Here is a 57,671-nt window from a genome sequence, read left to right on the forward strand (position 1 = left end):
AAGTACAGAAGGTTATGCAGAAATTGCTTTTGAAAAGGCAGGGACGTATGAGCTGATCATGAAAACAACCATTGGCGCATGTGAAGCTTTCGCTACGAAAACTATCGAAGTACATGCCGCCTCTTTTGATAAAAAGAATAATGGAAACTCCGAGCTGAGTCTCTACCCTAATCCCTCACAAGGAGATTTTACAATCGACCTGACCTTTGAGAAAGAAGCGCCGGTGGATATCAAACTGTTCAGTATGGTAAATAATACGTTGCTTTACTCCGCATCCAACACAGGGAGTAAAGCGTATACCATCCCGATCAGTCTTAAAGGAAACTTAGCAACAGGAGTATACCTCTTACTTATACAGTCTCCTGAAAAAAATTATGTACGAAAGATTGTGGTGGAGTGAATTTTAAATTATCACCTTCAGCGCATATTCGAGCGAAGCGGAAACGAGTGACGAAATAATATAGAGCGTTTGTAACGCGATAAGTGATAAAAAGAATGACAATTACAATTATAAAATAAGTACTCGTTTCAAACGAGCATTCGAATCAGCAATAAACAATGCTATTTCGAACAACACCTTTGATCAGCTAAGTATATCAAGATCAAATAGATCAATCTCTGGAAATGAGGTAGTATGATTATCGAAGATTTTTATAAAGAAGTTGATGGAGATAAGGTTATAAGTACTTGGTGGATATCAGAGTAAAGATGTACAATTTAATTATTACACATAAATATTTAGTTAAGGGTTTTAATCGATTATTTGATATTGAGAGAATTGACAATAAGCATATCGATAAACATCAAGATTTAGTTGGCTTGATACCTTCAATAAGAATAGAAAATTTTCCAATCTTTTTGACGAATTGCATAAAAGAATGGGATTTCAGTCAGATGGAATATTCTGAAATAATTTTTGGAGAACACAAAGATGATGAAGATGAAATTAAAGTTCCGATGAATTATGTCGGATTTAATGTAATGGAAGATATTTCGGTACTAGACAAAAGCCAATTTTTCAGCTTAGTACTTCAATTTGCTGAAAAGGCACTAAAAGGAGTTAAAGAATTTCAATTAATTGATAAAGAAATAGTTGATAATAACTGGGTTAAAAGTATCATAGAAATAATACCACAAATAAAACTTAAAATAGGCCAATATAGCTTTTTACAAAAAAAGGTTAAACTAATTAATTCATCTTCATCGAATTTAGAAAATACAATAAGAAGAAAAAAACTGTATAAATTTTATGACGGTTTGAAAACATTTAATATTGATAAAACATACGACAATTGGTTATCATCAACCGACTTTAAAGTTTATTCAAAGTCCTACATTGAATATGACAACAACAAAATTGAACTCTTCAGTGAGCGAACTAGAAAAATAGATAGAAATTCTACTATAGCGAAAGAAACATTGGAGTATGTAGCAGAACAATTTGGATTTGGATTTGTATTCAATAATAAGGGTGAATTTTCATTTTACCATGAAAAACACAAATACGACACCTATTACTTAGCATCCCAAAAACACGGAGACAACTACATTTTAACAATATTTTCTTTAGGAGGTAGTAAATCTCCTGAGAGCATAACAATATTTGGGTTGTGGGAGAGCCCTGAATCGCTCTGGCGCTCGTTTGAGCGAAGCGGAAACGAGTGACGAAATTAACTAGAGCGTTTGTAGCGCGATAAAGTATAAAAAATAATCCCTCTGGAAAAATTTTTGCGAGAGAGAGCTTCAATAAAGTTAAGATAATTAAAAATACATCTGACGAAGTTACAATGTCTTTTTTAAATAGATAATTATGGATATCATTAATATTTTTAGCCTTCATTCAGATAAAGAAATATTCGGAAAAAAAGAATCTAAAGAAGGTTTGTATGAACTTTCTGAATCTTTTTTCGAAAAACTTGTTATTAAAAGAAGTAATAAGTATTTATATAGTATTGGAGGTACGAACTTGGGATTGCTAAAATCCAAAGTAAAGACTAAGCTTTTATTACTTTTAGAAGAAAGAGAGAATAATCCTCCAGAAGTAGCACAATGGGAAGGTAGATTTGAAAGAAACGAAGTTTTTTACACAAAAAATATTTTGGAAAAAGACTACGAGTTGTATTCAGGAGGTATTGATTCTCTAATATGGGGATTATCTTTATTGCTAGATATTATTATGGAATCTAAAAAAGAAAGTGAAATTTTTATTTTTTATAGTACAAGGAGATCTGGTTTAAAAACAGTCAAGACTAAAATGAATTTACTTAGATTAATTAGGAATACACTTGGCTAGCGTGAGCGTCCCGCTCGTGACGGCAAGAGTAAAAAGAGAGAACTATAATAAGAAAGAACAGTACGATTAAGATGCTTGTCCTATCATAAAAATTGATAAAAAAATGAGTAGAAAATATAAATTCAATAACGAATAACTGGGAGTTCTGACTATATATGAAAGTAAAAAAGGTTCTAGCAATTTAAATAGCAAGGGCGAGATGCTCGTGCTAGCAGTAAAAAAAAATAGTTCGATTTAAGAAATGACAGCATACCTAATTATCATAGAAATAATATTGTTAGTACTTGCAGCATACGAGAGTTACCGGTACTATATTTTTAAGTATATGTCTTATACTATTTCTGCTATGATCAAAGAAATCGAACAATATGAAGTTTTTCAGAGACCATCTAACAAAATGTTAGTTGGTGAGAAAAGAGCTATCGAAATTATGTTAGAATATGAAGTGGATGGAAAAAAATATACCAAAAAAGAAAAGATTACGGAAAACCAGTTTACCGGAGCTGTTGGTGATGAAATACAATTACTCGTAGTAAAAAACCAACCAAGTCGATGTAGTTTAAAACCGCATTTAGTCAGAAAGAAGAGAATGATTGTAGCAACCGCTATCTTAATGTTATGGTCAATTTTGTCATATATAGTTTTTATTTTGTAGATGATAAAAAAACAAGACTCATTTCTTTAAAGTCTTATGATTTCCTGAAACAACAACTAAACTGAAGATCCAAATACTAATAAATAATTGTAAAAGGTATAAGATATTACAAATGATTTTATCAAAAACACAGTATTATAAAAGGAGATGGTTTTTATCTATACTTTTTTTACTAGTAGGATTTTTACTATTATATCTTAGTTATGGCTTATTTTCCTATAATAAAGATAAAAGTGATTTAACTACAATGCATACAGTTCCTTTATCAATTAAAATAGAAAAAATTAAAATAAGTGGTTCTCCTTCTCTGGTCTTGTCAATTGAAAATAAAGAAAAAGAGTTTTCAACTATAATAAATGATTCAGCACTTAAAAAAATCGTTACAATATTTCATCAACCTATTTTAAACAAATATAGTTTTGGTGATAAAGTAGTCTTGGGTAGTAATAACACAAATAATAAAATCTATCAATATAGCTATGCGGAAGATAAATTATATGAATTGGAGATAAATGGAATAAAAATTATAGAATACAAAAAACAAACACCAATACTTGGCTATATTGTTTTAATAATTTCAATAATCTGTATTAGTTTTCAAATATGGGTTATATATATTTTGATAACTAAAGGAATCAGCGTTTATGATCAATTTGATAAAAATAAAGTTAAAATATGACCTCGCTGGCGCGAGCGGATGATCATACAATTTTGAGATAGATAGCAATGGATTTTTACTTGAATTGGCATAACCATATAAATATCGGCACGAGCGAGACGCTCGCGCTAGCAGGGGGAGGTCCTAGTGAACAAATAAATTACTTTTCTCAGAATGCAACAGAAAATAGATCTGGAGCATGGTATCAAATGGAAAAAGCCATATCCGACATGATACAATCACCGAATCCTCCAAATAATATCAAAATTGAAATGGAATTTAATTTTAATGGGAGTTCTAAAAGACCTGATTCTATTGATGTAGACATATTTATGTTGATGGGGCTAAAAATAATAACCTAAGTGACGAATACTTTAATCCATTATAAAATGATAAAAGATTTTATAGATTATGTAACAGAAAAACTTTCTAATTATATGTGGGAAGAAGCTAAATGTGTATTAATATTTAGTGAAGGGAAATTAAATAGAAATATTTATTACTTATTAGATAAAGAATATTTGAGATTAGATGTAAAACCAAAAGAATACAGATTTTTCACAAATTATAATCGAGAATTATATTTAAACAAGCTAGAGAATATAAATGACAGATTTAACAAATTAGAAGTGATAATTTTCCCTGATGGCACATATAAAGAAAAATATTGGTGGGATGATGGAAAAGAAAAACAAGACAAGTTAAATAGTGCTAATGTTTTCTATCAATGGCTCAATGAAACTATGATGAATCGAATTTTTGATTATGAAAAAGAGCAAGGTTTATTAACTCCTGTTTTAGATGATGATGGAGAGTTTGATTACTATGAATCATCCTGGGATAAAGGAGAGTTCGAATTTAAGATCTCTCAAAATAAGGTAATTTACAATATAACACTTATAAAAAATAATATTTACAGAATCTCAGAAATGCCTTTACCTGATTATATAGAAAATGCATTAATAGAACATCATCAAATAACAAATCAAGAATTAACTGAGGAATGGAAACCTTGGAACACTTTACTAATAAAATCACCTCATAATGATATTCCGTATAATGATTGGAAAACTTATGTCACCTATACGTTAGACAATTCAATTACTTAATTACTAAAGATAAAACCTCCCCAGCTAGCGCGAGCGCCTCGCTCGTGACGGCAAGAGTAATGAAAATATGATCAGTAACTTGATAACACAAAGAAAAGGAGCAAAAACAGAAACAGAAACGGTACGAGCGAGACTTCCCTCTGGCGCTCGTTTGAGCGAAGGGGAAACGAGTGACGAAGTAATATAGAGAATTCACAAAATAAGCCTATGAGCAGAAATTGTTATAATGAGCTGGATATTTTTTTTGAAGCAACTAAGAATCGTTGTTATTTGATTTTTCAACAATTATATATTCTTAGAGAAAACATCCAAAAGCATGATGAAATAGAAGAAAGTATAATCAAGTTAAAAAGCCTCTTTTTTGAAGAGAGAAAAAAATTTTCTAGTGATAGTTTTTCGATTAACGATAAAAATTCTATAAATGAAAAATGTGATCTTTTTTTTGAATCCTATTGGATTTCTAGAGGACAAGTAAGTAAAGGCAATGTAAATTTCTTTGAATATTCAATTGAAAACATTGAACACTTAGGAGTAATTGAAAATTATTTGTCAAAAATGAGAAGAACAATGGAAATTGCTTGGTACGGCTTTTTACAACAATATGGAAGGTTAATTATAAAATCTTCCAAGGAAATATAACAACGATTTTTTTAATCTATCGAGAATAAATGAATGACCTTTTAACCATATTGATCATATCCAGTTTAATGGGAGTTTTCTTTACCTACAAGGTATTGAAGGGAATCATAAACCATATAGATTTTAAAAATGGTACAATGATAAAGGCAAAAGTTATTAAAACAGAGTGGATAAAAACACCAATTATTAAGTTTAGTTATTTATTCCCTGACAAGCAATTGAGAATATTATATCGTTTTGTTTTAGATAGTGATATATATGAAAAAGAAGATGATGATATACATTTTGCATTTAAAAGATTTGGTCCGAAACCTATACCAAATAAGAATGATGAAATAAATGTATTGGTTCCAAAAAGTAAAAACCCAAATAAAGTAACATTTAATGAAAGTAGTAATACAATCAAGCCTATAATTGGGTTTGCTTTTTTAGCCATTCTTAGTTTTGGCATTACATCATTAATCATTTACAATTGGAAATAGATTTATAAAGATTCAAAAAATAGTTAACTAAGTATTAAAACTATTAAACAATAGCATGACCAATCCCTCTGGCGCTCGTTTGAGCGAAGCGGAAACGAGTGACGAAATAATAAAGAGCGTTTGTAACGCGATAAACCCTCTCAATCACAACTTAATGAAATTTATAAAGCTATTGCTGAGGAATCTTCCAAAACAGCATGAGGAACCCAAAAGGAATTGGGAACAAACTTTTATGATTTTTTTACCGACAAAGCAACTTCATCAGAACTCCAAGAATTAGAAAAAATCTTAATAAAATATAGAATGAGATAATGTTAAAAAGATTTTACTCAAATTTAGGTATCGACCTTATACCCACTGAAAAAACTCAAAGTATTTCTATTGAGAATGAAGAATTAATTTCTGAAAAGAAAAAACATAATATTGTTGGTGAATATGAAGTCATTAATGGTTCTATCTTTTCTATATTTACTTATAATAAATCAAATTATCTTTTTCTTAAAGACCAATCCTTATTGATAGATGAGTCAATCAATATTAAATATCAAGTAAACTATAATTATGATGAATTAAGCTACTTTGAAGTATTTAAAAATGATGTTCTTTTAATACGAGAGGAGTACAAAAACGAAAGAGAACCTTTAATTGACCCTTTTGGGTACGAACCAGATTGGGAGCACATTAATTTTTCCTATCACTTATATTCGTATGTTAAACGAGTTAAGGATAACCCTGCAATAAATTTGTTTCCTAAAAACAATGAATCGAAATTAATAAAAAGTTTAGAAGGAGATAATTTATTAGATTATTATTTCTATATACATAAATTCAATAATAAAGATATCGTTCTTAGGGTAATTGCAGGAAAATCTGTTAATGACAACATTTCTAGCCTTGCATCCTTTGAAAACGGAGATTGGAAAAAACAAACTCCTGTTATTAAATCATTCATGAATCATTATGTAACAGGATGGATAGATGAAAAGGATAAAATCGACCCAAAAATAGTAGAAGAAATAGTAGTTCTCAGTACTCCTTATAAAATTATCAAAAGTAGAAATTATGCCATAAAAAAACATAAATCCCAACGGTACGGGAAGCACCCTTATGAAATTCATCTAACAAACGTGGTTTCTATATTATTACACTTTGGTGCTGAGTTACAAAAAGACATTGATTTATTTTCAGCGGCTTGGTTACACGACGTTATAGAAGATACGGATGCAGATAAAGCCTGGATAACTTCAAACTGTGGAGAAGATGTCAGAAAAATTGTAGAACTCGTTAGCAACATAAAAGACCCTTTGAAAAGTAAGGTAAAAAACAAAGAAAAGACCTTTGAAAACATAGCTACTAATCAAAACGCTATAAACGTAAAACTAGCTGATCGAATAGCCAATGTTGAGTTCAGTCTTTTACATAGAAACATAGGGATGATAAAAAAATACCAAGAGGAACACTCTTTAATTAGAGATATAATTTCTCCTAAAATAAATACTGAGATAGGAAAAAGATTATTTCTGCACTTAGAAAATACGCTCCAGCGCCAATTCGAGCAAAACAGAAACGAGTGACTAAAAAACAAAGAATAAAGGCACTCATTGTAAAGGAGCACTAAAAATGGTACTAAATCATTAGAACACCCCCTCCCCCTTCTGGTGTACTAGCTGGATATAGCACATACGTAATGCGAAGCGTTACATTACTACTTCAAAGCAGTTGAGTAAGGGCCAAGAGGCCCCAAAATTGGGTAAGAAAGCCTTAATTTAAGTCTTATAGTGCAGCTACTTATCCAAATAATAACTTATTATAGGGCTAACACCCTTAATTGTGATCCATCGAAGTATTTAATCGATTCTTGTATCTACCTCATTAAGAGATAACACCTATTGACGTATGGGTTAGCACCGCATTTACAGAAGGTATTTTAACCATCAATTAGGATCGTTTCTACTACAAACGAAAAAAACGAAAGCCTAGACTTTCGTTTTTTAAATGAGTATAAAATAATTAAATCAAGTGCTTAAGAAACCGCTTTCAGTTTTTTAATTGTTGATTTATTTAACTTCTTATCTGCGTAATCTTTGGTAACTCTAAATTCTGTATCCTTGCTATCCGGCATTTCATACATAGCATCTGTTAAGATTGCCTCGCAAAGCGAACGTAATCCACGCGCACCAAGCTTATACTCCACCGCCTTCTCGACAATATAATCCAAAGCACCATCAGTAACAGAAAACTCAATATTATCCATCTCAAACAGTTTTTGATATTGTTTGATGATTGCATTTTTGGGTTCTGTTAGAATAGAACGCAAGGTTTCATTATCCAAAGGATTCATATGCGACAATACAGGTAAACGTCCAATAATTTCTGGAATCAATCCAAAATCTTTTAGATCCTTAGGAATAATGTATTGCAACATATTATCTTTTTCGATAACATCTTCACTTTTTGAAGCGCTAAATCCAACCGCTTGCATATTGAGACGTTTCTGGATGATCTTTTCGATTCCATCAAAAGCTCCTCCCGCTATAAAAAGGATGTTCTCCGTATTTACTTCGATAAACTTTTGATCCGGATGCTTACGCCCTCCTTTTGGTGGAACGTTTACTACAGTTCCTTCTAAAAGTTTTAGTAAGGCCTGTTGCACACCTTCTCCCGACACATCACGTGTAATACTTGGATTGTCACTTTTACGTGCTATCTTATCGATTTCATCGATAAATACAATACCTCGCTGCGCTTTTTCCAGATTGTAATCTGCTGCTTGCAAAAGACGTGTCAAAATACTCTCTACATCTTCCCCCACGTACCCGGCTTCAGTAAGTACTGTAGCATCAACAATTGCTAAGGGTACATTTAGCATTTTGGCAATGGTTTTGGCAATCAGCGTTTTTCCAGTACCGGTCTGCCCAACCATGACAATATTACTTTTCTGGATCTCGATATCATCATCAGTTACCGGTTGTAATAAGCGTTTATAGTGATTATAAACCGCTACAGACATTACTTTTTTAGTAAATTCCTGACCGATCACGTAATCGTCCAAAAACTTTTTGATAGCCATTGGCTTACGTAGCATAAGTTCACTACTCAGCTCTCCTGTATCTTCATCTTTAGCCTCTTCAACCACAATCCCATGAGCCTGCACGATACAACGATCACAGATGTGAGCATCTAATCCTGCAATAAGCAGATTGGTTTCAGGCTTTTTCCTCCCGCAGAATGAGCATTCTAAGTCTTCTTTCGGCATAATGTATTATTTCATTATTAGTGGTATTTTACTACTATAACTTACACAACGTAGCAAAATAGCGCATATTTGTTAATCTCTGGTAAGAATTTCGTCAATCATACCGTATTCTAATGCTTTGTCTGCCTTCATCCAGTAATCTCTGTCACTATCTTCATATACCTTCTCATAGGTCTGACCAGAATGTTTTGCGATAATTCTATACAACTCTTCCTTCAACGTTAGGATTTCTCTTGCTGTAATTTCTATATCACTGGCTTGTCCCTGCGCTCCTCCAAGCGGTTGATGAATCATCACTCGGCTATGAGGCAATCCGGAACGTTTTCCTTTTTCACCGGCACAAAGTAATACAGCTCCCATAGAAGCAGCCATACCCGTACAAATTGTTGCTACATCAGGTTTTATAAACTGCATCGTATCATAAATTCCAAGACCTGCATACACACTACCTCCGGGAGAATTGATATAGATTTGAATATCTTTTGCAGAATCTACACTTTCCAGAAACAATAACTGCGCCTGAATAATATTAGCAACCTGATCATTGATTCCTGTGCCCAAAAAAATGATTCTATCCATCATTAGGCGAGAAAACACATCGAATATCGCAACATTCATTTGACGTTCCTCGATAATATTTGGAGTCATCCCTACAGGATACATACTACTAACTATTTGATTGTAATAGTTACTATTTATCCCGTGATGCTGGGTGGCATATTTTTCAAATTCTTTTCCGTAATCCATAGTATTTTTTTGAGTAATTTATTTTTAAAAAAAGGCGCAAACCTATACCGGTTAAACGCCTTAAATATAAGTATAAATTCTTATAGTTTGGTCGAAGAATTATTTGTAAACCTCCTTAACAAACTCATCAAAAGTAACCTCTTTTGTCTTTAATTTAGCATTCTCTTTGTAAAACGTTAACATTTTCTGACTCATTAATTGTTCAGAAATACGTTTTACCTCATCCTGATTTGACAAAATACGTGCAGCAATATCTTCAAGCTCTTTATCCTCTGGAGACATTTGACCGAATTGTGCCATTTGAGACTTAATTAAGTCCTTAGCAAACGCTTTTAATTCATCAAAGGTAACCTGAAGGTTATTCTCATTAATAATTTTACCTTCGATCAGTTGATAACGCAATCCTTTTTCGCTTTTTTCATACTCATCTTTTGCTTCGTCCTCTGATAAAGCTTTCTCCCCGGTTACCTGAATCCATTTTTTCAAAAACTCAGCCGGTAGTTCAAATTTAGTATTCTCGAGCATACTCTCTGTCACAGCATTCAACAATTGTTGATCTGATTGCTGCTCAAACTGACGTTCAGCATCTGCTTTGATTTTATCTTTAAGCTCTGAAACGGTTTTTACTGTACCAGGACCATATAGTTTATCAAATAATTCCTGATCTAACTCAGCAAGCTCTTGTGTATTAACCTCAGTTACTGTAAATGTAACCTCAATATTCAAATCATGTGCTTTGTCATGGTCTATTTTTAACGCACCGATAAGATCGTGATCATCTTCAAATAAACCTTTAGTTTTAACCGTAATCACATCGCCTACCTTAGCTCCGATAAATTTGTCCAGATTTTTCTTTCCTTTAATTTTATCAAGCTCTACAGTCGTAGTATTCTCAATAGCCTCTTCTTCATTCGCAAAAGTACCGGATAAAACATCACCAGCCTCAGCAGCATCCTTAGCGATCAATTTTCCGTATTGCTTTTGCATAGTAGTTACCTGATTATCGATCATCTCCTCTGTAGGAACGATCTTATAATGCGTGATAGCCTTTTTACCATTGATATTCACTTCAAAATCAGGAGCTAAACCTAGTTCAAATTGAAATGAATAATCATCTGCATCCCAATTAAAATCTTCTTGCTCCTTAGGTAAAGGATTTCCTAAGACGTCAAGCTTTTCTTCGGTAAGATATTTATTTAATGCATCCTGCAATAATTTATTTACCTCATCAACCAGCACTGCTTTACCGTACTGCTTCTTTACAAAGCCCATAGGCACATGTCCTTTTCTAAAACCAGGAATGTTAGCCGTCTTACGGTAGTCTTTCAATATTTTTTCTACTTTATCACTGTAATCAGCTTTAGCAATATCTACAGTAACTACAGCATTTAATTCGTCTAATTGTTCTTTTGAAATATTCATTATCTCTACTTTTTCTACTTAAAAATCGGGATGCAAAAGTAATACTTTTTTATATCCCAACAAAGTTTTAACTAACTGAATAACAGTTGCCTTTATTCTTTATTTAGAAGTGAATATAAAATAGATTGGAATATTGAGAGTAACACGCTAAAGATCAATGCCCACAACCACCCACTCACATTGAACCCTCCAATAAAGTGATCTGCGATTAGAATTATTGCGGCGTTTATTATTAACAAAAACAACCCAAGTGTCAGAATCGTAACCGGTAAGGTCAATACTACTAAAATGGGCTTTAGTACAGCATTAAGGACAGCCAACACCACGGCTACGATGATAGCGCTAACATAGTTTACAACCATCACGCCCGGAAGAATCTCTGCCAGTATCATAACAGCTAATGCACTAAGAATAATTTTTAATATAAATTTCATAAATTTTATTTTATGAGATGAAAGGTACGAAATTAACGTAATAAAAAAACCTGCTAAGAAAGTGTCTTAACAGGCTTTTTTTATAATTTCAAAAAATATTAATTCACATCATTACTTAAAGTAACTGTACCATAGGTACCTGCTTTAACTCTTGGTAAGTTTGTGTTGTATTTTTCTTTTAAAACATCCAATATCCCATTGGCCAATATTGCATGCGCACGGGGTGATGGGTGTACTCCATCTAATGAGAATGCACCACCACTTATAAATTGTGAAGTAATCACACCGCCATCATAGGCAATACCACCGTTTGCAATTTGCGATAAAGCAGCATTAGCATCATAAAATGCCAAGTCATTAGCATCTGCAATTGCTTTTATTGTTGCGTTAAACGAAGCTTGCGCCATAGCTATTTTAGTCTGCTCTTCATCATCCAAATAATTTTCATCTAAGCTTACTGCATCAATAGCATCAATAATCTGTGCCCCCTCTTCTGGAGTCGGTAATATATCCATTGCGGCTCTTTCAAGAATGGCAGTAATTTCTGCGTCTATAGTCGCAAATCCAGACTCTGTAGACGTTAATAAAATCAACTCATCTGTTTGCCTGATCAGCCCCAATGGATTTGTTGGAGTTGGCGCCACCTGAATTATTCTAGCATTTGGTTTGTCCACTTCAAAAGTAAATTCATACTGTGAAGCAATTTGTGCCGCTTGTTCTAATGGCACACCACTCATTGCGATTTGCTGTGTCATAATACCAGCAACTAATTTATAGAATCCGGTTAATCCAGCTACCTGAGTAGCATCAAGTGTAGGTCTAAATGTAAAGAAAGGTATTGACTTTACATCAGGTATATTTAATACCACACCTTCAGCTCCATTGGCTGTTAAACCAGCAACTAACTGACTGTATACACTGCCAAAAACATTCGTATTGGTAATATCGTTACTTCCATAAGTTGTCGGATCCAAGTTTCCTGTTTCATTATGATCTACACCCACACCTCCTGAGGTTGCATACCCAAGGATATCATTATTACCAATCCAAAGACTAAAAAAAGTTGGGTTTTGTGATACAGCATCTCCAATAATAGAAGCGTTTGCACTTGAGGCAAAACGTGCATAATACGGATTTGCTAAACCTGCTGCTACTCCGGCAACATTCCCATAGCCTTCAGCCACTAAATGAAAGCTTTTTGCTCCAGGGGCTCCAAGATTGTTAAAGGGTCCGGTTAAAGTAGTCGAAACATCGGTCGAAGCCTGTCCGCCAGTATACACAGCAGGACCAGGGTTTCCTTCGGCATCAAAAGCCAATACCAATCGATTGGGTTGAATTTGAGTTCCGCCCAAAAGCAATCCTCCTGTATTATCGGCCATTAATGGCTGCTTAAATTCGCCACCGCCGGCAAATTCGAATTGTTGTGCCAAAATATTCGGATACGAGTTTTCCTGACCAGTAATATACAATGAGGCATCAGCATAACCGGCTGTTAGAGAATTTCCTAAAGCTACATAGTTTGAGAAATCAGCCTCTCCACTTACATATACGTCTGATTCTTCTACCGGATTGTCAAATTCTGGTTCACAAGCCACTATTCCTAGTGCTAGGATAGCAAGATATTTTATATTATTTTTCATCATCTTCTTAATATTTTCAATTACAATTTATACGTTAATCCTAAACCAGGTGAGAATGCACTTGACTTGTAAGTACCTTCAAACGGAACTGCCTGTCCATTGGTATCTGCATTAAAGTCATAGCTCGCATCAACTTCTTCAAATCTCAAGTAGAAAAATGAGGCATCGATTGCTAGTTTAGGTGTGATTGCAAAACTTAAACCTCCTGTAAATCCATCTGAATCATTACGTGGTGTTTCCGGAGCGAAATATCCAGGACGCACAGGTGATTCATCACGATAGTATCCAGCTCTTAAAGTAATTTTTGAAGTTGCCTCGTATTGTAAACCAAAACGGTATACCGAAGAATCCTTATAGTTACGTGGATTTTTTGAATCTGGATTAGCATCCGTATTTTTGAAATCTATATCTAATGATTCATACACACTCCAATATTGTCTGTTAAAATCAAAAGCAAATAACCATTTGTCACAGAATTCATACGCTAATCCAATCGTTAACTCAGCAGGCAAAGGTAATTCTGCATCAAAAGTAGTAGTCCCGTTAGATGCCGGAACAGCCGGAGAGTTAGGCACGTTTTCAAAAACAGCCTCTCCGCCTTCAGCTTTTAAAATGATTTCACTACGATACGAGAATCCTAAACGTAGTTTTTCTGATGGGTTGAACATGGCACTCACGCTCCATCCCCAATTATTAACTCCGCTATCATCAATGGTTACTTCAGATCTGTTTCCATCAATATCCGTTAGCGTTCTACTTAGATTACGGTTAAAATTCACCGAACCGGTCACAAAAATAGGTCCTCCACCAATACTGAAATAGTCTGATAATTTAAACGATACTACTGGCTGAATATAAACTGCCGCAAGATCAATATTGTTTACTAAGTGTGATCCTGACCAATCATCAGGCCAAATCACTTCACTTCCGTAAGGTGTATACACACCTAAACCAAGTGCCATCCAATCATTCACTTTGTAAGAAGCATATACGTTAAAAGGTGTTCCTACAGAATTATCTGTTTCTGAAGAAATACCCAGGGCTTCATTTTGATAAATAACATCGGTAAATACCCCACTGGCGCCTACACTAACATTTAATCTGTTTTCTAGATATACAAGACCCGCAGGGTTAAAAAACACTAATTCAGCGCTATTCACAACAGCCACTCCTGCATGACCCATGGCCATAGCTCTCTGTCCTTGCACACTAACTCTATATCCGCCGGCATAGGTAAGCGAGCTTACCAAAACGAATAGAACTAATAATAATAGTTTTCTCATAATTGATCGGAATTGTTTTTTTGAATTTTGTAAAATAATAGTTTCAAATTTAAAAGAAAATACCAATTATCCAACAAAATCAACAAAATATTATGCATACATAGCTTTTTAAAGCTATTTATTGACAAATTCCAATACTTCAATTAAAAAATCTTTGGGGTTCTCGGCATGCAACCAATGTCCTGACTTTGAGATTTCTTTGATAACTGAGTTTGTAAAGTGTTTTTTAATACCTTCCTCATCAGTAGGCAAAATATAATTGGAGCGATCTCCTTTAAGAAATAAAGTTTCTCCTGGATACTTGTATGTTGCCGGAAGCTCCTTACCAATCTCATTAATGTTTTTGGTAAGTGCTTCAAGGTTCATTCGTAACCCTAATCGTTCTTTTGACTTCCAGTATAAATTCTTTAATAAAAACTGTCTTGTCCCCATTTCAGGAACAAATTCACTTAACATAGTATCAGCATCCGTTCTGCTGGTCAACGCTGTCGTATGAAGGTTCTCTAATCCCATCAAAATGTCCTGATGATGCTGCGGATAAAATTTAGGCCCTATATCTGCAATAATCAACTTGCGTATTCTCACATGCGTTTCACTCGCAAAAAACATAGCCGTTTTTCCTCCCATGGAATGCCCCAATAAAATTATATCGTTCAGTTCGTTGTCATCACAATATTCTTCAAGATCCTGAGCTAAAATTGGATAACTAAATTGATCACTATGGGGGCTTCTACCATGATTACGTTGATCTATTAAATGAACCTCAAACCCATGACCAGCAATTTTCTTCCCCAGCGTTTTCCAGTTATCCCCCATTCCCAGGAAGCCATGCAGAATAATAAAAGGCTTTCCGGATCCGATGATATTAGCGTATAATTTCATACCGTATTTTGTTTACAAGTTTATAAGTGAATGCGCACCCTTATTTGAGACGGTGTAAATACATATTAATTACATTTTCTATCCCAAGATATAAAGCTTCACAAATTAAAGCATGTCCGATGGAAACCTCTAAAAGTTGCGGAACATTTTCTTTAAAGAATTTAATGTTATCCAAAGACAAATCGTGTCCTGCGTTTATACCTATCCCCAATTCAATCGCTTTTTCTGCACAAATCGTATAGGACTCCACGGCTTTCTTATTCCCTTTTTTAAATTCTTCTGCAAACATTTCGGTATATAACTCTATGCGATCTGCACCAGTCGCTTTGGCTCCCTCAACCATTGCAATATCGGGATCGACAAATATGGATGTTCGAATGTCATTACGCTTAAACTCCTGAATAACTTCTTTTAAAAAGGATACGTGTTTAATTGTATCCCAACCTGCATTACTCGTGATCGCATCAACTGCATCAGGCACCAAGGTTACCTGAGTTGGTTGTATTGCCAGTACCATATCCACAAATTTTGGAATGGGATTTCCCTCAATATTATATTCTGTGGTCACAATAGGTTTCAAATCGTAAGCATCCTGATACCTGATATGACGTTCATCGGGCCGGGGATGAATGGTAATACCTTCGGCACCAAATCGCTGTATGTCTGTTGCTACTTTTAACAAATCGGGAGTGTTGCCTCCACGCGAGTTACGCAATGTGGCAATCTTATTTATATTAACACTTAACTTTGTCATAGTTTTTGATGTAATTATGGTAATTAACAAAAATACAAAGTTGAAGCCGCCACGGTTACATTTTTTTGATTATTTTGCATGAAATAGCGCTATCAAATATGAAAACAGAATTTTACATAGTGAAGGAAATTGCCCCGCTGTCTACCACATCAACTGTAAAAGAAGCGCAGCAGTTATTTAATCAACTCACCTACACCCATTTTCCTGTTGTAAAGGACTCTATTTATTTGGGTTGTGTGTCGGAGACAGATATTCGTTGTTTTGAAGTTGACAAGTCATTGGATTTCTATCAATACGCTTTAGAGGGTTTTTACACCAGAGAAGATGCAAATTGGCTGGATATCTTAGAACTCTTTGCACAAAATGACAGTAATATCATGCCTGTACTTGATCAAAATAATGCATTTTTGGGCTTTTACGAACTTAATGATATTATGAGCATGTTTAATGAAACCCCTTTCTTAAGTGAACCGGGTAACATTCTTGTAGTAGAAAAAGGAACTAAAGACTATAGTTTTAGCGAAGTTGCTCAGATTATAGAGTCCAATAACGCAAAAATATTAGGTCTTTTTATTTCCAGTTTCAGCGATGATCGTGTTCAAGTTACAGTTAAAATTAATGATACCGACCTCAATAATATTGTACAAACTTTTAGAAGGTATAGTTATGAGATTGTATCAAAACATAGTGAAGATAGTTTTTTGGAAAATTTAAAAGAGCGCTCTAAATACCTTGAGAAATATTTAAACATTTAATTTTTAAACACCCTTCGCATAATGAAGATTGGTATTTACGGTCAGTTTTATCATCCTAATTCGAGTATTTACATTCAGCAACTATTAGAAACATTAGACAAAAACAATGTAGAGGTTGTCATTGAAAAAAACTTTTTGGAGCTTATTCATCTTCATGAAGACATTGATAAATCGTATTCACATTTTAGCACCTTCGAAGAGCTGGATCATAGTTATGATTTATTTTTTAGTATTGGTGGCGATGGAACGATCTTAAAAACAATTACCTACGTGCGTGATTTAGGGATTCCCATTGCAGGTATAAATACAGGACGCTTAGGCTTTTTGGCTACCATTCAAAAGGAAGAAATAAAAGATAGTATAGAGTTGATACTTAATCAGCGGTACTATATCTCTCCGAGAACTTTGGTGACTATAAAAACCATTCCCGAAACAGAGGAATTTGGTGTTCTTAATTTTGCCATGAACGAGATCGCGGTTAGTCGTAGAAACACCACTTCGATGATTACAGTACACACCAGCCTCAATGAAGAATTTTTAACTTCTTATTGGGCGGACGGTCTTATTGTATCTACCCCAACCGGATCCACAGGCTATTCCTTGAGTTGTGGCGGACCGGTGATAATGCCTGATGCAGAGAGTATGGTTCTTACCCCTATCGCACCTCACAATCTTAACGCCAGACCCTTAGTTATACCTGATAATACAGAAATCAAGTTACAGATATCAGGTAGAGAAGATGACTACTTAGTTTCCTTAGACTCGAGAATCCATACGCTACCTAATGATACTACGGTAATCATTAAAAAAGCCCCATTCAAGATAAATATGGTAGTTTTGGAAGACGATAATTTTCTAAAAACGTTGAGAAAAAAAATGCTTTGGGGAGAAGATAAACGTAATTAGACAATAAACTGAGCTAAAAAATGTTTTAAAATCATACTATTTAGCACAAATTCTTGTGTCGTTGAGTTTATTGTTATATTTGCAAACTTTTGAAAATCTATGAGATACTTACTAGTCCTTATTTTCATGTCGTGTTTTACACACTTAAGTCTAGCTCAAACCTATGAGGTAGGCCTTATGGCGGGTGGCGCTAATTACATCGGTGATGTCGGAGCTTCTACCTATATTGCTCCTAATGCTATAGCTATTGGAGCCATCGGAAAGTGGAACCGGAGCAAAAGACATGCCTTTAGAGCATCTTTTTTATACGCTAGATTACAAGCCAATGACACAAAAGGTGATGATCGCCGGGCACAACGTGGCTATAGTTTTTCTAATACAGTAAAAGAACTCTCAGTAGGAATGGAATATAACTTTTGGGAATGGTATCTTTATGATGGCAGACCCCAGTTCACCCCCTACTTGTATACAGGTATCACCACCTTAAACTATAACAATTTGGCACTTAATACAGATGACCAAATCAATAAAATAAACGACGCCTGGACCTTTGCAATTCCTATGGTGCTTGGTATAAAGAAAACGTTAGGCCGCAAATTTGTTTTAGGAGCAGAAATTGGAGCGCGCTATACGTTTACCGACAATCTTGACGGAAGTAATCCTAAAGATGATATAGGAGCCAGATTTGGTAACCTTGATAATAATGACTGGTATGTATTTACAGGATTGACATTGTCATTTACCTGGGGAAGAATGCCATGTTACTGTGTTTTTTAAAAATGATTACAAAAGAACAACTATCCCCTAACATCCCTAAGCATGTCGCCATCATCATGGATGGTAATGGACGCTGGGCCAAAAAGAAGGGGCTTTTTAGAGCAATAGGCCATGAAAATGGCACAAAAGCGGTACGAGAAGCGGTAGAAGGCGCTGCAGAAATTGGAGTAGAAAATCTTACGCTATACGCCTTTTCTACAGAAAACTGGAACCGACCTAAACTTGAAGTAGACACCTTAATGAAGTTGTTGGTGAGCGCATTGAAGAAAGAAATAAAAACGCTTCAAAAAAATAATATTAGTTTATGCGCTATCGGGAACTTAGAATCCTTACCCGATAAAGCGAGACACGAACTGCTCGAAGTTATTGAAAAGACTAAGGACAACCACCACATGAAGCTCACCTTAGCACTCAGTTATGGAAGCCGAGAAGAGCTTATAAAAACTATCCAAGAAATAAGCATTAAAGTTAAAAATAATGTAATTTCGCCACATCTCATAAATGAAGCCGTCATTAATGAGCATTTGTATACTAAAAACTTACCAGATGTTGATCTGTTAATTCGCACCAGCGGAGAACAACGCATCAGTAATTTTTTACTTTGGCAGATTGCTTATGCAGAACTGTATTTCACAGAAATACTTTGGCCGGATTTCAAAAAGCCACATTTATTTGAAGCTATTTACAATTATCAACAAAGAGAAAGAAGATTTGGAAAAACTAGTGATCAGCTTAGTTAACAAGAAGACAAAAAAATTACCGGTTACGTATTTTGTATTACTTACCTTTTTATTAAGTACATTATCATTGTCAGCACAAAGCTTACCCGGAATTAACGGGAAAGAATACACCATTGGAGACATCACAGTCACAGGAACCACTACCTATAATGAAAATACGGTAATTACCTTTACTGGTTTAAAAAATGGAGAACGTATATTCTTGCCCGGTGACCGCATTAGTAAAGTCATTAAAAAATTATGGGATCTAGAACTTTTTAGTGACATTAATTTATTTATCACTAAAATAGAAGGTGATGTGGCGTATCTTGAATTAAATATTCAGGAGGTGCCGGAACTTAACGACGTACGTCTTGAAGGTGTCAAAAAACGTAAAGCTGAGGATCTCAAAAAAGACAATGACCTTAAAAAAGGTATAAAGGTTACTGAAAACCTTATTACTACTACACGTAACTTTATCATTAACAAATACAAGAAAGATGGTTTTCTTAATACTAAGGTAGTTGTTAACACCACCCCCGTTGAGGATACAGTGCCAACTAACAAAGTGAATATGCTTGTAAGAATTGATAAGGGCGACAAAGTTAAGGTCGATAACATCAACATTGTTGGTAACGAGCAGCTAAGTGACGCTAAGTTAAAGCGTGCCATGAAAAATACGAAAGAGAAAAAGTTTTGGAGGTTATGGAAGCGTTCAAAATTCATTCAGTCCGATTATGAAGACGATAAAGATGCTTTAGTTTCAAAATATAAGGAGAAAGGCTACAGGGATGCCCGAATCATTTCTGATACACTAATTGTTGAAGATGACGATGACATCACCCTTAACCTTACCGTAGAAGAAGGAAATAAGCATTACTTCGGAGATATTAGATTTTTAGGTAATAGTGTATACACAGATGCTCAACTGGCGAGACAGCTAGTTATACAAAAAGGAGACGTGTATAATGGCGTGTTGCTTGAAAAACAAATTGCAGACAATACAAAACCTGATGCAAATGATCTTACGAATTTATATCAGAATAACGGATATCTTTTCTCAAGTATAGATGCGGTAGAAACCAAAATTCAAAATGACACTATTGATTTTGAGATCCGTATCAGAGAAGGTAAACTAGTTCACTTTGACAAAATTACCGTTACCGGAAACGATAAAACGAATGATCACGTAGTATATCGTATTTTGCGAACTAAACCGGGAGAACGATATAGCAAGGAATTGGTAGTGCGTACTGTTCGAGAAATTGGTCAACTGGGATTCTTTGACCCGGAGCAATTGGAGCCACAATTTCAAAATCCGGATCCTAATGCAGGAACTATTGACATTAATTATCCAGTAGTAGAAAAAGGAGCCAGCCAAATAGAATTACAAGGTGGTTTTGGTGGTGGTGGATTTGTTGGAACGCTCGGATTAGCTTTTAACAACTTCTCCATTAAAAATATTTTTAATAAAGAAGCTTATAGCCCATTACCGATGGGAGATGGACAAACGCTGCGTTTGAGAGCACAGGCTAGTAGGTTTTACCAAACCTATAGTCTATCTTTTATAGAGCCTTGGCTCGGGGGTAAAAAACCATATCAGTTTTCTACTTCGTTTTCTCATACAATCCAGTTTTTATTTGATCAAAGAACACGAGACGTAAGTAAAGATCAAAAATTCTTTATTACAGGTGGATCAATTGGTATTGCAAAACGTTTAAATTGGCCTGACAACTACTTTACCTTGTCACAGGCAGTAAGCATACAGCACTATAATTTACAAAATTATAATACAGGTTTGTTTACCTTTGGTAATGGATCATCAAATAACTTGGCTTATACTATTGGTATTAATCGAAATAACACTTCGGTAAACCCGATTTTCCCAACAGGTGGGTCTGAATTTAATCTGGTCGCAAAACTTACACTCCCCTACTCACTTTTTGATGGAGTAGATTACAGTGAATTGGCTGAAAGAAGAGAGAATATTGAGAATGAAGAAGAACAATTAGACAATGTACCTATTGAACAAAGAGATAGTAAGAGAATACTTTTACGAGAAGAGATCGGAGAAATTGATCAGGAGCGTTTTAAATGGCTAGAATATTACAAGATTAAATTCGATGCTTCCTGGTACACTTCACTGTTTTTAATTGGGAAACAACCTTTAGTACTTAAAACAAGTGCTGAATATGGTTTTCTTGGAGCCTACAACAACAACAGAGGAAACATTCCTTTTGAGCGCTATTATTTAGGTGGGGATGGACTGGGAGCTACAAGCCTTGATGGTAGAGAAGTTGTAGCCCTAAGAGGGTATCCAAATCAATCCTTGGTACCACTGAGCCGAGCTAATTCGACTGATTTTGAAAATGACGGGGCAACAATCTATAATAAATATTCGTTAGAGTTACGTTATCCGATAACCTTGAAGCCCTCGGCTTCAATTTATATGCTTGGTTTCTTAGAAGGTGGTGCGTCTTATGATAGCTTTAGAGGATTTAATCCTTTTCAACTTAATAGATCTGCCGGAGCAGGACTAAGAATTTTTATGCCTGCCTTTGGACTTTTAGGTATTGACTTTGGATATGGATTTGATCCAATTCCAGGAACAAATGATTCAAATGGATGGGAAACACATTTCATTATCGGACAGCAATTTTAAATTTGGCATGATTATTTCAATAACACAAACCAAACTATGAAAACTAAAGTTCTCGGATTAGCGACAGTAATTATCTGGTTATGTTTTTCTACACCTATACAAGCTCAAAAAGGTGTTCGTATCGGTTATATTGATATGGATTATATATTAGAAAATGTTCCTGATTATAATGAAGCGGCTGCAGAACTTGAGTCTAAAGTGCAAAAATGGAAAGTTGAGATCGAAGCTGAGCTTAAGGTGGTAGATCAAATGCGAGTTGACTTAAATAATGAGCGTGTGCTATTGACTAAGGAGTTGATTGGGGAACGCGAAGAAGATATACTGTTTAAAGAAAAAGAAATTTTAGAATATCAACAAAAACGTTTTGGACCTAATGGTGATTTATTCTTGCAAAAAAGAAGGTTAGTGCAGCCGGTACAAGATCAAGTATTTGTTGCTGTTCAAGAAATTGCAGAAAATAAAAAGTATGATTTTATTTTTGATAAATCTTCAGATTTATTAATGTTGTACTCTGCCGATCGTTGGGATGTAAGTGATCAAGTGCTCTTAAGGATCAACAGAGCGGCTAAAAGGAAACAACTAACAAGTAAAAGGGAAAAACAAGCCGTACAACAAGCTGATGATCGAAGTGTCGAACAGGAAAACGAGGTGAGTGACCGTGAAAAAGCGATTCAGGAAAAGCAGGAAGAACGAGAAAAACTGATTGAAGAACGCAGAGCACTGCGTGATTCATTGAGAAATATAAAGAAAAAAGAGTTTGAAGCGAGACGTGCAAAATTAATTGAAATGCAAGAACGCAAAAAAGATTCTTTACGGAATTTAAAAAAAGAAAATAATAACGATTAGAAAATAAATTTTAAATTAAACACCCTTAATATTACTAGAAATGAAACAATTTAGAACCTTATTAGTAGCTTGTGCATTGTTTATTGGAGCAACAAGTTTTGTGAATGCACAGTCTAAAGTAGCACATATAGCGTCTCAAGAATTAGTTGAAGCTATGCCTGCTTTTAAAGCTGCCAAAAGCGAAATAGAAAAATTGAATAAAACCTATGATGCCGAAATTAGAAATATGGTGTTAGAACTTCAAAATACCATCAAAAAATATTCTCAAGAAGCAGAAACTAAAACTGACGAAGAGAATATGAAGAGACAACAGGAAATTCAAACTACAGAGAAAAGCATCAACGATTATAGAACTAACGCTTTACAAGATCTTCAAAAGAAAGAGATTGAGTTAATGAAGCCTATTTATGAAAAAGCACGTACTTCTATTCAGAAGGTTGCTAGAGCTCAAGGCTTTCAATATGTGTTAGATTCTACTACTGGTACCGGTGTTATCATGGCAGACGGAAAAAACTTAATGGCAGATGTTAAAAAAGATTTAGGTATTTAATCATTTTTATATCTCCATAAAATTTTGAAAAAACAGTGACATTGCGTTCACTGTTTTTTATTTTTGGACAAACCCTATTTAATCATGCAGTATCCCATTGGTATTTTTGATTCCGGAATCGGTGGAACCTCGATATGGAAAGCGATAACCACATTGCTTCCTAATGAGGATACTATATATTTGGCCGATAGCTATTACGCACCCTATGGCCAAAGAAGTAAAGATGAAATTGTAGCGCTTAGCATAAAAAACACGGAAAAGCTGATTGCCATGGGTGCCAAAATGATAGTTGTAGCATGTAATACAGCCACTACAAATGCTATCGAATATCTACGTACATCCTATGATGTACCTTTTATTGGTATTGAACCTGCCATCAAACCCGCAGCGCTGCGCACTAAAACAAAAAATATAGGTATCCTTGCTACCAAGGGAACTTTATCCAGTGAACTGTTTGCTAAAACCTCAAACAAATACTCTGATACGATTAACATCCATGAAATTACTGGCTCCGGCTTGGTAGAGCTTATAGAAGAGGGATCTATCAATTCACCCGAAATGGAAGTCTTACTTCACTCCTATACCGATTCTTTTATCGAAAAAAATATTGATTGTCTCGTTTTGGGATGTACCCACTACCCTTATTTGATTCCGCAGCTAAAGAAGTTACTTCCTGACCGTATAGATATCATTGATTCGGGAGAGGCCGTAGCAAGACAAACTAAAGCTATCTTAAACGAGCACACCCTACTATCAAAATCAGCCTCGTTTGAAAGGAACTATCAGTTTTATACGAATGGCAAGGTTGAACCGCTTACACAAGTTCTTACTGCGTACGCAAATAAAGTAACAATTGAATACATGAATTTTTAAAACGATGCGTCTTTAGTTTATAGACACGTTTTAATTAACCGCAGGACAATTACAGTTCCATCGTTCTTTTCTTTTACCAAAATCATAGCCCAAGGTCAATTGATGAAACCCTCCATCTGATAAAACTACCGAATTTGATTGATAACTATATGTGTATCCAAACATGAATTTCTTGTAATTACCTCCTATAAAAGGAGTAATATATTGTAATTTTTGATTTTGAACAGCACTGCCATCTGACGAAAATTCAGCACCATCAAAACTTCTTCGATACGATAAACCTCCCCATACTTTAAAAGTTTCAAAACTATGATACAGCTTCAAATTTGTATCAATTGAGCTTTCCATAGTGCCATCGGTTGCCTGATATAAAATAGAAGGTTCGATTTGCCAATCCGGCATAAAACCAAGTTCAAAAACATATCCTAAAGAAAAAACATAACGTCTTTGATTATTGGATTCTCTTATGGGAGTAGGGTTATCAAAAATTTTGCGAGTACTCGGCAAAACATTCTTTACGGTAAAGTGTGCATACCATTCTAAAAAGTGATAAGAGAAACCAAGATCTATATTAAAATACCCTTCTTTTTGCTCGCGATCCAGTACAACAGGATCAGCATCAGATCCAAGTCGATCCTGTAAACCTCTTAAGTCGACATTAGATTGAATAAAAGCGGTGCTCAATCCAAAAGATAGCATATTGAGGTCTGTTCGATCCCTGGAGAACAGTAAGTGATAGGCCATGGTTGTATAGATTCCTGTTTGCGAAAAATTGCCATTGGCATCCTTATAGATTAAAGCACCAAAGCCAAGCTTATCCCCTGATCTAAAATTTGCGTTTAGTGTTTGCAAATTTGGTGCGTTGTCTACATCAAACCATTGTTTACGCGCAGTCAATCTAATTTTATTAGCATTAGAAGCTCCAGCCATTGCCGGATGCACAAGATATAAGTTATCAGATAAGTAATCCGTGTATACCGGTATCCCCTCTTGCGCACAAAGTATACGACAAAAAATGAAACCTATAAAAAGGATAAGCGATCTTATGTTCATTGTATAATAAAATTTGGGGGCGTACACAAAATCTATCACAAATTCTTATACATACGTATAGTTTCAAGATGAAATCGCATTACGTATCAAATATATAAATTTTTACTTCAACTCCCTTTATAAAACTCAGAACATACTTGATATGTGTGAAATAAAGAATACATAACCAGATCATTACTGTAGTAAACTTTAATTTCTTAACGTTCATCAACTAAACAAGCACTCTATTATATAGCTAAGTCCTTATCTAATTTAGTAAATTTGCAAAAATTAAAGTCATGGAAAAGAATTTTGAGATAAAAATTGAAAGTACCTCAAACCCAAGTATCATAAAATTTGAAGCTAACTATTTTTTGACGCAACATACAAGTTACGAGTTTGATAATATAGACCAAGCGAAAAATACCCCGCTTGCGCAGCAATTATTTTATTTACCCTTTGTAAAAAAAGTATATATCTCACAAAATTTTATTGCTATAGATAAGTACGACATCGTAGCCTGGGAGGATGTGCAACAAGAAGTAGCAGCCCAAATTGAAGATTATTTAAACAGTGGTGATCCGTTGATCATTGAAGATGCTGCTACGACAACTAAAAAGTCTCCAATTACTGTCTACGCAGAAAGTACTCCTAATCCTGCTGTTCTTAAATTTGTAGCCAATAAGAAACTGATTGGATCTGTACACGAGTTTAAAAATATTGATGAGGCAACCGATGCGCCGCTTGCTAAAGCACTCTTTCATTTTCCCTTTGTAAAAGAAATTTTTATTGATGAAAATTATATTTCCATTAGCAAATATGACATGGCGCAATGGGAGGATATTACCCTCGAGTTACGGGAGTTTATCAAAACTTACTTAGAGGACGGCAAAGAGGTTCTTTCAGCTAATGCCACAGTTTCAAAGAAAGAATCAGAAGCAGTGGCTGATAGTTCCTTTGAACAGCTAGACGACGTGTCCAAAGAGGTAGTTAATATAATTGAGGAATATGTAAAACCGGCGGTAGCAAGCGATGGTGGAAATATTATGTTCGATTCCTATAATCCAGACACCAAGGTGGTCAAAGTTATTTTGCAGGGAGCTTGTAGTGGTTGTCCTTCATCTACTTTTACACTCAAAAACGGTATCGAAAATATGCTGAAAGAAATGCTAAACGGTAAAGTGGAATATGTAGAGGCAATAAACGGTTAATCAACCTTAAAGCTCTGAACCACTAGCTGCTATAATTGTGTAATTATTTTATTAACCCAATAAGATCTTGTATCTTAGGGTAACAATAAATATTAATTAAATTTTCACACAATGGCAATAGTTAAAGTAATCGAAGTGCTTTCGAGCTCAGAAAAAAGTTGGGAAGATGCGACTAAGAAAGCAGTCGCACAAGCGTCAAAAACTGTAAAAAACATTCGTTCGGCTTATGTAAAAGAACAAAGTGTTGTGGTTGATAATAGTCAAGTGACACAATTTAGGGTGAATGTCAAGATTTCTTTTGAGATTAGTTAATCAGGAAGCATCCAACAAATGTATTAGCACCTCTTCTTGAGGTGCTTTTTTATTTAAGCTTATACCTTGCCTCGTGACAGTCTCTATTGCTAGGGACAATTAAAGCTCTTCACTACCATAAACCTTTTAATTAGAATGAAAATTTAAACAATCCTACTTCATAATTTCCTGTAAATAAGCCAAAAAGACATTGTAAAGGTGGTTTAGCCGTAAAAATTAGATGCGAAATACTCATTAAAAAGCATTTATATTAAATTATTTGATAAAAAAACGTAGTTTATTTCTATAATAATTATTTTTTTAACAAAAATTTTGTGATATTTTTTGTTTGAGGTGATTTTAGTTAGCTTTACTCTATTCCTAAATCACTTATTATGAAGAAATTACTACTCCTCAGCTTTGTACTATGTTCTTCCATACTGCAAGCACAATTGCCAACCTCCTTAATAAAACCAGTTCAACGTGTGTCTATTTTTGATGATTATGAAGGATCGCTCTACATTAATTCTTCACTAAAAGATGCAAGTGTCATAGATGAAAAATCAGGTACCTTTCAAGCCAAGCTCCGTTATAATATATATAATGATGCCATAGAATATAAAGTTAACCAAGATCTTTTTGAGCTCGATAAGCGGGTTTCTATGAATGTTCGTATAGATGACGACTATTTTTATTATTGCAATTTTGAAACCACTCGTGGTCAAGAACGTTCAGGGTATTACATTTTAGTAGATTTAAACGATTCCTATAGAATTTACAAACGCCATAGTCTAACCATCATTGAACCGCAAAAATCAAATGCTTATGCACCGACTGTTCCGGGCAAACTTACAGCTGAATTAACGTATTATCTTGAAGAGAAAAACATGATTTTGGAAATTCCAATAAACAAAAAGGAACTTCTAGCTGTGTTTAGTGATAAAGAAGACGGCCTAAAATCATACATCAAAAAAGAAAAGATTCGGCTGCGTAAAGAAGAAGACCTTATACGTTTGGTTTCTCGCTATCACGCCTTGAAAAATATGGATACTAGCCCGTCACAAAGTCTTTTAAGTAATAGGGATCGAAATAGGTAACATCCTCAAAATCTTGTTGTTTAAATTTGCTATAACTTTGTAATGCCATCTCCTTTGTTGATGGCATTGCATCTTTAATAAAAATAGCATTAGGATGATCACAAATCTCAGCAAATTTTGCCACTCCACTACCTATAAAACATACCATTCCCTCATTTAAATACTCGAGATAAGAAGTTGGATCTAAAATTTCTGCACGTGTTTCTCTTATTTCCTGATAATCATGCGCATATACCGAAGCATATACCTCCATGCGCCTTGCGTCTATCATAGGAATGATTGTGGATACTTCTTTTTTATCAGCAACCTGAAACGCTAATAATGCTAAGGTGGGAATCGCTATAAGAGGAATGTCAAGTGCAAAACACAGTCCTTTTGCTGCAGCTACGCCTATGCGTAATCCAGTGTAAGAGCCTGGTCCTTTACCCACTGCAACGGCATCCAACTGTGAAGCTTTAATCCCTGTCTCCATTAAAACTTCCTCAATAAAAACATGAAGACGTTCGGCATGCGAATAACCACCGTCTATATCTTCACGTATAGCTATAACCTTTCCATTTTTAGTTAACGCTACAGAACAATTGGTAGTTGCAGTTTCTAAGCAAAGTATGTATCCCATTCCACAAATTTAGACTACAAAGATATTGAAATAGGAGAAAGTATTACTTCGTATTTTCTTTGTTTTCAATCTTTACTTTATCTCCATTTTTGAGAGATTTTGTAACTAAAGTATAAGGCCCTGTAATTACCTCATCTCCTTCACCTAAACCACTTGTAATTTCGATATTTGAGTCATCCTGAATGCCGGTTTTTACAACTCTTAGCTTGGCCACCTCTCCTTCTTTGACAAAAACACACTCGAATTTTTTATCACTGTCTGAAATGAGCGCTTTATCGTTAGAAGTTTTTCCTGAAGTAGTATCGTTCTTTATAACGATGGCGCTTATCGGAACTCCAATACTGTTAACACGTTGATCTGTTATTATATCAACCGTGGCGGTCATTCCCGGTCGAAATGGAGAATAAAATTCTGATTTTCCTTCCGTTAAATCCTCATAAGATGATTTTAAAACACGCACCTTTACTTTAAAATTGGTCACCTGATCAGCACTCAGTGTATTTTCAGCAGAGTTAGCAATTTCAGTTACCAGACCTTTAAATTCTTTCTTTAGATACGCATCAACTTCAACGATGGTTGAGTCTCCAACTTCTATCTTAACAATGTCATTTTCATTAACATCAACCTCAACCTCCATATTGTCCAAATTAGCCACGCGCATAATTTCGGTTCCGGCCATTTGTTGTGTGCCTACCACACGCTCCCCTAGCTCGACATCTAATTTAGAGATGGTTCCACTCATCGGTGCGTAGATTGTGGTACGATCCAAATTATCCATAGCTTCATTAACCGTAGCTTGTGCACTACGCACGTTATAAAATGCAGATTGCTTTGCGGCTTCTGCTACTTCATAAGCCGATATACTACGATCCCATTCTGCTTTTGATATTACGCCTTTGTCGAACAAAGCTTTATTTCTCTCGTAATTGGCTTGCGCCTCCTTTAAACTAGCTTCTGCTTGTTGCAACCCTGCTTTTACATTGAGTAAGGCAGCTTGTGAACGATTTAATCCTGATTGAATAATGTCAGGGTTTATTCGGACTAATAAATCCCCCTTTTTTACCTGTTGCCCTTCGGTGACCGGTAAATCAATTATTTCACCAGATACTTCAGAAGACAGTTTTACCTCTACTTCCGGTTGAATTTTACCGGTTGCCGCAACAGTTTCAGTAATATCAATTCTGTTGATTTCGGTAATCTCTACAGTTTTATAATCGCCTCCTTTACCGAACCAACCTGCTTTTTTTCCGTAAATCAACCCTCCAATAAGTAGGATTACAATAATAACGATGTAAATGATGGTCTTTTTACTCATAATTCTGTAGCTATGATAATTATAATTTTATATCGGCTAGTTTGATTCCGAAATATAGTTCAAGTACTTTAATCTTAAATATATAATCAAACTTTGCTTGTACTGCATTACTTTGTGCGTTTTCTAACCTAAATTTTGATTGACTAAAATCAAATGCATTTGTCAAGCCTACATCATAGCGATCCTTGGCATATTCATACGCTCTTTCTTGAGCATTCACAGCCACTTGAGAAGCTTCAAATGCTTCTGCAGATCCCTTTGCATCCAGATAAGCCTGATACACATTACTATCCAGATCTAACGCAGCTTGCTCTAATTGAAAAGCAGTACGTTCTACATTTATCTTACTACGTTTCACATTATTTCTGGCAGCAAAACCATTAAAGATGGGAACTGATAATGAAAAACCATAGGATATTCCGTCATTTAAATACAACTGTTCAATAAAAGGAGTGGGTCCCGATTCAACCAATAGTAAATTTGGTCTACTTGAAAATACTGACTCTCCTGTGCTCCCTACAAACCCGATCTCTTCTGTAGTTACGGGATTATCCGGATCAATACCACCACTTGAAAAGGTGTTATTACCTACTTCACTGGTTCCATAATTAAAAGTTCCATTTAATGTAGGATAATACGCCCCTTTTGCAATTTGCAAATCCTTTTCGGCTAATATTTTATTTTGCTCGGCTATTTGAACTTCGTACCTAGACTCTCTAGCTGTGGAACGAATCTCTTCTATAGATTTATTTAAAATTTCTGCGGAAGGCACTAAATATTCCTGTTCGGCTATATCAAAATTTTCATAATCCTTAATCAATAATGTTTGCGCAAGACTTACCCTTGCAATTAAAACTGCATTTTCTGCCTGCACAATTCGCGTTAATTCATCGGCTGAAGTTGCCTGAATCTCCAAAAGATCCCCCTGAGGTAATACTCCTGCATCTACCAAATCTGTGGTTCGTTTTAACTGTTCCAGCGTAATTTCATGCTGTTTTTCAATAACTTTAAGGGACTCCTTATTCAGTAACACCTGCAAATAACTGTTCGCGACAAACAGTGCTATATCATCTTTGGATTTACCGAGGTTATATTGGCTCAAGACGCTATTTATTTTTGCTCGTTGTAATTGATAGATATTTCGTAATCCATCGAATAACGTTACTCCAACAGATACCCCATAACTGGAGGTTCTGAAAGTTTGTGTACTGTTTACATTCGTAATTGGGTCTGTTGCCAAACCTGATCTCCACGTATTTGAGGCAGAAGCGTTAAGTGATGGAAGAAAATTACCAATTGCATCGCTTTTTTCAATATCAGCTGCTGCTACGTTTAGCTCAGACTGTTTGATGGTAATATTATTTTCTAATGCATATTCTACACATTCTCTCAGTGTCCATTGTTTTTCTTGTGCTTGAGAAGCAAAAATCCCTAGAACACCACAGTATAAAATTAAAAGCTTTATTTTCATAATATCTATTTGTATCGTATTTGATGTTGTTGTTACATGAATTTGAAAAATTAATTTGCAAACTCTGGTTTTTTAATTTGATTCCACACTTTTATTTCATCATCCTTGGTTATTCCACTTTTAACCTCAACATTTATCCCGTCACTAATACCGAGCTCTACCTCCTTTTTCTCAAACTCTTGTTCCCCTGTTGCCACTTCGACAAATGGTTTTTGCGTTTTTGAATCATACTGTATCAAGGCTTCTTTGAGTGCTACTACACTGTCTACCTTAGCCAAAATAATTGAAGCATTTGCACTAAGTCCTGCGCGTATAAACGTTGTATCTCTGTCATCTAACGTTCCTTTTATTTCAAACTGAATGGCTCCGTTCTCTTCTTTTCCTTTTGGTGCAATATAGTCTAAGGTCGCATCAAATGTTTTGTTTTCTATAGCGCCTACAGTAATCTCTAACGGCAATCCTTCTTTAATTTTACCAACTTCACTTTCATCTACATTACCTTCAAATATCATATGACCTACATCTGCAATAGCAGCTATAGTTGTTCCGTCGTTAAAGTTATTAGATTCAATTACTTGGTTCCCTACTTTTACCGGCACTTCTAGCACCATTCCAGCGACCGTAGAACGAATCATCGTATTAGCAGCACTGCCTAAACCTCTCGCTGTTCCGGTTTTTACAATTTGATAATTTTGTTTTGCTGACTCATACTCTTGCTCTGCTTGTTTGTAATTTACATCCACTGCATCAAACTCGTTAGCAGAAATAACACCTTTATCGAAAAGCTCTTTTTGTCTTGCATAGACTTTCTTCTGATTATCCAGAAGAATTGATGCCGATTGCACAGCATTTTTTGCGCTTTGCAAGGAGGAAACATTTGGAATTACTCTAATCTTGGCAATGAGATCTCCTGATTTGATGACCTCTCCCGCTTCTATATAAATCTCATCGATAATTCCTGAGATATTAGGCTTAATAAGTACTTCTTCTTTAGGAACTATACTTCCAGTCGCTACTGTCTTTTTAACTATACTTTCTGTCGAAGGCTTTTCTGTTTTATAAGTCACCGGATCTTCTTGGTTTTTTTGATACAACCAATATAGTGAGCCCATAAAAACGGCGGCCACAAAAAGTAATATTAAGATGGTAATTGTTTTCTTCATGATGATGTACTATTTATTTATTCTTTAAATATGATTTAGGTTACTCTGTGCGCAAGGCATCTATTGGTTTTGTCCTAATTGCCACCTGCGCCGGTATGAGTCCCGCCAGTAGTCCGCTTGTGATCAAAATCAACAAAGCAATACAAACAACTACAAGATCTACACTTGGATTGGCAAACATTGTTTCATTAGTATCCGGCATGCCATCAAGCAATGCATTGACCACATAAATTACTCCTGTCGAGGCCGCAATCCCTGCCATTCCCGAGACAATCGTTAAAAAAATTGATTCTAATAATATTTGCCCCCGTATAGCCCATGGTGCCGCACCCAATGCTCGTCTAATGCCTATTTCTTTGGTGCGCTCTTTTACCACTATAAGCATAATGTTACTAATTCCAATAATACCCGACAGTAGCACAAGCGTACCTACAAAATATGCTACTCCTTTCAATGCCACAAAAAGTCCATTTACCTTATTAAACTCTTCATAGAGATCAAAATTCCCCACAGCGCGGTCATCGTCAGGGTGAATTGTATGATTTGCCTTCACTACTTCGATCACATCCTTTTTTAAGCTCGTAATAGAGTTATGATCTTCAGCAGTTATAGCCATCCAACCTACCCGGTCTCCTGAATTGAAGGCTTGGGAAAAAGAAGTAAAGGGTACAAAAATTTCTTTTTGTCCTTGTTCTCTATCTCCGTTGTTAGACTTCTTAGTATAAGTACCTATAACCATAAAACTAACTCCTTGTATTTTGATATAATCTCCTATAGGATCCTCGTCAGGTTTAAATAGTTCTTTTTTTACACCATCTCCAATGATGGCAACTTTTCTCTTTTCGTCAATATCACCATAATTCAAAAATCTCCCTGAAGTGATAGTAATCGGATCCTGTTTTATGATTTCCGGATAATCTCCATACACGTTGAATGCTCCGGTATTCAAACCTCGTACTACATTATTAGCACCTCCAAAGCCTCCTAGTTGATTACGCGGAGAGATATAAAGTAAGCCCGGGACTTGCTGTCGTATAGAAGGAACATCGGTAATCTTGAAGTTGTACCTTCTCCCCTTTGGTAATCCTTTATATGGCTTAGAGATTGTTTGTGTCCACATAAACATGGTATTGGTTGCAATGTCGCCAAAACCTTTTTTAACTCCGTTTTCCAAACCTTTACCTGCCGCTAGAAGAATTACCAAAATGAAAATTCCCCAAAACACTCCAAACGCAGTCAATATAGTTCTAAACCAATTGGCAGTTAGCGCTTCTATAATTTCGTTCCACTGATCTTTATTAATCATCTTATTCGTCTCTAAGTGCTACAATGGGTCTAATTCTTGCTGCTCGCCAAGCCGGAAAAAAACCGGCAATCGCTCCTGCCAAAATCAAAATGATAACCGTAGTTAATGCTACATTAAAATTCACAGAAGGATTTGCTATAAATTCGGTCTCCACAAAGGGCCCTACAAGTTCCAAGAGTAAAAGTCCTCCAATGAGTCCTGTGAAACCGGCAATCGCTGTTACAAAAATAGCTTCGTGTAAAATCATTCCAATAATAGAAATCGGATAGGCTCCTAATGCCTTGCGAATGCCAATCTCTTTGGTCCTTTCTTTTACTATAATCAACATAATATTGCTTACCCCTACTACACCGGCTATGATTGTACATACACCAACCCACCAGAAAAAGGCTTTGATCATAAAAATCAACGCATAAAAACGCTTAGCGTTTTCTAAAGAATTATTAACACCTATAGCGCGCTCATCTTCGGGTGCTATGACATGTTTTGACTTAAGATAGGCGGTCATCGAAGCTACAAATTCTTCGGATTTTGCAACCGTAGCTTCAAAATTGTCTTCAGGTTGAAGTGTATAGGATAGGTTGTTTATCGTTTGCCCCCGATTGAATACTTGTTGTGCCGTGGTAGATGGAATAAATACACGATCTTCTTCACGCTCTCCTCCTTTATCAGAATACACACCTACTACTTTGAAAGGGATATCATTTAATTGAATAAAAAGTCCCGTGGGATCCTCAATCGTTTTGAATAAGTCCTTCTTAATTTTATAGCCAATAATAGCGACTTTACCTCGCTCCTCTATATCGTTCTGATTTATATATCTCCCGGATACCATATCCTCATTTTCAATTAGCTGAAAATCAGGAAAAATTCCTTCGATCGAATAACTACCTGATTCCTTTTTATGAGAGACTACAGCACTCCATATCCTTACTCTTGAGGATTGAAACTCGATTTGATCTTTATGTTTACGCTGAATAAAATCATAATCTTCATTTGTTAACGTAAACATACGTCCGGGATTTAACCCTTTGTACTCAACTGAAGTAGGTCGTGTCCAAACCCAAATACTATTGGAGGCATCATCTTCGAACTCTTTAGAAATACCATTTTGCATCCCTTGCCCGACTCCAAGAAGGACAACCAGTATAAATATACCGGAAGCCACAGACAGGCCCGTCAAAAAAGTACGTAACTTATTCTTGCGAATTGTGTCAAAAATCTCTTGCCAGCGCTCTATATTAAACATAAGCCTTTGCTCTTACTTGTTCAACTCGTGTATCGTCAATGATCAATCCATCCTTTAAATTCACGATCCGTTTAGTCATTTGCGCTATATCCGGTTCATGAGTAACAATCAGAATAGTTTTGCCTTCATCATTAATCCCTTGTATTAACTCCATAACCTCATAAGATGTTTTGGTATCCAAGGCCCCTGTTGGCTCATCGGCAAGTAATACTTTGGGATCAGATGCCAACGCTCGCGCAATTGCTACTCGCTGTTTTTGACCTCCTGATAATTCGTTTGGTAAGTGTGTGGCCCAATCTGCCAGCCCAACTTTCTCTAAGTAGTGCATAGCACGCTCATTACGTTCTTTGCGCTTTAACCCCTGATAATACAATGGTAACCCTACATTATCAATTGCATTCTTATACGTAATTAGATTAAAGGATTGAAAGATAAAACCCAGAAATTTATTGCGGTAGCGGGCTGCTATTTTTTCATTTAGATTCTTGATTTGTACGCCATCCAAGGTATAAGAACCTTGATCAGCCTCGTCCAGCATTCCAAGGATATTAAGAAAGGTTGACTTGCCTGAACCTGACGAACCCATAATGGATACCAGTTCCCCTTGACTCACCTTAAAATTAATTCCTTTTAACACATGGAGCGAATTGCTTCCCATTTGGTAAGACTTATGAAGATCTGTAATTTCAATCATGGTTAGTAGTTTTTTCAACAGTAATGAGCAATAAAACAGCGTATAACTTATTATTCAGTATACTGCAAAATGCAAACACAACTCGTTTTCCTACTATAAGACCTATCTATTAAAATTAAGTTACAGTCATAAATGTTATAGAAATGTTAAACCGCAGTATTTTTACTGTTTCTTTTGCTTCGATATATAAAATAGCCTACACCCGCAATTAAAATATAAGGGATTATCATAAGGTATACGATACCGTTATTAATTCCTTCAGCGGCTTTTTGACCTTCTTCACTTTCTAAAACCGCACGACACATAGCGCATTGCGCATAGGCGTCTGTAAATGAGACATACACCACAAGAATCCAAACGATATATTTTTTGAAACAAATCATCATTGTGCGTAATAAGGAGAAATCATCAGATATACTACAACCCCGGTGATTGCCACATATAACCATATCGGAAAGGTAATTTTTGCTATTTTACGATGCAACTGAAACCTACCGGTTATAGCACGCACGTAAGTTACCAAAACAAAAGGAATAACTACAATGGACAATAAAATATGGGAAATCAATATAAAATAATATACATAACGTATTGCTCCAATTCCTCCATATACGGTGGAATCACTAGTCATGTGATATGCGACATACATAACTAAAAACAGTACTGAACAACCAATCGCAAGTTTCATCAAACGCTCATGAAGCACGATCTTTTTATTTTTAACGGCCCACAGGGCTGTAATTAGAAGTATTGCTGTAATACCGTTAATCGTAGCATAAATTGGAGGTAAAAAAGTTAAAGGTGCTACATCAAAACCAAGTTTTCTTAAGTTAACACTAAATAGTAGTGCTACGGCTAAAGGAATAGCAATGGAAAGTAGTATGATCCACCCTTTATATTTACTACCTGCATCTTCTGTTATCTTATTCATCTTTTTCTAGTAATTTTTTAATATCCTCTAACAAGATAGAAATTTGTTCTTCTTCACCATTTTCATCTTCCTTCTCCTCAATACCGATAGTCCCTCTATAATAAATCAACGGATTTCCGGAAGCATCGTAGCGAGATCGGATATATCCATCCTGATCGATCAATGCAAAGAACCCATTATGTTCAAAACCTCCAGGTACATTGGGGTTTTCTGCTGCATAGATATTAAAACCTGCATTCGCAAGTTCGTAAATCTCCTCACGACTTCCTGTTAGCAAGTGCCAATCAGGATCAGTAATACCGTAATTTTCGGCGTATGCTTTTAGTTTCCTAGGTGTATCCTGCTTTGTATCTATAGAAAAGGATGCAACCCCAAAATCTGGATATTCCTTCAGTTGGTTTTGTAAGAATACTAGGTTTCGACTCATCTTAGGACAAATAGTAGGGCAACTTGTAAAGAAAAAATCCACCACATATACCTTACCCTTGTAGTCATGATTAGTAATTAGTAGACTGTCTTGGTTTAAAAGAGCGAACTCGGGAACTTTTCTCGGTTCTCCATTAATCTTAAGATAGGCCAATTTTTGATTTGCAGTAGGGTTATCTGCACTCATTCTATCATTTTTTACAATAGAAGTACTTTGCACCCGATTTACAATCTTAGGAATAAATATAATTCCGAAGAGCAGTATTATAAAGGATATGCCGACATACGAGTATTTTTTCATCCGTTCTTTTATTGATTTTAACTTGAGTAGATAGTTGCTACTACAAGCGTGCTTACTTAACTTACAAATTGTGTTTTTAATTAGATGTACGATCGGCTTTATACTTCTTTAAAGCTAATCGGTATTCTGCTAAGATAACTTTGACATCATCATTCATGACATTTGCTAAATCTGCAACCGAACTGGTATCATAACCATATACCTTCTGCTCATCATCTGACCCGTCACGACCTCTCAAATTGACGTCCTTATCTATAATATACACATAAGAAGACCCTAAGTTATCGTCGAGTACATAAGGTGACTGTAAAGTAGCGTAGAAGCGTTGAATCTGTTCTGGTGTACCGAACAGAAATTTCCAGCCTTCAATATCCGCAATGACCCCTAACTCTTGCATAAGATTTTTGGCAGCCTTCTCACTTCCAAAAGGTAAAATCATTACAAATTGAAAGTCTTTAAAACCATGATTCTTTTTATAGATTTTTTGATTCAGGTTAAAGGCATATCCTTCTTTGTTTTCAATATTTCTACCTAAAAAACCTAAAACTGTGATCCTATCTTTTAACTGTATCAAAGTTCCATCCAGACTTTCAAACCCATCCAAATTACCGACCTGATCATGTAAAACAGGTAGTTTAGCAAAATTATGGACGCCAGAGGCAAAGAAAAGATAAGCTACCAATGGAAGGACAAACAATACACCTAAAACTAAGAATTTTTTCATTACCATCTACTTGAACACGTGTGCTACAAAAATAAAAAAGACGGTTCAAACGAACCGCCTTTTTGCTATATATTTGAACTATAATTAGTTTATGAATTTAAAAATCCCAACTTTTATGTCCGCTTTTGAAAACTTCATAGATGTAGTCTCCTTCTGTAAGCAAAATAAAAATTAAATAACATACAAGAAAGATCCCAGTCCAAACTACGGATCTACGTAATCCAGCTGTCTCCCCTTCCATATGCATAAACGCCCATGTAATATAGTAGGCTTTCCATATTGTAAGTATGATAAAGATCCAGTTAAGAAGCTTCATGCTAATTACTGTAGTCTCAACTAGAAAAGCAGGTTTAATAATCCCTAAGATTACCTCTACAATTGTAATTGCCGACAGTAACCAAAAAACGTTCCAGATTCTTTTTGTATTCGATTCGTGATGTGCTGTATCGTGTGCCATAAGACGCTAATGCTTTTAAATATATTATACCAAGTAGAAAAATGTAAATACAAATACCCACACTAAATCTACAAAGTGCCAGTATAACCCAACCTTTTCTACCATTTCATAATTTTTTCTTCTCTCGTAGGTTCCTAGGATCACATTAAAGAAGATAATGATATTGATAATTACTCCGGAAAAAACGTGAAATCCGTGAAATCCTGTGATGAAAAAGAAAAAATTTGCAAACAAGGGTGATCCATACTCATTGTGTCTCAAGTTAGCACCTTCAACAATACCTATTACATCCTTATTCAATTTATCTAAAGACGCTTCACGAGATAAGATCGTTTTTTCACCAGATTCTGTTAATATTTGAGTACGAATCAACAAGTCTTTGCGTTGCATAAATCCTTGCTGAATCTCTTCTACCGTATAACTTGGCAGACCCTCACCGGATTTATACCAGATCCCATTTTTGTCTTCATGTTCAACTCGAACACTTGGCAAGGTCACTGCGATATCCTTTAGCGCTACGCGATGTCCCTCATTATCTACAAATTGTAAAATCTGACCTCCTTTAGTTTCTACCGCACCGTATTCACCTTTTATAAAGTTTTTCCATTCCCATGCTTGAGAACCCACAAATATTGCTCCTCCGATAATCGTAAGAAACATATAGATGATAACTTTGTTTTTCTTCATATGATGACCCGCATCAACTGCAAGCACCATAGTAACAGATGAAAATATCAAAATAAATGTCATCAATGCAACATAATACATCGGCGCATCTACACCATGTAAAAACGGAAAGTGATTAAACACCTCATCAGCGATAGGCCAAGAATTTATAAACTTAAATCTTGAAAAACCATAAGCAGCAAGAAAACCAGAAAACGTGAGTGCATCTGACAGGATAAAGAACCACATCATCATTTTACCGTAACTCACCTTTAGTGGCTCATTACCACCACCCCAAGTTTTATCTTCTGTACCTGTTTTAATAACAGTTGTCTCCATAAAAAGAATTTGGTATTGTTAAATTTCCCACAAAAGTAAGCAATTTTATTATCTAAAGAAATATAAAAAGAAAAAGAGGTAGACCCATAAAAAGTCCACAAAATGCCAATACATAGCACCGAGTTCTAAACCAAGGGTTTGAGCGGGCTGATACTTTTGTTTAAAATGATTATAAATAACTGTAAAAAGCACTAACAGACCTCCAACAACATGTGCAAGGTGTGTTATTACAATCGCATAAATAAACGAGGTAGTCACCGTAGACTCGCTACCGGTAAAAAAATATCCTTGCGCTATGATATCTTCAAATCCTTCAAATTGAAGAATAATAAAAACAACTGCCAACACCAAAGCTCCTAGTAAAAGTCCCGTAGCTAATGCTCTGTTCGATTTTTTAATTGCTCTGATCGCTATATGTAAAAACAAACTACACACCACAACAACCACTGTGCTATAAATAAATGCTGACGGAAACACTAAGTCCGACAACCAATCATTACGGCTTTTACTAACAACATAAGCACTCGTCAGACCTGCGAATACCATCCCCATGCTCACCATCGCAAACCACATCATGGTTTTTTTTGAGCGATTAACTTTCTCTTTTAAGGTTCCTTGTGTTAAATCCATGTACGTAAAAATTTATCTGCAACATATATAATCTGCAACAACGTAATATAAGACACACTTGCTAACATTAATTGCTTAGCAGTTTTTGCATCTCTAATCTTATAAAGTTTAATAGCATATTTAAGTAAAAACACTCCCAGAAGTAAAATTAAGAGCGCTGAAACCGGAGTGATATACAATGATCCTGTAACACCAAATGCAGGAATCAACGAGGTAACGACAGTCCACAAGGTATACACCAAGACTTGTACCGCTGTACCTTTATCACGTTTTCCGGTAGGAAGCATAAAAAAACCACCCTTTTTGTAGTCATCATACAAAAACCAACCAATAGCCCAAAAATGAGGAAACTGCCAAAAAAATTGTATCATAAAAAGTGTCCCGGGCTCTATGCCAAATTCATTAGTCGCTGCCACCCAACCTAACATAAAAGGAATCGCTCCAGGGATCGCACCGACAAATACAGATAGTGGTGTTTTGGTCTTTAAAGGCGTATAAAGACTCACGTAAAAGAATATAGAAATCGCTCCAAACATCGCTGTTTTAGGATTGATACTATACAGAACAGTTATTCCCAAAATTGTAAATACCGAAGCAATGATAAAAGCGGTGCTTACTGACATCCTACCAGATGGAATCGGTCTGTTCTTAGTTCGATCCATTAACGCATCCAAATCCCGTTCAATAATTTGATTGAAAGCATTCGATGCACCTACCATAAAATAGCCACCGATTGCGAGGAGTGATAACGTTTGCCATGAAATTGTCTCAACACCCAGCAGATAGCCTGCGAGCGAAGAAAATACCACACTCAATGCCAAACGCATTTTTGTGATTTCCTTAAAATCCTGAACTATAGAAACTTTTGCTGTGTCGATCTGGGGTATACTCAAATTTTGCACGTTATCTTACTGCTTTTCTTAAAGTTGTGCAAAGATATATCTTAAAAGCATTTTAGACAACTTATCCCTCGGCAATATTCTTCTTTTAACAACTTGTAACTCAGTTAGTACTTGAAGTGACACCATATATCCCAACTTCCTATAAAATCTCACCTTACTGATTTTTAATTTTAGTATCTTCAAAATCAATACATAATCCACATAAAGCAATACGTAATGAAGTCTCTATATTTTATTAGCTTATTCGCTTGCACTGTTCTTTTGAATGCGCAAGAGAAAGAAGTCTTTATCAAAATTGACTCTTTGGCACAAAACATATATATGATTACCGGTCAGGGAGGTAACATTGGCGTCCTAAACAACGAAAAAGGACTGTTTATTATAGATAATCAATGTGCGCGATTATCAGAAAAAATTCTCCGTTCTCTGAAATCAATTAGCAATCAACCCGTAACCATGGTGGTCAACACTCATTTTCACGGTGATCATACCGGCGGCAATGAAAACATGACCCGTTAAGGAGCAACAATTTTTGCACAAAAGAATGTTCGCACAAGAATGCAAAGCGCTCAACAAGAAAAGCAACTGAATACACCTCTCGCACTTCCCATAATTACATTTGACCAGGGGCTTCAGCTTTACTTTGATAAAGAGGAAGTACAAGTTTATCACGTAGATCAAGCACATACCGATGGCGATGCGCTAGTATATTTTACAAAAGGCAATGTTTTACATATGGGTGACACGTTTTTTAATGGCAAATACCCATACATTGATCTGAAATCAGGTGGAACTATCAAGGGATATATAAAAGCCTCCGAAAGGGCTCTATTATTAATTAATGATGATACAAAAATAATTCCCGGTCACGGTAAGTTAGCACAGAAAAAAGAATTAGAAACTTTTTTGGATATGCTTAAGGATTTGTCCAGCAAGATTCAGAAAGCGATTACAACAGGAAAAACACAAGAACAGATTATTAAGGACACTTCCATAACAGCAAAATATGACGCAAAAGGATATGGTGATGGTTTCATCAATTCAGAACGCATTAGAACTACAATATACAACAGCCTGCATTCAGAAGACTAAAATGGATCATGATAGCTAGATGAGCCATGTAACCTTTTTAGTATGTTACATAATACACTTAGCCCATCAAACCTTCTTCTGATAAGATTACATTTGTACTTTAAAAACTATCGGTATTTGATAGTTTACGCTAACAGGCATACCTCGTTGTCTGCCCGGAGTCATTTTAGGTAAGAGCTTAATAATACGCCTAGCCTCCTTTTCAAGTTTTGGATGTGGCGCACGTATTTGCACATTCTTTACCACTCCATCTTTACCAACTTCAAATTGAGTATAAATTCTTTGCAAACCCTTTAAACCGTATTTTTCTCCAATACTGGTGTCAAATTTTCGGAAAATAATTTTACCTATTTTTTCAGAAAAACAACTAGCTCTTTCTTCATTGCTTAAAAGTGTTTCGCATCCGGGAAAAACAGGAACAGCCTCAACTCTAATAAAAGGAAAACTCTCAGGTTCATTATCGGGTTCGTCTGGAAGCATTGCAGAAGTAAGCGGCTGAGTCGTCGCCGGGTCATTTATAAATTCTTTCTCCATAGTACTCACCACATCTATATCATCAATTACCTTAAATTTTTGTGGATCAATTGAGATAGCACGCTTTATTAAATTTTTCGTAGGTTCCGGCTCCTTATACACCTTGAATGCAATCGAATTCCATTCTGTTGAAGGTTCTTCTCTTGTATAGGATGCAGTTTCTGATGGTATAACCGGAACAGTAGCATACATTTCAAACATTAAATACGTAAATAAAAGACTTACGATAATTCCGATCTGAAAGTTAAAAAATGAATTTATTCTGACGTTTACTTCTTTTTTGTTGCTCATAATATAAAATTTTAACGTTTATGCGAAAACTTTAACAATAAGCATACCACAAAAAAAATCCCGTCTACAAAATTGTGACGGGATCTTCAATATATAAAAATCTTTTCTTAATCCTGAACCTGAAATACTATAGGAAGTGAGTATAATACACCTACCGATTTACCTCGCTGCTTACCAGGAGTCATCTTCGGTAACATATTTACCACACGTTGTGCTTCTTTTTCAAGTCTCGGGTGCGGCCCACGTGCCTGAACACCTACGATATTTCCAGATTTATCAATCTTAAAACGTACATAGATTCTGTTTACACCAGAAAGTCCTAATTCACTACCAAGATCTGTATTAAATTTACGGTTTATAAAGGTTTTCACTTTATCACTCATACATTTCTTTTTAGCATTGTTTCCACTTTCGCCTTCACAGCCAGGAAAAACAGGAACATTTTCAATTACTGCAAAAGGAACATCTGCTATCACCTCATCCTCTTCAACATCAACAACTTCCTCTACTTCTACAATTTCTTCTTCCTGATTCGTTTCAGTAGATTCAATTATAGTTTCTTCCACCTCTTCTTCATCCTCTACAACATCAATAATCTCTGGCGCTGGTGGCGGTGGCGGTGGCGGTGGTGGCACACTCATATCCTGAGTAATTGGCACATCCTCCTCTTCGAGCTGATCCATGTCAACCTGACCTATATCGATGTTACTTTTATCATACGTCTTCCACTCTATACCTTGCCAGGTAATGAAAAGCACCAAAATAAGACCTAGTTGTAAAAACAACGTACTTCTTCTGGTTAAATCTGCTTTAGGATTTTTCTTCGGTTCCATATTACAATATTATTATAGGGTTGCTAAAATAGCTAAATTCTTTTAACTTTTCCAAGTCCTAAGACGTTTGTCATGCAAAAATTAAAATTTTTAACATTTACGGATAGTTCGTCAAAACATTCACTAAACCGTATACACTTCCAAATCAGTACGTGATAAAATTATATTCTTACCAACGTATTCTTCAATATTCTTATAAATATAACTGCAATAACAATGCCACTGGTGTTCGCTGCAATATCAAATAGCTCCACGTATCTGTAGTTTGTAAACACTCCTTGAGATACTTCCATCAAAACTCCATATACAAAACAAAGCACTGAAGCGTACAACAGACTTTTAACAAAGCTCAATTGAAATTTCTCTGAAAAATAAAAAAACACAAACCATATCCAGGTAAAAACAAAATAGGCAATACTATGTGCAATTTTATCACTATTCGAGACAGTCATCATTGGGGCGCTAATATTACCGAGTGATAGGTATGTTAACACCAGTGTAGCTGCGGCAGCTAAAAAACTAAGCTTCTTATGCCCCAACAAGTTCTTTATACGCATCTGCAGTCATTAAACCATCAACTTGTGAGGTATCGGATATTTTTATTTTAACCATCCAACCAGCGCCATAAGGATCACTATTCACAGTCTCAGGATCGCTTTCTAATGCATCATTAAACTCTATAATTTCACCAGAAAGAGGTAAAAATAAATCGGATACAGTTTTTACAGCCTCTACTGTTCCAAAAACTTCCTCTTGATCCAATGTCTCTCCAACAGTCTCTACTTCTACATAGACGATATCACCTAATTCACTCTGTGCAAAATCAGTAATACCTACCGTAGCTACATCATTTTCTATTTTGATCCATTCGTGATCTTTTGTGTACTTTAATTCGGAAGGAATATTCATTCTAGTATAGTTTTTTATGTAATTAGTATTTCTGGACGAAAATAATTGTAATTTCTTTAAAAAAGTAAAAAAGTACTGAGAAAAAGATGTTAGTTGCCAAAATTATACCGCAAGGTAAACCCACCTCGTATCGTTGTTTGTGGAAATGCTGTAGATATGGAGTATTTTGAAAAGGTATGATCATAAAAGAACAAAGCGGTCAAATTCTTACTCAACGCATAATCCGTGGTGAATTTTATTCCGTAAATATCTTGTCCGGCTGTTACCTGCGTATTATTGACATCCAAATATCTGATAATCGTTTCATTTTGTCGCAGCGATAAATCCGCTCTAAAATTAAGATCACTTTTAATGACTTGTTTTCGCCCTGCAATACGCGTTGTGAAAGTTAAATCACTTAATCGATATCCTAATCCAATAATATATTCATTCCCTCGTATTTCTGTCAATAAATTATTATCAAAACTCAAGGATAGTGCACGGTCTTTTTTCCATTCGGCCAAAATTTTAATGGAATTTCGCATTTCCATGTCAAACCGCATCAACGGACTAAATTGCTCTGTTAAATTTACGTTTGCATATAACTCCGGGTTTTTGAAGTTTCCGGATTGATCTGTTTCCTCGGGTGCACCCGGATTATAATCCAAGTTGGTCTGAAACTGATTTATAGTATAATTTGCCCTATAGCCATGCGTTAATGAAAAGCGTTTAAATCTTTTTTTGAACCACTTTAAATTCATTAATCCGGTATATTTAATATCCCAGTTAGGTAATGGCGTATCTCTAAAGGCACCTTTTTGAACTTCGTTAGCGTCTGTTCCTGCATAGGCTGCTAAAAAAGCCGGTAATAACACTGCTTGATTTGTTTTTCCAAATCCGGCAGGATAACGATAGCCATCAGCCTCTGCTTCCTCCTCTGGCTCTCTCGGTATGTTTTGTCCTTGATAATGATCCCGCGCCAAACGTTCTGCTATGATCCTACGATTACTTCTAAATTCATCAAAAGACTCTGAAGTAAATTGATCACTCTTGTTGAAAGCGGTTTTAATTAGTAAAGTCGAAATCGTAAAATTACCAAATGTATTTGGTGCCAAAGATTTGTACTCCAAATCTTCATTCACATCTACACGAAAATTCTCGCTATAGGTTTCAGAATAATTACGTCTAGCACTGATATCTATTTTTAAGTCCTTAGCCAAGTCTACAGTTGCCTGAACATTAAATTCTCTTCCCTCTACTTCTCTATATTGTTGATTGAATTCTTGGTACAGTGTCAGCCACCCATTACGTGCAGCCAGATCCCGTATCTCTGATTGGCTACCAAAGGTAAAGCCTACTGTAGGTTTCAAAGTACCTGCAAACCCCGGTTCTCTCAAATATCCGGGCAAAAATATACCATTATCTTGTTGATAGTTCACGTTGATTTTTCGAACAGCCGTCACTAAGCCTATCAATGTATTATATGCCTTATTACCAACACTTAACTTACTCTTCTTAGGTTTTTCCTTAGGATTCGAAACGGTTGCTGCCTGGTCAGATTTCTTTTTGTTATTTGTCTTTTTCCTATTAGACTTCACCTTTGTAAGCCCGACGTACTTATAAAAAGATCGCATATCTAGGGATCCATTTACGGTATGTACATTAGCATTTTGAATGGAATTCCCTAAGTCAGGAATATTATCCAAAGAATTAAACACTTCACTGCCCTTGGTCCATTGAAAATCTCCAGTATAAGAATAGGTGGTTCTTAAAAACTTAAAAATTGGAAGTTTGTTTAATGGTATTTCATAATTGACCTGTAACTGCTGACTATGCGTATTAGGATCTCCAATATCCAAAAATCCGCTCCAAAGGCCTACAGAGTTATCTACAGCATTTGTTTCTTCGTCAATAAAGTTTTTTACAATCCGATTATTTGCCGAAGTAAAACTAAAATTTAGTGATTTTGTAAGGTTATGATTGATACCATACTGCCAATCGAACAAATAATTACGTTGGTACAGGGGATCTATCCCTATACTCTCTGCTGTCAATGTAATATCGCGGAAAGTTTGTTTGTTGTACTGACGGTTTATATTTGAATTAACTGAAATACTCGTGGGTAGTAAGTTTAAGTTGAAGTCTTTTAACAAATCAAAATACTTACTTTTCCCTAGAAATTTCACTTGTTTGAGAGGTGTAATTTCTTTAGGCTGAAAACTAAAATCATAGGTTCCGCCTACCCGTACATTTTGATCTATTGACCGTTCAATCTCGTAATCACGATGGTCTGTTTGATTGTAAGTTCCTGAAAATGCTAAATTTTCTACATCATAGGGCATGGGTTTAGCATCACCGGTACGTTCTTTACGTAAACCAATAACACTAAAACTTTGTCTTTTGGTATAATTGGTATTGACATTAAGAATGGAATCACGGGCTTGATCAGATACTGCATTATCCAAATTCGACTCTAACTCTAAATCTTCAAAAAAGTTATCAAATTGAGGTGTAATTAACTCTTCTCCTCGACTATAATTAAACGGCACTTGAATACCCCATTTTTTAGGCAATAGCTGTCCTACGTTGATGTTAGTAGTTAAATCATATTGTTTATGATCTTCCCGACTACGTTCATTAGGTCCTTGCTCGATACTTCCAAAACCTATAGTACTTATCTTACCGGATGCACTTAGTGTAGCAAAATCAGCAATGTTTGCATCCATACTACCAACTGCTGCCCAACCACCTTGGTTTTTAAGGTCACTCAAACGCATTTCATTAAACCAAACTGTTCCTGACTGAGGATCTCCACTAGTGTTCTTGATTCCTACCATCATCACACGTATATTTCCAAAACTCGGGTTTCCTTTGATTCCCGCTTTTAAATTCGTGCCTTCTACATCAAAAATATTAAGCTGATTATTCTGAAAGCCACTACCATTGGCAAAAACTCTAGCTTTGATGTCCTGTAATGCGGATAATGGTAAATTGAGTCTATTAGCCTCTGGCCATACCCCATTAGGAGTGTTGTCACTGCGCGAGGATACTTGTAAAGGAAGCTCTATTTGATAGAAGTTATCTGTAAAATCATTCCCCATTCGTATAAATGCAGTTAAATCACCATCATCGAGTGTTGCGTTACCGGGAACATTTTCTGCATGCAAGAACATCTCCAGATTTTCATACTGACGCATGTCGACATTAAAATTCTTGTACACCCCTCGTGCGTCGTTATTCTGCAATCCATTTACAGTTAACGCTAAGGCCTGTTCATCTTCTCGTATGGTTGTGTTATTATTCAACAACTCTTCTCGTTCAACCCCCGGAGGCGTTGTATAATTAACGGTTTGTTCCTGGCTAACCGAAGTTACAATTATTTCGCTATTCCCAAAAACATTTAATCCACTGGTAGGATCATTGGTCGTATTTCCTATTTGCACGTAACGTCTGTAATCACCGCGAACCAGGTCTAAGGTTCCAAAACGTAAGATCGTTTCTTGTTCAAAATCAGTTAAAAACAAACGCATAAAGCGAATGGATCTAAAATCACTAATGTTAAAAGCCTGCGTTGGTTCATAAATAGGAACCTTAAATCGCACCCATCGTGTTCTCAAGCGCTGTCCATTTAACACCTCAACTTCTCCCTCGCGAACATCTGTGATAAAACCCGTGTTATTATCTGCACCAATATCCATCCCCGGGAAAATCGGAATTTTATATTGATAATAACTATTAATCGTGTTCATGGTATTATCGCGATTAATATCCTCGGCGGTAGGAAAGGTGGTATTTCCACGATTATCATTCGTAACTTCTGTAGGAGAGTTCCCTTCAACCCCATTATAATCCAGGTAACGCTCTAAAATTCCGCCTTCGGCTTGTAAAAAATAGGTGTAATTATCTCCCGCAGGATCAGATAAGCTACTATAATCACTAAATTCCTCTTTGGATTTCTCATCAGAATCTCCTAATCCATCAAATCCAACATCCTGATTCACTCGTGCCTGACCTTCACTATCAAAGGCATAGATCAATGATTGATTTACAGGAACACGCCCATAGTCTGTAGCCACTGTGGCATTATCCAAATCGTCTGAAGGAAGTCCGTTTTCATATTGTTTACGACCATCTGCTAACACATCTTCACTAATGTTCCCCAAGTTGAAAACGATTGTTCCCCCTGGATTTGTTTCATCATCGATAAAAGGATCCATTAACCAAAACTCTATAAACTCAACATTCGATTGCTCAAAATTGGTAGAGGTGAGCTGTCTTGTAATACCTCCAAAATTTTCTTTTGGATCAGGTTGCGCACTCGTACTGTTTGGTGCGTAGGCCGGATTAAAGTTATAAGGGCCTCGTATCGTTGGATTATATTGTAAATCTAAGGTAAATAGCGCGAGAGTTTGACCCTGTACGATATCGGTCTCCGGAAAAATTTCATTATTGAATACTCGACGTGTGGCATTAGAAGCCAGATCCTGATCCGAGATTCCGCTAGGTCGACCACTACTATAAAAAATCGGATCAATAGTATACCAAGCCAGTTTTGATCTTTTGTAGCCCGTTGCCAACACCTCACTGGGATTGGTCGGGTTTATTGGATTATTTTCAAAGCCTAAGGGAACACTGGAAAGCTCCCAGGAGATTGGCGAAGAAACATCAATCATAGTCTGTGCTCCTTCAAAATCATCAATGTAAGTCGTTACCTTTCCATCAAAATCAGCCCCTTTTGGCGCACCAGCTATCAAATAGGCTCCCTCGCCTCGAATAGAAACATTAGATGGTACGTCTGTATCAATATTTGGTAACTTATTGACCATTCTCGTCAAAAAAGGAACTTCGGTAGCGTAGTTGAAATTAAAACCCAAAATTGTGTTATTTATAGGCTCATAACTATAACTGGATTTCTGGGTAATAGGACGTTCATTTAAATTGAGATAGGTACCACCAATCAATAATTCGTCACTAAATTTATGTTCTATATTCAATCCTGTAAAACGCTTTGTTTGTTGTCCGAATACTGCATTGTTTTCTGTAGAAACCTGAATAGGTGTATTCGAAGCCAACAAGGCTTCATCCAGAATATTAACACGCCCGAGCTGATAATTTACAGTGTAGTCCACACCCTCTTGCAGGACTCTACCTCCGGCAGTTACCGTTACGGAACCCTGAGGAACATTAAAAGCTCCCAAAGGAATCCCCCCTTGACCTGAAGATTTATAACTTCCTTTTAATTGAAAATAATTTTTGTTGGCAGCTTGTTGTTCTGCTAGTACCTTCGTTTGTGTATATAATTCTCTAAAAACGTACTGTTTCTGGTTAGGATTATAGCTATCTGGATTACTATAATTTGAAGTTGACCCTCCATTTTCTAACTTATTAAATAAATGAGATCCAAAAGGTTCTACCGTGGTAAAAACGATTCGGCCATTTTCAGTATCCACAGTAATCCCCGGTACGTAATCAAAAAATCCATCTCCTCCTGCTACCGGGTCATTATTTGGATTGAGACGATCCAGGTTAAATACTTTAAGTAGAGTTGTCTGTGCCACATCATCAGGTAGTGTAGTCCCTTCTACGGGTCGTATAAAGTTGACCGGTGAAGGACTGGTATAGAGAATATTCATCCTGAAATCATTCTGTTCCAAACGAAAGGCTCCTGTGCTATAAATATTCTTCATCATTAAATCCCAAATGGGACGATTGATATTGACAATGGAGCTTTTAAGCATTTTCACCACCAAATTCTGACTGGAACCCGCCTCATTCGGAGAATCTGTGTTTTCTCCTACCGTAGCTTCTATTCCGCCACCATTAGCAAATTCACCTACCTGATACACCTTATTTCCGACTGTATATTGAAAAGCAATTGCTAATACTTCATCATTATTGAGTCGTTGATTTAATGAAATATATCCTAATTGTGGATGCACCGTATACTCATTCGGACTCAATTGCCTGGCGTTTTCTAAAGTAACAAAATCAAACCCTTCTTGAAAACCTGAGATCGGACCTATAAAACTCTGATTTACGGTAGCAGTTTGTCTAATTGCAGGAGTGACAGGACCACTCCCACTTATAGTTAATGGATTTAGATCATTGTTGGTGTTATCCGGAAATGCCCCCGGCGCGGTATTAAAAAGAGATGACGGAATCGTCGAATTACCCTGTGTTGGACCTTCTCCCAAATCTTCGAGTGCTACGATGTTACGAGCATTTGAAATGTTTTGTGAACTTGTAGCTCTATTTGTTATCCACACTTCAGTACGTGTAATTTGCACATTACTATTGATGAACGGATAGTTACGTAAAGACTGATCGTAGGTATCCCTAAAATAATGAGCTAGAAAAAAATGTCTGTTTTCATCGTAGTCCAATGCAAAAAACTCAAAATCCTCTACAGTTCCACCGCCTTCAACATTTACAGATCTTGTTTCAGAGCGTTGTTCTGAGAAAACTCCTGTGATTGTCGTCTTCCCGAATTGCAAGCCCATTTTGACACCAAAAAGGCTTTGTGCCCCTTGTATAAGTGAACTATTCAAGGGCATACTGACATTACCGACTTCTATACTTTGAATAATGTCATCTTCGGTCGGAGTATACTCCAGTTTTAGCTGATTCTGAAAATCAAAAGTGGATTCAGTATCATAATTAGCCGTTATCTGGAGCCGTGTTCCTATCTTACCCAACAAGCTAAGACTTATTCGCTGATCAAAATCAAAAGTGAAATTACTTCTATTACGTGGGGAGAATGCAGGGTTATCCTGTTTGGTATAAAGCATACCTAAATCCATTTCTACCGATCCTTGCGGAATGATTTCAATCTCATTTCCTCCAAAAATTGATTCGAAAAAATTTGAGTTGACATAAAAAACAGGAAGTAAATTTTTTCTCTTTTCTTCACTGCCTTCCTTTCTACCACTGAAGGCGTCTATCTTATCTCTAAAGTAGAGTCTTCGCTGTTCTTCGTCTACTAAAGCTTCATACTCATCTGGAGTCAAGAATCGAGGATAGCGCACATTAAACTGACCAAGCATCTCCCTATATATATAGCGATTAGTTACCGGATCGTATTCATATTTGGAAATAATGCTGTTGGGATCATCTAATGCGATACGACCAAGAGAAAAGGTAGTACTGGTAGAATCTCGTACCGTTTCAGTTTCTTGTCCAAATATTACTCCCGCATATATAGCTATTATCCAAACAAACCTTCTTAAAAAACTAAAATGTAGATTCTTAAACACACTCAATGTTTTATAATTTTTTCAAAGCTTGCTTAATGATATTTTCAACTGTTTCTTGTGGGGCTTCTTTGAGTACACGGTCGACTGCTTTTTCGGCAAGTTTTCTATTAAATCCTAGGGTTTCTAAAGCTGATAACGCTTCATCCTTATTTGTATTGCTTTGTGAAACAGAAACTTCGTCTAAATTGTAAACTTTAAGAATTTTATCTTTGAGATCAATAATAACTCGTTGTGCTGTTTTAGCTCCAATGCCTTTTACTGACTGAATAGTTGCCACATCGCTGGATGCGATAGCATCTTTAACCTGATCCGGATGCAGAGAAGATAACATGGTTCTGGCAATACTTGCTCCAATGCCGGAAACGGATATCAAGAGTCTAAAAATCTCACGTTCCCCTTTTTGATAAAATCCATACAGGGTATGAGAATCTTCTTTTACCTGAAGATGTGTATACAACTGAAGCACTTCTCCTTCAGGCAATAACGAATAAGTATGTAATGAAATATGCAATAAATATCCAACACCATTGCATTCAATAACGACATCAGTAGGATTTTTCTCTACTAGTTTCCCTCTCAGGTGTGTAATCATCAGGCTGTTTTAAGATTATTGAACCAAATGTAATAAAATTAATTGTCAATAATGACGAATCCCAAATATTGAGTCAATCTCCACAAAAAAATAACAAAAACAGCAGGTCTTACTCTAATCTACACATCCTCTTGAGATAAGGTTATGAATTAGATAAAAGTTCATGATTGCGATCTCTTTTTTCTTTTTCTTGTGCATCGATCACCGCCACTGCAGCCATATTTACTATTTCTTCGACACTCGCTCCCAATTGCAGAATATGCACCGGTTTACGCATACCCATCATAATGGGACCAATGGATTCAGAGTTGTTCACTTCTTTAAGCAGCTTGTACGTACTGTTAGCAGAATCGAGACTTGGAAACACCAGCGTATTCACCTTCTTTCCATTGAGTTTGGAAAATGGAAATTTTTCTTTTCGCATCTTTCTATTGAGTGCAAAATCCATTTGTAACTCTCCGTCAACTAATAGGTCAGGATAATACCTATGTAAATACGAAACCGCCTCCTTCACTTTGGATGCATTTGGGTGTTTTGAAGATCCAAAATTCGCATATGAAATCATAGCCATGATTGGAGTAATTCCAAACATTTCAACCGTTTTGGCAGTCATCTGAGCGATTTTTGCCAGTTCTTTTGAGCTTGGATCAATATTAATAGAGGTATCACTTATGAATAGCGGTCCTTTGTTGGTCATCATAACGTTCATGGTAGCAATTCGGGTAGCTCCTTTAGCTAAACCTACAAGCTCTAACATAGGTTTTACTACCGATGGATAACTACGTGAATATCCTGATAATAAAGCATCTGCATCTCCTTCATTCACCATCATAGCTGCAAAGTAGTTGCGCTCACGCATTAGCTTTTCTGCGTCATATAAGGTTATTCCTTTACGGTTATTTGTCTCCCAGTATTTTTTTGCATACCTGTTTTTACGCTCTATTTCTTCATCTGCTTTCGGATCAATAATGGTGATATCATTCGGATCAAAATCCAGCTCACTCATAAGTTCCAAAATGATGTCTTTACGCCCTAATAGTATTGGAAAAGCTATCTCTTCTTCCATCACGGTTTGCGCTGCTTTGAGCACATCTAAATGATCTGCTTCTGCAAATACTACTTTTTTAGGATTGGTCCTTGCTCTATCCAACAGGAGTCTAACAAGCTTGTTGTCGTTACCCATTCGCTCCAGCAATTCATCCTCATACTTTTCCCAATCATATATTGGCTCAGTAGCCACTCCACTCTCCATAGCAGCTTTAGCTACCGCCGGAGGTACTTTGGCAATCAATCTTGGATCAAAAGGCTTCGGTATGATATAATCTCGCCCAAAATTAAGGCGAGTTTCACCATATGCGATATTTACTTGTTCGGGCACAGGCTCTTTGGCCAAGGCAGCTAATGCTTTGACCGCTGCCATTTTCATTTCTTCATTTATCGAAGTGGCACGTACATCCAAAGCTCCTCTAAAAATAAAAGGGAAACCTAATACATTATTCACCTGATTAGGATTATCACTCCTTCCGGTAGCCATAATCAAATCCTCTCGTGTTTGAATGGCAAGGTTATAATCTATCTCCGGATCCGGATTTGCCATCGCAAAAACAATGGGATCCTTGGCCATAGACAACAACATTTCCGGCGTTACCAGGTTTGCCATGGAAAGACCTACAAAAACATCGGCGTTAACCATAGCATCTTCCAGTGAATGTAAGTCTCTAGAGGTAGCAAACTCTTTTTTCTCTGCAGAAAGGTAATCTCGATCCGAACGAATGACTCCTTTGCTATCGGTCATTACAATATTTTTTGGATCTGCTCCTAAAGCTTTATATAACCGCGTACATGAAATTGCCGCTGCTCCAGCTCCGCTAATGACAATTTTTGCTTCTTCTACTTTTTTATCAGTAAGTTCAAGAGCGTTGATCAAAGCCGCTGCAGAAATAATTGCAGTTCCATGCTGATCATCATGCATCACAGGAATATCCAACTCTTCCTTGAGACGTCTCTCTATCTCAAAAGCTTCTGGAGCCTTAATATCCTCTAAGTTAATACCACCAAACGTGGGTGCAATGTTTTTTACAGTTTCAATGAATGCATCTACATCTTTGGTATCAACTTCTATATCAAAAACATCTATATCTGCAAAGATCTTGAATAAAAGACCTTTACCCTCCATTACCGGTTTTGAGGCCTCCGGTCCAATATCACCTAGTCCTAAAACTGCCGTACCATTAGAAATTACCGCCACAAGGTTTCCTTTAGCCGTGTATCGATACACGTTTGAAACATCCTTTTCAATTTCTAAACAAGGCTCAGCAACTCCCGGAGAATATGCTAATGAGAGATCTCTTTGCGTTGCATATTTTTTGGTAGGTACTACTTTTATTTTGCCCGGAGTTGGTTTTGCGTGATATATTAAGGCTTCTCTTCGTTTACTTTCAATACTCATAGTCTATAAGGTTTATTAAAAGACAGTACAGCATTCTCTTTTACATCGCTACTAACAAGCTTTCTGTAATCGAAGCATGCTAATAGTTCTTTACCATCTAATATGGAATTCACAAAGGTACAAGTCTCTGCGAAATGTCATAATGAAAATGATTATTCTTTGACAGGATTATGATTTTCCTTTTAAAAATTCAATATTTCGTTGTAAACCAGAAAATTTAGTGCGCTTAACTGCGGATTTTTGAAAGACCTTAGAAAAGACCTCCTGCGTAATTTCCTCCCAGTCTTTTTTTGTCATTTCAAGTAACTCAGGTTTGGGGTTGAATAGTGGCTGGCTATGAGGCTTTGAAAATCGATTCCAAGGACAAACATCCTGACACACATCACAACCAAACATCCAATTATCCATATTCTCCTTAAATTCACTGGGCAGCGCCTCTTTTAACTCAATAGTGAGGTATGAGATACATTTACTCCCATCCACAACATAGGGGTCAACAATTGCTTGCGTAGGACATGCATCAATGCATTTTGTACAGGATCCACAATGATCTGTAGTTTGGTGATCATAATTTAATTCTAAATCAACGATCAGTTCTGCAATGAAATAGAAAGAACCTACTTTTTGGGTTATCAAATTACTATGCTTCCCAATCCATCCTAAGCCACTTTTTGCCGCCCAGGCTTTATCAAGTACAGGAGCAGAATCTACGAAAGCGCGCCCTTTAACTTCTCCAATATTTTCTGTAATAAACTCGGTAAGTTCTTTTAATTTTGTCTTGATTACGTGATGATAATCCTGACCATAGGCATATTTTGAAATTTTAGGAGCATCAGCATCTTGCTGCGTATGTGAGGGGAAATAATTGAGCAATAATGAAATTACACTTTTTGCATCATCTACAAGCAACGTAGGATCTAATCGCTTATCAAAATGGTTCTCCATGTACTGCATTTGCCCATTCATGTTATCAGAGAGCCATTTTTCCAGACGCGGTGCCTCTTCTTCCAAAAACTCAGCTTTACTGATTCCACACGATAAGAAGCCCAAGCGTTCTGCTTCAGCTTTGATCATCTCTGAATATTGGCTTTTTGATGCATTCATAAAAAACGACTAAGACCTTAGTGCCTTACCGGAAATTTAAAAGAGTCCACCCTGAACACTTCCTTTGTTTCTGCCAAGGTGTTTATAAGCTGCTTCTGTAACTTCCCTTCCTCTGGGGGTTCTCATTATGAAGCCTTGCTGAATAAGAAAGGGCTCATAAACTTCTTCAATAGTTTCTGCACTTTCGCTAACAGCAGTTGCAAGCGTTGTTATGCCAACAGGACCTCCTTTGAATTTATCAATGAGTGTAAGCAGAATTTTGTTGTCCATTTCATCCAACCCATGAACATCCACATTTAATGCCTTCAAAGCAAATTTGGAGATTTCTATATCAATGCTACCATTTCCTTTGATTTGAGCAAAATCACGAACTCTGCGAAGTAACGCATTGGCTATTCTTGGTGTACCTCTGCTTCGTCCGGCTATTTCTATGGCAGCTTCCATCGTGATAGCAACATTGAGTATATGTGCACTACGCTCCACTATAGTAGATAACAACTCGGTAGTATAATATTGAAGACGAGATTGAATACCGAATCGAGCACGCATGGGCGCTGTAAGCAATCCTGATCTGGTCGTAGCTCCAACCAGTGTAAATGGATTTAAATTGATTTGAACTGTGCGTGCGTTGGGACCACTCTCAATCATTATATCAATCTTATAATCCTCCATCGCAGAATATAAATATTCTTCAACAATAGGACTTAATCGATGAATTTCATCTATAAAAAGCACATCACGATCCTCTAAATTAGTTAGTAGTCCGGCTAAATCTCCCGGCTTATCCAAAACAGGGCCCGAGGTAACTTTTATACCCACTCCCAATTCATTAGCTAAAATATGAGCTAAGGTTGTTTTACCAAGACCAGGAGGACCGTGAAACAGGGTGTGGTCCAAGGCTTCGTCTCTCAAATTGGCCGCTTGTACAAAAATTTGCAAATTTTCAAGCACCTGATCCTGTCCGGCAAAATCTCCAAAAGACAAAGGTCTCAGAGCTCTTTCGATATCTAAATCGTCTTTTGAAAAGTTATCAGCTGAAGGATCAAGATTTTGATTCATGTATAATTAAATTTCTAACGTGCTTCTATTTTTAACTAATAACAAAGATAACACACTAATCCAGAAAAATCCTTTTGATTTTATATTTAGTCTACAACAATCATAGAACGCATATGCAATAGTCTAGTATATTTATTCCTACTGAAAAACCACTTATGACATATTTAATACCCAAACTATCAGAAGTCACCAGGTTTATCTAAAAACTACCTTTTTAAGCTGTTTGAAAGATCTAAATAAATTCTGGTTTGTCAGATTCCCCTATTCCTTGAGCCTTTATTAAAAATTTTAGATAAAATAACATAGCTATTACATCTGTAGAATAAATAAAGGCATCTAAAAATGAATTATTGTAGTAAAGTTCCTGAACAGGAAGCATTGCATTAACCAAAATACAACATATTGCTGCT

At 36.0% G+C, this 57,671-nt stretch carries 55 protein-coding genes and 1 pseudogene (1 of these 56 running past the window's edge); 22 read left to right on the forward strand and 34 right to left on the reverse strand.

The window, feature by feature from the left end; all coding sequences use genetic code 11:
* The 10 genes from ACJRPK_RS00005 to ACJRPK_RS00050 form a co-directional block, all read left to right on the forward strand.
* Positions 1-400, forward strand: a 400-nt coding sequence (locus ACJRPK_RS00005; protein WP_407137859.1) for a T9SS type A sorting domain-containing protein, incomplete at its 5' end; no start/stop codon positions are given.
* A 308-nt stretch (positions 401-708) separates the two neighbouring features.
* Positions 709-1,665, forward strand: coding sequence for a hypothetical protein (locus tag ACJRPK_RS00010; protein WP_407137860.1), 957 nt, complete (start codon positions 709-711; stop codon positions 1,663-1,665).
* A gap of 145 nt (positions 1,666-1,810) precedes the next feature.
* Positions 1,811-2,293, forward strand: coding sequence for a hypothetical protein (locus ACJRPK_RS00015; RefSeq protein ID WP_407137861.1), 483 nt, complete (start codon positions 1,811-1,813; stop codon positions 2,291-2,293).
* Positions 2,294-2,534: 241 nt separating this feature from the next.
* The gene (locus ACJRPK_RS00020; protein ID WP_407137862.1) at positions 2,535-2,948 is read left to right on the forward strand and encodes a hypothetical protein; all 414 of its coding nucleotides are present in this window, start codon (positions 2,535-2,537) and stop codon (positions 2,946-2,948) included.
* Positions 2,949-3,060: 112 nt separating this feature from the next.
* A complete protein-coding gene (locus ACJRPK_RS00025) occupies positions 3,061-3,627 on the forward strand; it encodes a hypothetical protein (protein ID WP_407137863.1) in 567 nt (188 codons plus the stop codon).
* A gap of 47 nt (positions 3,628-3,674) precedes the next feature.
* On the forward strand, positions 3,675-3,968 hold the full coding sequence (locus ACJRPK_RS00030; RefSeq protein ID WP_407137864.1) for a DNA/RNA non-specific endonuclease: 294 nt from the start codon (positions 3,675-3,677) through the stop codon (positions 3,966-3,968).
* 27 nt (positions 3,969-3,995) lie between these two features.
* Positions 3,996-4,715 carry a hypothetical protein gene (locus ACJRPK_RS00035; RefSeq protein ID WP_407137865.1) on the forward strand — a complete coding sequence of 240 codons (720 nt, stop codon included), beginning with the start codon at positions 3,996-3,998 and terminating at the stop codon, positions 4,713-4,715.
* A gap of 207 nt (positions 4,716-4,922) precedes the next feature.
* Positions 4,923-5,354 (forward strand): hypothetical protein, encoded by a 432-nt coding sequence (locus tag ACJRPK_RS00040; protein WP_148781586.1) that lies wholly within the window; start codon positions 4,923-4,925, stop codon positions 5,352-5,354.
* Between the two features lie 137 nt (positions 5,355-5,491).
* A complete protein-coding gene (locus ACJRPK_RS00045; protein ID WP_407137866.1) occupies positions 5,492-5,836 on the forward strand; it encodes a hypothetical protein in 345 nt (114 codons plus the stop codon).
* A gap of 311 nt (positions 5,837-6,147) precedes the next feature.
* Positions 6,148-7,410: an HD domain-containing protein gene (locus tag ACJRPK_RS00050; protein WP_407137867.1), complete on the forward strand. Its 1,263-nt coding sequence runs from the start codon at positions 6,148-6,150 to the stop codon at positions 7,408-7,410.
* Between the two features lie 449 nt (positions 7,411-7,859).
* Here the strand turns inward: ACJRPK_RS00050 and clpX are convergent, their stop codons facing one another.
* From clpX to ACJRPK_RS00090, 8 genes are all read right to left on the reverse strand, one after another.
* On the reverse strand, positions 7,860-9,092 hold the full coding sequence (gene clpX, locus ACJRPK_RS00055; RefSeq protein ID WP_407137868.1) for an ATP-dependent Clp protease ATP-binding subunit ClpX: 1,233 nt from the start codon (positions 9,090-9,092) through the stop codon (positions 7,860-7,862).
* A 72-nt stretch (positions 9,093-9,164) separates the two neighbouring features.
* Complete coding sequence (gene clpP, locus ACJRPK_RS00060; RefSeq protein ID WP_148781592.1) at positions 9,165-9,839, reverse strand: ATP-dependent Clp endopeptidase proteolytic subunit ClpP; 675 nt, start codon at positions 9,837-9,839, stop codon at positions 9,165-9,167.
* Positions 9,840-9,938: 99 nt separating this feature from the next.
* Complete coding sequence (tig, locus tag ACJRPK_RS00065; RefSeq protein WP_407137869.1) at positions 9,939-11,261, reverse strand: trigger factor; 1,323 nt, start codon at positions 11,259-11,261, stop codon at positions 9,939-9,941.
* A gap of 92 nt (positions 11,262-11,353) precedes the next feature.
* Positions 11,354-11,695, reverse strand: a complete 342-nt coding sequence (locus ACJRPK_RS00070) for a phage holin family protein (protein WP_148781594.1) — start codon at positions 11,693-11,695, stop codon at positions 11,354-11,356.
* Between the two features lie 98 nt (positions 11,696-11,793).
* Positions 11,794-13,338, reverse strand: a complete 1,545-nt coding sequence (locus ACJRPK_RS00075; protein ID WP_407137870.1) for a G-D-S-L family lipolytic protein — start codon at positions 13,336-13,338, stop codon at positions 11,794-11,796.
* Between the two features lie 17 nt (positions 13,339-13,355).
* On the reverse strand, positions 13,356-14,618 hold the full coding sequence (locus ACJRPK_RS00080; protein WP_407137871.1) for an OmpP1/FadL family transporter: 1,263 nt from the start codon (positions 14,616-14,618) through the stop codon (positions 13,356-13,358).
* A 114-nt stretch (positions 14,619-14,732) separates the two neighbouring features.
* Complete coding sequence (locus tag ACJRPK_RS00085) at positions 14,733-15,500, reverse strand: alpha/beta fold hydrolase (RefSeq protein ID WP_407137872.1); 768 nt, start codon at positions 15,498-15,500, stop codon at positions 14,733-14,735.
* A 40-nt stretch (positions 15,501-15,540) separates the two neighbouring features.
* The gene (locus ACJRPK_RS00090) at positions 15,541-16,254 is read right to left on the reverse strand and encodes a pyridoxine 5'-phosphate synthase (RefSeq protein WP_407137873.1); all 714 of its coding nucleotides are present in this window, start codon (positions 16,252-16,254) and stop codon (positions 15,541-15,543) included.
* A gap of 98 nt (positions 16,255-16,352) precedes the next feature.
* On the opposite strand from ACJRPK_RS00090, the gene ACJRPK_RS00095 reads away from it, so the two are divergent.
* The 8 genes from ACJRPK_RS00095 to murI all read left to right on the forward strand — a co-directional run bounded on the left by ACJRPK_RS00095 (position 16,353) and on the right by murI (position 24,342).
* Positions 16,353-17,009, forward strand: coding sequence for a CBS domain-containing protein (locus tag ACJRPK_RS00095; RefSeq protein WP_407137874.1), 657 nt, complete (start codon positions 16,353-16,355; stop codon positions 17,007-17,009).
* Positions 17,010-17,030: 21 nt separating this feature from the next.
* Complete coding sequence (locus ACJRPK_RS00100; protein ID WP_148781599.1) at positions 17,031-17,915, forward strand: NAD kinase; 885 nt, start codon at positions 17,031-17,033, stop codon at positions 17,913-17,915.
* 99 nt (positions 17,916-18,014) lie between these two features.
* A complete protein-coding gene (locus ACJRPK_RS00105; protein ID WP_407137875.1) occupies positions 18,015-18,692 on the forward strand; it encodes a DUF6089 family protein in 678 nt (225 codons plus the stop codon).
* 2 nt (positions 18,693-18,694) lie between these two features.
* Positions 18,695-19,432, forward strand: a complete 738-nt coding sequence (locus ACJRPK_RS00110) for an isoprenyl transferase (RefSeq protein ID WP_407137876.1) — start codon at positions 18,695-18,697, stop codon at positions 19,430-19,432.
* Positions 19,365-22,073, forward strand: a complete 2,709-nt coding sequence (locus ACJRPK_RS00115; protein ID WP_407137877.1) for an outer membrane protein assembly factor — start codon at positions 19,365-19,367, stop codon at positions 22,071-22,073. The genes ACJRPK_RS00110 and ACJRPK_RS00115 overlap by 68 nt, the downstream gene beginning before the upstream one ends.
* A gap of 36 nt (positions 22,074-22,109) precedes the next feature.
* Positions 22,110-22,919, forward strand: coding sequence for an OmpH family outer membrane protein (locus tag ACJRPK_RS00120; protein ID WP_407137878.1), 810 nt, complete (start codon positions 22,110-22,112; stop codon positions 22,917-22,919).
* Positions 22,920-22,959: 40 nt separating this feature from the next.
* Entirely contained in the window at positions 22,960-23,469 is a 510-nt protein-coding gene (locus tag ACJRPK_RS00125; protein ID WP_148781603.1) for an OmpH family outer membrane protein, read from the forward strand.
* 84 nt (positions 23,470-23,553) lie between these two features.
* Positions 23,554-24,342 carry a glutamate racemase gene (gene murI, locus ACJRPK_RS00130; RefSeq protein ID WP_407137879.1) on the forward strand — a complete coding sequence of 263 codons (789 nt, stop codon included), beginning with the start codon at positions 23,554-23,556 and terminating at the stop codon, positions 24,340-24,342.
* 30 nt (positions 24,343-24,372) lie between these two features.
* Here murI and ACJRPK_RS00135 read toward each other — a convergent pair whose 3' ends face one another.
* Positions 24,373-25,395, reverse strand: coding sequence for a type IX secretion system membrane protein PorP/SprF (locus ACJRPK_RS00135; RefSeq protein ID WP_407137880.1), 1,023 nt, complete (start codon positions 25,393-25,395; stop codon positions 24,373-24,375).
* 278 nt (positions 25,396-25,673) lie between these two features.
* Here ACJRPK_RS00135 and ACJRPK_RS00140 point away from each other — a divergent pair, with 278 nt between their 5' ends.
* From ACJRPK_RS00140 to ACJRPK_RS00150, 3 genes are all read left to right on the forward strand, one after another.
* A complete protein-coding gene (locus tag ACJRPK_RS00140) occupies positions 25,674-26,585 on the forward strand; it encodes a NifU family protein (RefSeq protein WP_407137881.1) in 912 nt (303 codons plus the stop codon).
* 111 nt (positions 26,586-26,696) lie between these two features.
* Positions 26,697-26,897 carry a dodecin family protein gene (locus ACJRPK_RS00145; RefSeq protein ID WP_148781607.1) on the forward strand — a complete coding sequence of 67 codons (201 nt, stop codon included), beginning with the start codon at positions 26,697-26,699 and terminating at the stop codon, positions 26,895-26,897.
* Positions 26,898-27,271: 374 nt separating this feature from the next.
* A complete protein-coding gene (locus tag ACJRPK_RS00150) occupies positions 27,272-27,973 on the forward strand; it encodes a hypothetical protein (RefSeq protein WP_407137882.1) in 702 nt (233 codons plus the stop codon).
* On the opposite strand, the gene tsaB is transcribed toward ACJRPK_RS00150, so the two are convergent.
* The 15 genes from tsaB to cyoE form a co-directional block, all read right to left on the reverse strand.
* The gene (gene tsaB / locus ACJRPK_RS00155) at positions 27,927-28,592 is read right to left on the reverse strand and encodes a tRNA (adenosine(37)-N6)-threonylcarbamoyltransferase complex dimerization subunit type 1 TsaB (protein ID WP_407137883.1); all 666 of its coding nucleotides are present in this window, start codon (positions 28,590-28,592) and stop codon (positions 27,927-27,929) included. The genes ACJRPK_RS00150 and tsaB overlap by 47 nt on opposite strands.
* A gap of 43 nt (positions 28,593-28,635) precedes the next feature.
* Complete coding sequence (locus tag ACJRPK_RS00160) at positions 28,636-29,907, reverse strand: efflux RND transporter periplasmic adaptor subunit (protein WP_407137884.1); 1,272 nt, start codon at positions 29,905-29,907, stop codon at positions 28,636-28,638.
* Between the two features lie 19 nt (positions 29,908-29,926).
* Positions 29,927-31,378: a TolC family protein gene (locus ACJRPK_RS00165; RefSeq protein WP_407137885.1), complete on the reverse strand. Its 1,452-nt coding sequence runs from the start codon at positions 31,376-31,378 to the stop codon at positions 29,927-29,929.
* A 50-nt stretch (positions 31,379-31,428) separates the two neighbouring features.
* On the reverse strand, positions 31,429-32,541 hold the full coding sequence (locus ACJRPK_RS00170; protein ID WP_407137886.1) for an efflux RND transporter periplasmic adaptor subunit: 1,113 nt from the start codon (positions 32,539-32,541) through the stop codon (positions 31,429-31,431).
* A 40-nt stretch (positions 32,542-32,581) separates the two neighbouring features.
* Positions 32,582-33,847, reverse strand: coding sequence for an ABC transporter permease (locus tag ACJRPK_RS00175; protein WP_407137887.1), 1,266 nt, complete (start codon positions 33,845-33,847; stop codon positions 32,582-32,584).
* Between the two features lies 1 nt (position 33,848).
* Positions 33,849-35,096, reverse strand: a complete 1,248-nt coding sequence (locus ACJRPK_RS00180) for an ABC transporter permease (RefSeq protein WP_407137888.1) — start codon at positions 35,094-35,096, stop codon at positions 33,849-33,851.
* Complete coding sequence (locus tag ACJRPK_RS00185) at positions 35,089-35,790, reverse strand: ABC transporter ATP-binding protein (RefSeq protein WP_407137889.1); 702 nt, start codon at positions 35,788-35,790, stop codon at positions 35,089-35,091. The genes ACJRPK_RS00180 and ACJRPK_RS00185 overlap by 8 nt, the downstream gene beginning before the upstream one ends.
* A 146-nt stretch (positions 35,791-35,936) precedes the next feature.
* The gene (locus ACJRPK_RS00190; RefSeq protein WP_407138790.1) at positions 35,937-36,173 is read right to left on the reverse strand and encodes a hypothetical protein; all 237 of its coding nucleotides are present in this window, start codon (positions 36,171-36,173) and stop codon (positions 35,937-35,939) included.
* Positions 36,173-36,721, reverse strand: coding sequence for a DUF420 domain-containing protein (locus tag ACJRPK_RS00195; RefSeq protein WP_148781616.1), 549 nt, complete (start codon positions 36,719-36,721; stop codon positions 36,173-36,175). Before ACJRPK_RS00195 ends, ACJRPK_RS00190 begins: the two co-directional genes overlap by 1 nt.
* Positions 36,714-37,448, reverse strand: a complete 735-nt coding sequence (locus tag ACJRPK_RS00200) for an SCO family protein (protein ID WP_407137890.1) — start codon at positions 37,446-37,448, stop codon at positions 36,714-36,716. Before ACJRPK_RS00200 ends, ACJRPK_RS00195 begins: the two co-directional genes overlap by 8 nt.
* Before the next feature lie 76 nt (positions 37,449-37,524).
* Positions 37,525-38,172, reverse strand: a complete 648-nt coding sequence (locus ACJRPK_RS00205) for a hypothetical protein (protein ID WP_407137891.1) — start codon at positions 38,170-38,172, stop codon at positions 37,525-37,527.
* A gap of 97 nt (positions 38,173-38,269) precedes the next feature.
* Positions 38,270-38,629: a cytochrome C oxidase subunit IV family protein gene (locus tag ACJRPK_RS00210; protein WP_148781619.1), complete on the reverse strand. Its 360-nt coding sequence runs from the start codon at positions 38,627-38,629 to the stop codon at positions 38,270-38,272.
* 24 nt (positions 38,630-38,653) lie between these two features.
* Entirely contained in the window at positions 38,654-39,634 is a 981-nt protein-coding gene (locus tag ACJRPK_RS00215; RefSeq protein ID WP_407137892.1) for a cytochrome c oxidase subunit 3, read from the reverse strand.
* A 48-nt stretch (positions 39,635-39,682) separates the two neighbouring features.
* The gene (locus ACJRPK_RS00220; RefSeq protein WP_407137893.1) at positions 39,683-40,264 is read right to left on the reverse strand and encodes a heme-copper oxidase subunit III; all 582 of its coding nucleotides are present in this window, start codon (positions 40,262-40,264) and stop codon (positions 39,683-39,685) included.
* The gene (gene cyoE / locus ACJRPK_RS00225; protein WP_407137894.1) at positions 40,255-41,157 is read right to left on the reverse strand and encodes a heme o synthase; all 903 of its coding nucleotides are present in this window, start codon (positions 41,155-41,157) and stop codon (positions 40,255-40,257) included. Before cyoE ends, ACJRPK_RS00220 begins: the two co-directional genes overlap by 10 nt.
* Positions 41,158-41,487: 330 nt before the next feature.
* Between cyoE and ACJRPK_RS00230 the strand changes: the two are divergent.
* Positions 41,488-42,258: pseudogene (locus ACJRPK_RS00230) on the forward strand (MBL fold metallo-hydrolase).
* An 87-nt stretch (positions 42,259-42,345) separates the two neighbouring features.
* Here the strand turns inward: ACJRPK_RS00230 and ACJRPK_RS00235 are convergent.
* From ACJRPK_RS00235 to ACJRPK_RS00280, 10 genes are all read right to left on the reverse strand, one after another.
* Positions 42,346-43,083 (reverse strand): energy transducer TonB, encoded by a 738-nt coding sequence (locus ACJRPK_RS00235; RefSeq protein WP_407137895.1) that lies wholly within the window; start codon positions 43,081-43,083, stop codon positions 42,346-42,348.
* Between the two features lie 107 nt (positions 43,084-43,190).
* Positions 43,191-43,916 carry an energy transducer TonB gene (locus ACJRPK_RS00240; RefSeq protein ID WP_148781625.1) on the reverse strand — a complete coding sequence of 242 codons (726 nt, stop codon included), beginning with the start codon at positions 43,914-43,916 and terminating at the stop codon, positions 43,191-43,193.
* A 161-nt stretch (positions 43,917-44,077) separates the two neighbouring features.
* On the reverse strand, positions 44,078-44,473 hold the full coding sequence (locus tag ACJRPK_RS00245; RefSeq protein WP_407137896.1) for a VanZ family protein: 396 nt from the start codon (positions 44,471-44,473) through the stop codon (positions 44,078-44,080).
* The gene (gene gcvH, locus ACJRPK_RS00250; RefSeq protein WP_148781627.1) at positions 44,445-44,825 is read right to left on the reverse strand and encodes a glycine cleavage system protein GcvH; all 381 of its coding nucleotides are present in this window, start codon (positions 44,823-44,825) and stop codon (positions 44,445-44,447) included. The genes ACJRPK_RS00245 and gcvH overlap by 29 nt, the downstream gene beginning before the upstream one ends.
* 89 nt (positions 44,826-44,914) lie before the next feature.
* Complete coding sequence (gene sprA, locus ACJRPK_RS00255; RefSeq protein WP_407137897.1) at positions 44,915-52,057, reverse strand: cell surface protein SprA; 7,143 nt, start codon at positions 52,055-52,057, stop codon at positions 44,915-44,917.
* Positions 52,058-52,067: 10 nt separating this feature from the next.
* Positions 52,068-52,649 carry a Holliday junction branch migration protein RuvA gene (ruvA, locus tag ACJRPK_RS00260; RefSeq protein ID WP_148781628.1) on the reverse strand — a complete coding sequence of 194 codons (582 nt, stop codon included), beginning with the start codon at positions 52,647-52,649 and terminating at the stop codon, positions 52,068-52,070.
* A 142-nt stretch (positions 52,650-52,791) separates the two neighbouring features.
* Positions 52,792-55,098: an NADP-dependent malic enzyme gene (locus tag ACJRPK_RS00265; RefSeq protein WP_407137898.1), complete on the reverse strand. Its 2,307-nt coding sequence runs from the start codon at positions 55,096-55,098 to the stop codon at positions 52,792-52,794.
* A 168-nt stretch (positions 55,099-55,266) separates the two neighbouring features.
* Entirely contained in the window at positions 55,267-56,202 is a 936-nt protein-coding gene (queG, locus tag ACJRPK_RS00270; protein WP_407137899.1) for a tRNA epoxyqueuosine(34) reductase QueG, read from the reverse strand.
* Positions 56,203-56,238: 36 nt separating this feature from the next.
* A complete protein-coding gene (gene ruvB / locus ACJRPK_RS00275) occupies positions 56,239-57,261 on the reverse strand; it encodes a Holliday junction branch migration DNA helicase RuvB (protein ID WP_407137900.1) in 1,023 nt (340 codons plus the stop codon).
* A 232-nt stretch (positions 57,262-57,493) separates the two neighbouring features.
* Positions 57,494-57,671: the end of a hypothetical protein gene (locus ACJRPK_RS00280; protein WP_407137901.1), read on the reverse strand. It continues 362 nt past the right edge of the window; only the last 178 of its 540 coding nucleotides appear in the window; the start codon falls outside the window, past its right edge — the gene reads right to left on this strand; it ends in the stop codon at positions 57,494-57,496.

It is taken from the genome of Aquimarina sp. 2-A2, assembly GCF_045505135.1.
GTDB classification, from domain to species: Bacteria; Bacteroidota; Bacteroidia; order Flavobacteriales; family Flavobacteriaceae; genus Aquimarina; species Aquimarina intermedia.

Bases quoted from the DNA above. Each gene is read 5' to 3' on its own strand.
- ACJRPK_RS00110 (WP_407137876.1), top strand. From the start codon at position 18,695: ATGATTACAAAAGAACAACTATCCCCTAACATCCCTAAGCATGTCGCC.
- murI (WP_407137879.1), top strand. From the start codon at position 23,554: ATGCAGTATCCCATTGGTATTTTTGATTCCGGAATCGGTGGAACCTCG.
- ruvB (WP_407137900.1), bottom strand. From the start codon at position 57,261: ATGAATCAAAATCTTGATCCTTCAGCTGATAACTTTTCAAAAGACGAT.
- ACJRPK_RS00200 (WP_407137890.1), bottom strand. From the start codon at position 37,448: ATGAAAAAATACTCGTATGTCGGCATATCCTTTATAATACTGCTCTTC.
- ACJRPK_RS00160 (WP_407137884.1), bottom strand. From the start codon at position 29,907: ATGAGTAAAAAGACCATCATTTACATCGTTATTATTGTAATCCTACTT.
- ACJRPK_RS00220 (WP_407137893.1), bottom strand. From the start codon at position 40,264: ATGGATTTAACACAAGGAACCTTAAAAGAGAAAGTTAATCGCTCAAAA.
- ACJRPK_RS00240 (WP_148781625.1), bottom strand. From the start codon at position 43,916: ATGGAACCGAAGAAAAATCCTAAAGCAGATTTAACCAGAAGAAGTACG.
- tsaB (WP_407137883.1), bottom strand. From the start codon at position 28,592: ATGGGATACATACTTTGCTTAGAAACTGCAACTACCAATTGTTCTGTA.
- ACJRPK_RS00090 (WP_407137873.1), bottom strand. From the start codon at position 16,254: ATGACAAAGTTAAGTGTTAATATAAATAAGATTGCCACATTGCGTAAC.
- ACJRPK_RS00050 (WP_407137867.1), top strand. From the start codon at position 6,148: ATGTTAAAAAGATTTTACTCAAATTTAGGTATCGACCTTATACCCACT.
- ruvA (WP_148781628.1), bottom strand. From the start codon at position 52,649: ATGATTACACACCTGAGAGGGAAACTAGTAGAGAAAAATCCTACTGAT.
- ACJRPK_RS00150 (WP_407137882.1), top strand. From the start codon at position 27,272: ATGAAGAAATTACTACTCCTCAGCTTTGTACTATGTTCTTCCATACTG.
- ACJRPK_RS00020 (WP_407137862.1), top strand. From the start codon at position 2,535: ATGACAGCATACCTAATTATCATAGAAATAATATTGTTAGTACTTGCA.
- ACJRPK_RS00010 (WP_407137860.1), top strand. From the start codon at position 709: ATGTACAATTTAATTATTACACATAAATATTTAGTTAAGGGTTTTAAT.
- ACJRPK_RS00145 (WP_148781607.1), top strand. From the start codon at position 26,697: ATGGCAATAGTTAAAGTAATCGAAGTGCTTTCGAGCTCAGAAAAAAGT.
- ACJRPK_RS00165 (WP_407137885.1), bottom strand. From the start codon at position 31,378: ATGAAAATAAAGCTTTTAATTTTATACTGTGGTGTTCTAGGGATTTTT.
- ACJRPK_RS00095 (WP_407137874.1), top strand. From the start codon at position 16,353: ATGAAAACAGAATTTTACATAGTGAAGGAAATTGCCCCGCTGTCTACC.
- ACJRPK_RS00035 (WP_407137865.1), top strand. From the start codon at position 3,996: ATGATAAAAGATTTTATAGATTATGTAACAGAAAAACTTTCTAATTAT.
- ACJRPK_RS00125 (WP_148781603.1), top strand. From the start codon at position 22,960: ATGAAACAATTTAGAACCTTATTAGTAGCTTGTGCATTGTTTATTGGA.
- ACJRPK_RS00185 (WP_407137889.1), bottom strand. From the start codon at position 35,790: ATGATTGAAATTACAGATCTTCATAAGTCTTACCAAATGGGAAGCAAT.
- ACJRPK_RS00205 (WP_407137891.1), bottom strand. From the start codon at position 38,172: ATGAAAAAATTCTTAGTTTTAGGTGTATTGTTTGTCCTTCCATTGGTA.
- ACJRPK_RS00215 (WP_407137892.1), bottom strand. From the start codon at position 39,634: ATGGAGACAACTGTTATTAAAACAGGTACAGAAGATAAAACTTGGGGT.
- ACJRPK_RS00045 (WP_407137866.1), top strand. From the start codon at position 5,492: ATGATAAAGGCAAAAGTTATTAAAACAGAGTGGATAAAAACACCAATT.
- ACJRPK_RS00040 (WP_148781586.1), top strand. From the start codon at position 4,923: ATGAGCAGAAATTGTTATAATGAGCTGGATATTTTTTTTGAAGCAACT.
- clpP (WP_148781592.1), bottom strand. From the start codon at position 9,839: ATGGATTACGGAAAAGAATTTGAAAAATATGCCACCCAGCATCACGGG.
- clpX (WP_407137868.1), bottom strand. From the start codon at position 9,092: ATGCCGAAAGAAGACTTAGAATGCTCATTCTGCGGGAGGAAAAAGCCT.
- ACJRPK_RS00075 (WP_407137870.1), bottom strand. From the start codon at position 13,338: ATGATGAAAAATAATATAAAATATCTTGCTATCCTAGCACTAGGAATA.
- ACJRPK_RS00245 (WP_407137896.1), bottom strand. From the start codon at position 44,473: ATGCGTATAAAGAACTTGTTGGGGCATAAGAAGCTTAGTTTTTTAGCT.
- gcvH (WP_148781627.1), bottom strand. From the start codon at position 44,825: ATGAATATTCCTTCCGAATTAAAGTACACAAAAGATCACGAATGGATC.
- ACJRPK_RS00180 (WP_407137888.1), bottom strand. From the start codon at position 35,096: ATGTTTAATATAGAGCGCTGGCAAGAGATTTTTGACACAATTCGCAAG.
- ACJRPK_RS00170 (WP_407137886.1), bottom strand. From the start codon at position 32,541: ATGAAGAAAACAATTACCATCTTAATATTACTTTTTGTGGCCGCCGTT.
- ACJRPK_RS00265 (WP_407137898.1), bottom strand. From the start codon at position 55,098: ATGAGTATTGAAAGTAAACGAAGAGAAGCCTTAATATATCACGCAAAA.
- ACJRPK_RS00080 (WP_407137871.1), bottom strand. From the start codon at position 14,618: ATGAGAAAACTATTATTATTAGTTCTATTCGTTTTGGTAAGCTCGCTT.
- queG (WP_407137899.1), bottom strand. From the start codon at position 56,202: ATGAATGCATCAAAAAGCCAATATTCAGAGATGATCAAAGCTGAAGCA.
- ACJRPK_RS00120 (WP_407137878.1), top strand. From the start codon at position 22,110: ATGAAAACTAAAGTTCTCGGATTAGCGACAGTAATTATCTGGTTATGT.
- ACJRPK_RS00140 (WP_407137881.1), top strand. From the start codon at position 25,674: ATGGAAAAGAATTTTGAGATAAAAATTGAAAGTACCTCAAACCCAAGT.
- ACJRPK_RS00195 (WP_148781616.1), bottom strand. From the start codon at position 36,721: ATGAATAAGATAACAGAAGATGCAGGTAGTAAATATAAAGGGTGGATC.
- ACJRPK_RS00100 (WP_148781599.1), top strand. From the start codon at position 17,031: ATGAAGATTGGTATTTACGGTCAGTTTTATCATCCTAATTCGAGTATT.
- tig (WP_407137869.1), bottom strand. From the start codon at position 11,261: ATGAATATTTCAAAAGAACAATTAGACGAATTAAATGCTGTAGTTACT.
- ACJRPK_RS00030 (WP_407137864.1), top strand. From the start codon at position 3,675: ATGGATTTTTACTTGAATTGGCATAACCATATAAATATCGGCACGAGC.
- ACJRPK_RS00025 (WP_407137863.1), top strand. From the start codon at position 3,061: ATGATTTTATCAAAAACACAGTATTATAAAAGGAGATGGTTTTTATCT.
- ACJRPK_RS00210 (WP_148781619.1), bottom strand. From the start codon at position 38,629: ATGGCACACGATACAGCACATCACGAATCGAATACAAAAAGAATCTGG.
- ACJRPK_RS00190 (WP_407138790.1), bottom strand. From the start codon at position 36,173: ATGATTTGTTTCAAAAAATATATCGTTTGGATTCTTGTGGTGTATGTC.
- ACJRPK_RS00085 (WP_407137872.1), bottom strand. From the start codon at position 15,500: ATGAAATTATACGCTAATATCATCGGATCCGGAAAGCCTTTTATTATT.
- ACJRPK_RS00135 (WP_407137880.1), bottom strand. From the start codon at position 25,395: ATGAACATAAGATCGCTTATCCTTTTTATAGGTTTCATTTTTTGTCGT.
- ACJRPK_RS00015 (WP_407137861.1), top strand. From the start codon at position 1,811: ATGGATATCATTAATATTTTTAGCCTTCATTCAGATAAAGAAATATTC.
- ACJRPK_RS00175 (WP_407137887.1), bottom strand. From the start codon at position 33,847: ATGATTAATAAAGATCAGTGGAACGAAATTATAGAAGCGCTAACTGCC.
- ACJRPK_RS00235 (WP_407137895.1), bottom strand. From the start codon at position 43,083: ATGAGCAACAAAAAAGAAGTAAACGTCAGAATAAATTCATTTTTTAAC.
- ACJRPK_RS00105 (WP_407137875.1), top strand. From the start codon at position 18,015: ATGAGATACTTACTAGTCCTTATTTTCATGTCGTGTTTTACACACTTA.
- ACJRPK_RS00070 (WP_148781594.1), bottom strand. From the start codon at position 11,695: ATGAAATTTATATTAAAAATTATTCTTAGTGCATTAGCTGTTATGATA.